The organism is Mediterraneibacter glycyrrhizinilyticus (assembly GCF_015560805.1).
GTDB classification, from domain to species: domain Bacteria; phylum Bacillota; class Clostridia; order Lachnospirales; family Lachnospiraceae; genus Schaedlerella; species Schaedlerella glycyrrhizinilytica_A.
Genome location: NZ_JADMSO010000016.1, coordinates 1 through 52,046, shown reverse-complemented (window position 1 = coordinate 52,046; position 52,046 = coordinate 1). Strand labels below are relative to the sequence as shown.

The 52,046-nt window shown below is 47.4% G+C and carries 42 protein-coding genes and 7 tRNA genes; 38 read left to right on the top strand and 11 right to left on the bottom strand.

All coding sequences use genetic code 11. The features are described 5' to 3' along the window. Positions 1 to 173: 173 nt before the first annotated feature. The 7 genes from I2H87_RS12825 (at position 174) to I2H87_RS12795 (ending at position 1,784) form a co-directional block, all read left to right on the top strand. A tRNA-Glu gene (locus I2H87_RS12825) sits at positions 174 to 245 on the top strand. A gap of 17 nt (positions 246 to 262) precedes the next feature. Then, positions 263 to 335, top strand: a tRNA-Thr gene (locus tag I2H87_RS12820). A 24-nt stretch (positions 336 to 359) separates the two neighbouring features. Further along, positions 360 to 433, top strand: a tRNA-Ile gene (locus tag I2H87_RS12815). Positions 434 to 489: 56 nt separating this feature from the next. Beyond that, positions 490 to 563, top strand: a tRNA-Asp gene (locus I2H87_RS12810). A 40-nt stretch (positions 564 to 603) separates the two neighbouring features. Next, positions 604 to 676: transfer RNA gene (locus I2H87_RS12805), tRNA-Val, on the top strand. Positions 677 to 687: 11 nt separating this feature from the next. Further along, positions 688 to 771: transfer RNA gene (locus I2H87_RS12800), tRNA-Leu, on the top strand. 416 nt (positions 772 to 1,187) lie between these two features. After that, positions 1,188 to 1,784 (top strand): hypothetical protein, encoded by a 597-nt coding sequence (locus I2H87_RS12795; RefSeq protein ID WP_195610224.1) that lies wholly within the window; start codon positions 1,188 to 1,190, stop codon positions 1,782 to 1,784. A gap of 71 nt (positions 1,785 to 1,855) precedes the next feature. Here I2H87_RS12795 and I2H87_RS12790 read toward each other — a convergent pair whose 3' ends face one another. From I2H87_RS12790 to I2H87_RS12775, 4 genes are all read right to left on the bottom strand, one after another. Beyond that, on the bottom strand, positions 1,856 to 2,278 hold the full coding sequence (locus I2H87_RS12790) for a DUF2871 domain-containing protein (protein ID WP_195610223.1): 423 nt from the start codon (positions 2,276 to 2,278) through the stop codon (positions 1,856 to 1,858). 2 nt (positions 2,279 to 2,280) lie between these two features. Next, a complete protein-coding gene (locus I2H87_RS12785) occupies positions 2,281 to 2,697 on the bottom strand; it encodes a hypothetical protein (protein WP_022151018.1) in 417 nt (138 codons plus the stop codon). A gap of 142 nt (positions 2,698 to 2,839) precedes the next feature. Then, positions 2,840 to 3,427, bottom strand: a complete 588-nt coding sequence (locus I2H87_RS12780; protein ID WP_195610222.1) for a TetR/AcrR family transcriptional regulator — start codon at positions 3,425 to 3,427, stop codon at positions 2,840 to 2,842. A gap of 140 nt (positions 3,428 to 3,567) precedes the next feature. Then, on the bottom strand, positions 3,568 to 4,575 hold the full coding sequence (locus I2H87_RS12775; RefSeq protein WP_022151016.1) for a helix-turn-helix transcriptional regulator: 1,008 nt from the start codon (positions 4,573 to 4,575) through the stop codon (positions 3,568 to 3,570). Positions 4,576 to 4,832: 257 nt separating this feature from the next. On the opposite strand from I2H87_RS12775, the gene I2H87_RS12770 reads away from it, so the two are divergent. From I2H87_RS12770 to I2H87_RS12730, 9 genes are all read left to right on the top strand, one after another. Continuing rightward, positions 4,833 to 6,182, top strand: a complete 1,350-nt coding sequence (locus tag I2H87_RS12770; RefSeq protein WP_195610221.1) for an MFS transporter — start codon at positions 4,833 to 4,835, stop codon at positions 6,180 to 6,182. 28 nt (positions 6,183 to 6,210) lie between these two features. Continuing rightward, the gene (locus tag I2H87_RS12765) at positions 6,211 to 9,261 is read left to right on the top strand and encodes a glycosyl hydrolase (protein ID WP_195610220.1); all 3,051 of its coding nucleotides are present in this window, start codon (positions 6,211 to 6,213) and stop codon (positions 9,259 to 9,261) included. Between the two features lie 184 nt (positions 9,262 to 9,445). Continuing rightward, positions 9,446 to 12,097, top strand: a complete 2,652-nt coding sequence (locus I2H87_RS12760) for a glycosylhydrolase-like jelly roll fold domain-containing protein (protein ID WP_195610219.1) — start codon at positions 9,446 to 9,448, stop codon at positions 12,095 to 12,097. 21 nt (positions 12,098 to 12,118) lie between these two features. Next, complete coding sequence (locus tag I2H87_RS12755; protein ID WP_195610218.1) at positions 12,119 to 13,747, top strand: glycoside hydrolase family 43 protein; 1,629 nt, start codon at positions 12,119 to 12,121, stop codon at positions 13,745 to 13,747. Between the two features lie 3 nt (positions 13,748 to 13,750). Further along, entirely contained in the window at positions 13,751 to 16,159 is a 2,409-nt protein-coding gene (locus I2H87_RS12750) for a GH39 family glycosyl hydrolase (RefSeq protein ID WP_117551061.1), read from the top strand. A 258-nt stretch (positions 16,160 to 16,417) separates the two neighbouring features. Beyond that, positions 16,418 to 17,863, top strand: a complete 1,446-nt coding sequence (locus tag I2H87_RS12745; RefSeq protein WP_195610217.1) for an MFS transporter — start codon at positions 16,418 to 16,420, stop codon at positions 17,861 to 17,863. Positions 17,864 to 18,011: 148 nt separating this feature from the next. Continuing rightward, complete coding sequence (locus I2H87_RS12740; protein ID WP_195610216.1) at positions 18,012 to 18,212, top strand: carboxylesterase family protein; 201 nt, start codon at positions 18,012 to 18,014, stop codon at positions 18,210 to 18,212. Next, positions 18,161 to 19,126, top strand: a complete 966-nt coding sequence (locus I2H87_RS12735; protein WP_195610215.1) for a carboxylesterase family protein — start codon at positions 18,161 to 18,163, stop codon at positions 19,124 to 19,126. The genes I2H87_RS12740 and I2H87_RS12735 overlap by 52 nt, the downstream gene beginning before the upstream one ends. A gap of 371 nt (positions 19,127 to 19,497) precedes the next feature. Beyond that, the gene (locus I2H87_RS12730) at positions 19,498 to 20,877 is read left to right on the top strand and encodes an MATE family efflux transporter (protein WP_009268177.1); all 1,380 of its coding nucleotides are present in this window, start codon (positions 19,498 to 19,500) and stop codon (positions 20,875 to 20,877) included. 22 nt (positions 20,878 to 20,899) lie between these two features. Here I2H87_RS12730 and I2H87_RS12725 read toward each other — a convergent pair whose 3' ends face one another. Then, the gene (locus I2H87_RS12725) at positions 20,900 to 21,715 is read right to left on the bottom strand and encodes an AraC family transcriptional regulator (RefSeq protein WP_195610214.1); all 816 of its coding nucleotides are present in this window, start codon (positions 21,713 to 21,715) and stop codon (positions 20,900 to 20,902) included. 80 nt (positions 21,716 to 21,795) lie between these two features. Further along, the gene (locus I2H87_RS12720) at positions 21,796 to 23,340 is read right to left on the bottom strand and encodes a PucR family transcriptional regulator (RefSeq protein ID WP_195610213.1); all 1,545 of its coding nucleotides are present in this window, start codon (positions 23,338 to 23,340) and stop codon (positions 21,796 to 21,798) included. A gap of 141 nt (positions 23,341 to 23,481) precedes the next feature. Here I2H87_RS12720 and I2H87_RS12715 point away from each other — a divergent pair, with 141 nt between their 5' ends. The 7 genes from I2H87_RS12715 to I2H87_RS12685 all read left to right on the top strand — a co-directional run bounded on the left by I2H87_RS12715 (position 23,482) and on the right by I2H87_RS12685 (position 30,594). Beyond that, entirely contained in the window at positions 23,482 to 24,801 is a 1,320-nt protein-coding gene (locus I2H87_RS12715) for a thiolase family protein (protein WP_009268174.1), read from the top strand. A 13-nt stretch (positions 24,802 to 24,814) separates the two neighbouring features. Next, positions 24,815 to 25,225, top strand: a complete 411-nt coding sequence (locus I2H87_RS12710; RefSeq protein WP_117551069.1) for a Zn-ribbon domain-containing OB-fold protein — start codon at positions 24,815 to 24,817, stop codon at positions 25,223 to 25,225. Positions 25,226 to 25,245: 20 nt separating this feature from the next. Then, complete coding sequence (locus tag I2H87_RS12705; RefSeq protein WP_117551071.1) at positions 25,246 to 25,485, top strand: acyl carrier protein; 240 nt, start codon at positions 25,246 to 25,248, stop codon at positions 25,483 to 25,485. Next, positions 25,486 to 26,487 carry a phosphate acyltransferase gene (locus tag I2H87_RS12700; RefSeq protein ID WP_117551073.1) on the top strand — a complete coding sequence of 334 codons (1,002 nt, stop codon included), beginning with the start codon at positions 25,486 to 25,488 and terminating at the stop codon, positions 26,485 to 26,487. It begins immediately after the preceding gene. Positions 26,488 to 26,506: 19 nt separating this feature from the next. Then, positions 26,507 to 27,622: a butyrate kinase gene (buk, locus tag I2H87_RS12695; RefSeq protein ID WP_195610211.1), complete on the top strand. Its 1,116-nt coding sequence runs from the start codon at positions 26,507 to 26,509 to the stop codon at positions 27,620 to 27,622. Positions 27,623 to 27,626: 4 nt separating this feature from the next. After that, positions 27,627 to 28,148: a DUF1097 domain-containing protein gene (locus I2H87_RS12690; RefSeq protein ID WP_009268170.1), complete on the top strand. Its 522-nt coding sequence runs from the start codon at positions 27,627 to 27,629 to the stop codon at positions 28,146 to 28,148. 241 nt (positions 28,149 to 28,389) lie between these two features. After that, positions 28,390 to 30,594, top strand: coding sequence for a glycoside hydrolase family 3 N-terminal domain-containing protein (locus tag I2H87_RS12685; RefSeq protein WP_009268169.1), 2,205 nt, complete (start codon positions 28,390 to 28,392; stop codon positions 30,592 to 30,594). Positions 30,595 to 30,654: 60 nt separating this feature from the next. On the opposite strand, the gene I2H87_RS12680 is transcribed toward I2H87_RS12685, so the two are convergent. Beyond that, positions 30,655 to 31,491 carry an AraC family transcriptional regulator gene (locus I2H87_RS12680; RefSeq protein WP_009268168.1) on the bottom strand — a complete coding sequence of 279 codons (837 nt, stop codon included), beginning with the start codon at positions 31,489 to 31,491 and terminating at the stop codon, positions 30,655 to 30,657. 205 nt (positions 31,492 to 31,696) lie between these two features. Between I2H87_RS12680 and I2H87_RS12675 the strand changes: the two genes are divergently transcribed. From I2H87_RS12675 to I2H87_RS12665, 3 genes are all read left to right on the top strand, one after another. Next, positions 31,697 to 33,256: a DUF5597 domain-containing protein gene (locus I2H87_RS12675; RefSeq protein ID WP_195610209.1), complete on the top strand. Its 1,560-nt coding sequence runs from the start codon at positions 31,697 to 31,699 to the stop codon at positions 33,254 to 33,256. A gap of 227 nt (positions 33,257 to 33,483) precedes the next feature. Beyond that, the gene (locus I2H87_RS12670; RefSeq protein ID WP_195610207.1) at positions 33,484 to 34,461 is read left to right on the top strand and encodes a flavodoxin family protein; all 978 of its coding nucleotides are present in this window, start codon (positions 33,484 to 33,486) and stop codon (positions 34,459 to 34,461) included. Next, positions 34,461 to 34,742, top strand: coding sequence for a putative quinol monooxygenase (locus I2H87_RS12665; protein ID WP_227183548.1), 282 nt, complete (start codon positions 34,461 to 34,463; stop codon positions 34,740 to 34,742). The genes I2H87_RS12670 and I2H87_RS12665 overlap by 1 nt, the downstream gene beginning before the upstream one ends. Before the next feature lie 88 nt (positions 34,743 to 34,830). On the opposite strand, the gene I2H87_RS12660 is transcribed toward I2H87_RS12665, so the two are convergent. Continuing rightward, positions 34,831 to 36,048 (bottom strand): cell wall hydrolase, encoded by a 1,218-nt coding sequence (locus tag I2H87_RS12660; RefSeq protein WP_195610205.1) that lies wholly within the window; start codon positions 36,046 to 36,048, stop codon positions 34,831 to 34,833. Positions 36,049 to 36,347: 299 nt separating this feature from the next. On the opposite strand from I2H87_RS12660, the gene I2H87_RS12655 reads away from it, so the two are divergent. From I2H87_RS12655 to trpS, 10 genes are all read left to right on the top strand, one after another. Further along, complete coding sequence (locus I2H87_RS12655) at positions 36,348 to 37,205, top strand: Cof-type HAD-IIB family hydrolase (protein ID WP_195610203.1); 858 nt, start codon at positions 36,348 to 36,350, stop codon at positions 37,203 to 37,205. Positions 37,206 to 37,237: 32 nt separating this feature from the next. Then, entirely contained in the window at positions 37,238 to 38,065 is an 828-nt protein-coding gene (locus I2H87_RS12650) for an undecaprenyl-diphosphate phosphatase (protein WP_009268162.1), read from the top strand. Positions 38,066 to 38,219: 154 nt separating this feature from the next. Further along, a complete protein-coding gene (locus tag I2H87_RS12645; RefSeq protein WP_117551092.1) occupies positions 38,220 to 38,990 on the top strand; it encodes a basic amino acid ABC transporter substrate-binding protein in 771 nt (256 codons plus the stop codon). Between the two features lie 18 nt (positions 38,991 to 39,008). Beyond that, on the top strand, positions 39,009 to 39,701 hold the full coding sequence (locus I2H87_RS12640) for an amino acid ABC transporter permease (protein WP_009268160.1): 693 nt from the start codon (positions 39,009 to 39,011) through the stop codon (positions 39,699 to 39,701). Then, on the top strand, positions 39,691 to 40,437 hold the full coding sequence (locus I2H87_RS12635; protein ID WP_009268159.1) for an amino acid ABC transporter ATP-binding protein: 747 nt from the start codon (positions 39,691 to 39,693) through the stop codon (positions 40,435 to 40,437). Before I2H87_RS12640 ends, I2H87_RS12635 begins: the two co-directional genes overlap by 11 nt. A 94-nt stretch (positions 40,438 to 40,531) precedes the next feature. Further along, positions 40,532 to 42,325, top strand: a complete 1,794-nt coding sequence (gene mutY / locus I2H87_RS12630) for an A/G-specific adenine glycosylase (RefSeq protein WP_117551095.1) — start codon at positions 40,532 to 40,534, stop codon at positions 42,323 to 42,325. After that, a complete protein-coding gene (locus tag I2H87_RS12625; RefSeq protein WP_009268157.1) occupies positions 42,318 to 42,929 on the top strand; it encodes a TetR/AcrR family transcriptional regulator in 612 nt (203 codons plus the stop codon). The genes mutY and I2H87_RS12625 overlap by 8 nt, the downstream gene beginning before the upstream one ends. A gap of 56 nt (positions 42,930 to 42,985) precedes the next feature. Then, positions 42,986 to 43,906 (top strand): diacylglycerol/lipid kinase family protein, encoded by a 921-nt coding sequence (locus I2H87_RS12620; protein WP_009268156.1) that lies wholly within the window; start codon positions 42,986 to 42,988, stop codon positions 43,904 to 43,906. 176 nt (positions 43,907 to 44,082) lie between these two features. Then, positions 44,083 to 44,769 carry a phosphatase PAP2 family protein gene (locus tag I2H87_RS12615; protein WP_195610201.1) on the top strand — a complete coding sequence of 229 codons (687 nt, stop codon included), beginning with the start codon at positions 44,083 to 44,085 and terminating at the stop codon, positions 44,767 to 44,769. A gap of 45 nt (positions 44,770 to 44,814) precedes the next feature. Further along, a complete protein-coding gene (gene trpS / locus I2H87_RS12610; RefSeq protein ID WP_009268153.1) occupies positions 44,815 to 45,897 on the top strand; it encodes a tryptophan--tRNA ligase in 1,083 nt (360 codons plus the stop codon). 274 nt (positions 45,898 to 46,171) lie between these two features. On the opposite strand, the gene I2H87_RS12605 is transcribed toward trpS, so the two are convergent. Together I2H87_RS12605 and I2H87_RS12600 are read right to left on the bottom strand one after the other, a co-directional pair. Beyond that, positions 46,172 to 46,245, bottom strand: a tRNA-Arg gene (locus tag I2H87_RS12605). Between the two features lie 172 nt (positions 46,246 to 46,417). After that, complete coding sequence (locus tag I2H87_RS12600) at positions 46,418 to 47,650, bottom strand: 6-phosphofructokinase (protein WP_195610199.1); 1,233 nt, start codon at positions 47,648 to 47,650, stop codon at positions 46,418 to 46,420. A 291-nt stretch (positions 47,651 to 47,941) separates the two neighbouring features. On the opposite strand from I2H87_RS12600, the gene I2H87_RS12595 reads away from it, so the two are divergent. Further along, entirely contained in the window at positions 47,942 to 49,384 is a 1,443-nt protein-coding gene (locus I2H87_RS12595; RefSeq protein ID WP_195610197.1) for a protein kinase family protein, read from the top strand. Positions 49,385 to 49,408: 24 nt separating this feature from the next. Here I2H87_RS12595 and I2H87_RS12590 read toward each other — a convergent pair whose 3' ends face one another. After that, entirely contained in the window at positions 49,409 to 50,788 is a 1,380-nt protein-coding gene (locus tag I2H87_RS12590) for an aldehyde dehydrogenase (protein ID WP_195610196.1), read from the bottom strand. Positions 50,789 to 51,287: 499 nt separating this feature from the next. On the opposite strand from I2H87_RS12590, the gene I2H87_RS12585 reads away from it, so the two are divergent. Continuing rightward, the gene (locus tag I2H87_RS12585; protein WP_195610194.1) at positions 51,288 to 51,749 is read left to right on the top strand and encodes a DUF1700 domain-containing protein; all 462 of its coding nucleotides are present in this window, start codon (positions 51,288 to 51,290) and stop codon (positions 51,747 to 51,749) included. Positions 51,750 to 52,046 lie beyond the last annotated feature (297 nt).

Sequence of the window (52,046 nt, the reverse complement as noted above, 5' to 3'; positions counted from 1 at the left end):
AATGCCATACTTATTTTGAGAATTAATAAATTCCATGGCTTATATGTGAGGGATGGAATTTACTTTTACAATTCACTCGGGGAAAATTTAAATGAAAAATTTACGAAAAATACTTGCAAAAGACGAAAATCTATGATATAGTTTAAATCGCTGTTGAGACAGCTATGTGTTTTGGCTCCATGGTCAAGCGGTTAAGACATCGCCCTTTCACGGCGGTAACACGGGTTCGATTCCCGTTGGAGTCATTTTGAAATGTTAATATGCCGATGTGGCTCAATTGGCAGAGCAGCTGATTTGTAATCAGCAGGTTATCGGTTCGAGTCCGATCATCGGCTTTGTTCCTTTAAGGGACATGATTTGGACCTTTAGCTCAGTTGGTTAGAGCAATCGGCTCATAACCGATCGGTCCTGGGTTCGAGTCCCCGAAGGTCCATTTTTCAAAAAAGTAGGACGTATCTTTTGATACCGATCACTATATATTATTTATTTGGCCCAGTGGCTCAGTTGGTTAGAGCGCCGCCCTGTCACGGCGGAGGTCGAGAGTTCGAGTCTCTTCTGGGTCGTTTGCATACGGATCGTAAAGATTTGTGTGTGACTTGATATGGGGTCTTAGCTCAGCTGGGAGAGCATCTGCCTTACAAGCAGAGGGTCACAGGTTCGAGCCCTGTAGGCCCCATATTTTTCTAAGCCGCAGTGGCGGAATAGGCAGACGCAAAGGACTTAAAATCCTTCGGGAGCAATCCCGTACCGGTTCAAGTCCGGTCTGCGGCATAAAAAGGATCGTTGGGATAGTTTTTCTATGACAGCGGTTCTTTTTTATTTCTTAAGAATAGCGCCGGTGTACAAAGGGCAATGAGATTTCGTTGTACACGGATGTTGAAGAATTCGATCTGTGCAACATTTTCTTTTCTTTCCATATTATATATAGAATCTCATTATAAAAAGGTTAAAAAATGAAAGCAAATCCATCCTGTAATTTGCAGATTGATTACTCTGGTATGACCGGAGAACGAAGACTTCCTTTTGTGATCTCTTTAAACCTGGAAGACTCAATTCTTACGCCTTCAGAAAATGAACATTAGAAATTTTGTTATGATATTGTCGGCGTCGGAAATGACCAACCGCAAGATGCGGATCTGAGTTATCTTTTATTTGGAATTTGTCCTTTTATCAAAGAGGAAGATATCGTGGATCTCAGCGTATCGATTAATGACGACCCGCAAACGATCCTATGGGGAGAAAATGCAGAAATAAAAACAGCGGAGAATCCGGATCATCCCACTGGCTGTATCGGTTTAAAATTAGATTTTCCGTTAAATAAAATCACCGGCTATATGAAAGTATGCTTTTCGCTGCGCACAGTGTACACGATCGGTCCGGTCAACGTCTGCTTATTTGGCGGAAATACTACAGCGACAGGTTTGACGGTCTGTGGTCCGGTCTGTGGATCGAGCGAGTCCTGCGAATCTATCTTCTATCAGAAAGAGAGTATTTGTGTTCCGGTTACCATTACACCTTATGCGACATCGGGAACTGCTACGGCAACATGCTGCGGAACGCCGATCATACGTCAGGGAACAACCTGTGGCGGAGAGCAGACATCTTGCACGTTTACGGTCACTCAGAATTTGTGTATCGAGATCCCAATTTCTTTTGGGGCTGCCATTGAGACAGGAGCAGCTTCCGTACAGTGTGGAAACGTTTCGGAAGAACCATGTGATTGTTCGGAAACACCCGAGGAGATTCCGACGGAAGTACGGGATCGACGCTTCTTTCTTCGATAAGTACAAAGCGCGATAGTTTCAAACAGGGGCAGATTTGACTCAATTGGATCAAATCTGCCCCTGAAACGTTCTTATTTTTCTTTTATAAGATATTTTTTCAGCATGATAAAGAACAGGATCAAAGAGATCGTGATCAGGATATGGGAAACTCCTGCAATTCCTGAAATCGCGGCGTCTGCCGCGTGTGTCAGGTTTACATTTAAGACCTGGAGGATTCCTCTTACGACCATCATGTCTGTCATAAACGGAAGTGCGATATTATGGACGATATAGAACCTTTTGAAAGCCTTGGATTCCAAAAGCGCGTGTTCTTCTTTGCATGTCAGTGCAAGGATCAAAAAGAGAAACATACCTAATACGAACAGGTGTGTATGTACAAATCCTAAAGTTGTTTTTCCGGTAAATCCGTTCCATTTTGTAAACTCCCGGTAAAAGACACCGGCAGCGGATGCTGCGATAAAATATCCGATTGCTGTGTTTAAAAGTCGTTTCATATTCAATTCTCTTTCCTTTCTAAACAATAATTTTTGCCAAATAAAATGCCTGCCAACAAAAGAGCGGCGCCCAGTCCCGAATAAAAGACGGCGATAAAATGTTCCGGTCCAAGCCCGGAGACGCGCAGGTAAATACCTCCGGTCATCATAACAGCCATGATCAGGAATGATTTCCCGTCGAAGAAGTTGAAAAAGTATTGCTTTTCATCTTCGTAATCGAGGATTCTTTGCGTATGTTTTTTGACCAGTCGTCCGAAAATAAATGTTTGAAATATTGCAAAAACAAGTAAGGACAATATAACATTCAAAACAGAAATATAAGGACGGTATGCTAAAAGACCGATACGCAAAATATTAAAGCCTGCGATTCCCCAAACAAGGCAGGCGATCAATAAAAGGGTTCTTTTTTTGACTTTCATTTTCGTTTCCTCCTATCAGAGCGTCAGTGTACAAGAGGCAATATGTCTCAAATCGCGTAAATCCGACAGCTTTTAATCGACACCGACGCGGATCATGAACAATATTTTCTATAAAAAACCGACAGAAGCAAAAATGAAGATGCTAATAAAGCATTTTCCGGATCATGTTGAAGATTCTCCTTGCGTCAAAATCATGTTGTACGAATGAGGCGAGAATCAGGGAAAATATGATCTCTGCGAAGTCTTCCTCGGTAAAATTTTCATCAAAAGCATCTGACCGGATATTGGCGTCATTTTTTAAAACAACGACAAGACTTTGCCGGATATGAAACCAAGAGCGATCCATTCTTTCCTGAACGTCCTTTTTTTCTTCTTCGATAAACCCCATCGAATGAAGCGAAAAAAAGCCGGGATATTTTTCTTCGCCCTGTTTGAGTCTGTCAAAGATCCATGCGACACAATCGGGGAAGCTTTGAAAGATTTCGGATTCGTCCGGATCGTCTGATTCCGTATTCCGGTAATCCGGAAAATGAAAGATATCGCACCAGACGCTGGCTACCGTTTCAGCGATCAAATCTGTTTTTGATTCAAAATAGTTGTAAACAGATCCGACGGAAATATGACAGCATTTTGCTACATGCCGTATATTGATACTTTTATAACCCTCTTTGCGGATCAATTCCCGGCATACGCATAAGATTTCGTCTTTTGAAGTAATCGTCGTGTTCAAAAATATCCCTCCATCCAAACTGAACAATGTTCATTATAAGAATCCCTACTAAAATTGTCAAGTATTTTTCCTTATTTTTTATTTGCTGTGGCTAAGTGTATTCTTTTGAAGAAGCGATAAAACGCCAGTTTATCAGGAAGTTAAAAGGTCTTCCAGTATTTCCGATAGGCAGACGGCGACATCTCTTCACGCTGCGTAAAAGCTCTGTAAAAGCCATTGTGATCGTCAAAACCAATCTGATCGGCGATATCATTGATAGAAAGATTACTGTAACGAAGAAGCCTTTGAGCAAGTGCGATCCGAAGATCCGTAATATAATTGAAGATGGTTTTGCCGGTATATTTCTTAAACTCCCGGCTTACATAAAATTTGCTCAAATTACATTCAGCGGCAATCTTGTCCAGAGTCAGTTTTTGCGTAAATGAATTTTGAAGATAATCGCATAACTCGGCGATAAATTCCGGTGAACCGGAATCCTGATATTGGGGAAGCTGACAGAAGATTTCTGTGATCATATCGGTCAAAATGCGGTTTGTGATCACTTCTTTGTTGGAATCTGTTCCATAATTTATTAATATCAATTCTTTGAATAATTCCTGGAAGTGGGAAGTGTCTGAAAAAGTAAAACGGACATTGCCGCTTTCCAGGATTTTTTTGTAATATTCGGACATGGAATATCCGTCAAAGTGGATAAAGCGATATCCCCATCCTTTCTTGGAAACTGCAAAATATTCGTGTTTTTGCCGACAGTCGATGAAGAAGAGGTCTCCGGGAACTAAGGTGTATTCTTTTCCATCATAGCGGAGAAGCCCTTTCCCATAAAATGTCTGTGCGATCAGATAGGATGGAAGATCCTTTCGGATCGTGTAATGCTTTTCTGAAAAGGTGACGGAACATAAAAGCTGCAGATAGAGAAGCGCTTTCCTTGCAAATGTGGATGGAAAGAAATTCTGACCATAGTGAGAGCATGTATGTGACAGATTATAATCGCCGTTTAAATAATCCAGATTATGCCGTTTCCAGAGTGCATCATTCCGTTCATATGATTCCGGAAGTTCAAAGGAATCGTGAGTTGGGGCAGAAAGCAGCTGTTCCATATATAAGGATTTCCGGTTTGGAAATAATTCTTTGATAATCGGATCGTACATGATCTTTCTCCTTTTAAGAGCAATATTTACATTATTTTGAGCAATCAGAGTGATTCATAATCGAATTGTAGCGCAGTATAATAGCAATATCAAGAAACATTTCGGAATTTATGCATAAAAAGACGAAAAATAGTGAAAGAAAGTATGAAACTCTGAAAAGAAAGATGAGGGGCAATTTGCGCATTTTTGTGTGTGAAAGTCAAAAAGACTGTTTGTACTGACATCAAAATTCTGCAAAGAAAGGAATCAGAAGTGTTATGAGTGATAAAGTGACATTAAAAGAAAAAATATCTTATGCGCTGGTTAACCTGGGCAATATCCCGATCCAGACAATTCTTGGATCATATTTGTTGATCTTTTACATGAATATTGTCGGGTTGAGTCCGGCGTCCTGTGCAACCTTATTTTTGATCGCAAGAGTGCTGGATGGATTGAACGATCCGTTTGTCGGTTTTGCGATCGACCATATTCCGACGACAAAGCATGGACATTTTCGACCGACATTGGTCGTGGGATCCATTTTGTGCGCGTTGAATTTCTTACTGCTCTGGTTTGGTCCGTTGATGGCGACAAGTGGAAAACTGGCGATCGCGTATGTATCTTATCTGTTGATCGGCGTCCTGTTCCCTGTGATGGATATTTCTCTGAACAGTATGCTCCCGGTTATGACAACAGATATGGAAGAGCGGAATATGCTGAGTTCCTTAAAAGGTGTCGTATATATGGTCGGGATGTTCGGACTGAATATGATTGCGCCGATCATTATCGGAAATACGACGGAGGCTGCCGGATATATCCGTCTTGTTATTTTTGTCACGATTATTGTGGTTGTATTTTCAGTGGTCGGTACAATTGGACTGAAAGAACGCGTGACACAGCAGCCGGGAGACAGCAAGTATAAATTAAAAGACTTGTTTAAAATTTTGGTACAGCGTCCGGTGATCGTTACGTTTTTAAGCAGTCTTGCTTATATGGTCGGAATGTCTGTGACAAATACGATGCTTGCATATTTCTTTACATATGTAATCGGAAATCTGTCTTTGATCAGTGTTGTTTCTCTTGTGCAGTTGCTCGCATTGATTCCGGCAAGCTTGCTTGTAGGAAAGCTGATCCAGAAGTTTGGAAAGAAAAAACTCTATGCATTTGGTGTGATCGCAGTGGGGGTGATCCCGTTGATCCGGCTGATCGACGTGACAAATGTTCCGATTTTGATGATTGCTACGATTGTAGGAGGATTTGCAAGTGGATTATGTATGCCGTTGTCTTATGGGATTCAGGCGGACAATACCGATTATGTCAATTTAAAAATGAATGTACATGCTGAGGCGGCGGTAGCAGCCTTGTCCAGTTTTATCACAAAATGTGCAATGGGTATCGGCGGAGCAATCCCGGGATATATGCTGGCGGCAGTTGGATTTGACGCGGCAGCAGCTCAGCAGCCGGACGGAGTAAAAACAGTGATCATTATTGGTGCGCTTGTGATCCCGGCAGTGCTTGGTATTCTGGGATCTATCATTTTTGCAGGCGCCTATCCGCTGACGAAAGAAAAGCTGGAAGCACAAGCTGCTGAAATGAAAGAAGTAAGGGAAAAGAATGTATCGCTATGAAATGAAATGCGGGAGAGGTGTTAAGAGTATGAAGAAGTATGAAAAATTGCAGAATCCGGAAATCCAATATCGGCCGGATGTACGTTGGTGGCTGGCAGAGGGATTCCACACAGATGAAACATTAAAAGAGGAGATTGCAGATTTGGAGGAAACCGGATTCGGTGCAGTGGAGTTTCTGGCGATGGAAGAACCGGGAGCGGATTCCAAACTGTACGGCTGGGGATCCGAGGAATGGGTACATGATTCTCATACGATCGTGGAGGAGACAACGAAAAGAAAAATGGGCGTCAGTATGACAAGTGGAACAAACTGGTCCAATGCAAACCTGATCACGATCACGCCGGATGATAAAGCGGCGGCGAAAGAATTGGATTATGCGGTGGAAACTGTAAAAGCAGGAGAAAGCAGAAGCGGAGCAATCCTGAAATCAGAATTGACGATGCCGGGTGTGACGAAACAGGAATTGGAAGCGGTCGTAGCGATCCGCATCGCAGGAGAAAAAAATGGAAAAACATGTCTTGACCGGAAGAAAAGTATGATCTTGACAGATCAGGTAAAAGAGGAAGTTCTTATATGGACAGCGCCGGAAGACGGAGATTATCTGTTATTCTTCTTCTGGATCCATGGAACAGGACAGACTGCGGAACCGTCGGTAAGTACCTCCTATACGATCAACTATATTGACCGATACGGTGTGGAAGCATTTATCGATTACTGGGAGAATACGGTATTGACCCCTGAACTACGTAAAAATGTGGAAGAAAACGGACGCGCGATGATGTATATGGATTCGCTGGAATTAGGGACGTTCGGAAAAGGCGGACAATTCTGGGGATATCATTTTCGGGAAGAATTTGAAAAAAGGAGAGGCTATGATCTGACGCCATATCTGCCGTTGATCTTAAAACAGCCGGGAATGATGCAGCCGGTATATCATTATTATTATGTCTGCGAAGATGAGGTGTTTACGGAGAAACTTTACAATGACCTGTATCAGACGATGACGGATATGTATATGGAAAATATGCTGAAACCGATGCAGGAATGGCTGCATACACATAATATGACATTGCGTGCGGAAATTTCTTATGGGCTGCCGTTTGAAATTTCACAACCAGGAAAATATGTGGATGGAATTGAGACGGAATCATTGGAATTTGCATCACAGATCGAATCATATCGAAATCTGGCGGGACCGGCACACATTTACAACAGAACGTATTCCAGTGAAACGGGTGCAACGCTTCTGAATTACATGATGGGGCTTGATTTTTATACACAGATTATCTTTACACAGTTTACGGCGGGGGTGACAAAGACAGTGTTGCACGGATATTCCAGTATACGCGGCTCGGAAGAATCGACATATTGGCCGGGACATGAGGGAATGTGGCCGATCTTTTCCGAACGGTTTGGATCAAGACAGCCGTCTTATATACATTATAAAGATTGGACGGCAATGATCGCGAGATATCAGATGCTGCTTCGTCAGGGAAAACCAAGAATGGATCTCGGAATTCTTCGGTTAGATTATAACTTTAACAATCTTATCATGGGGGGAGACGAACGGGAATTATATGCGAAAGAACTGATGCGCGGAAATGAGGGGCTATACTGGAAAGATATGAAGCTGCAAAATGCCGGTTATACATGGGATTATTTTGCACCACAGATTCTGGAAGAATCCTTTGTAGATTTTGAAGACGGGGAGCTTCTTCCGGATGGACCGGGCTATCGGGCGCTGATCATCTATCAGGAAACGCTTCCGGTTCGGACAGCAGAAAAACTGCTTGCAATGGCAAAAAAAGGTCTGCCGATCTTGTTTGTGAATGGAGTCAATGAGACAATCCGTCCGGGCGGTATCACAAAGACGCATGGAAAAGCGGCAATCCGGACTCCGTTCTATGACGGTGAAGATGAAAGACTTCAGCACATTGTTGCGGAGATGAAATCTCTTGCAAACGTACGGGAGGCAGAGCATCAGGAAGACGTATACCGGATCTTGCAGGAATTGGATATCCGACCGATCACGGAATTTGCAGAGAGCAATAAACATATTTTGACGCATGTACAGGAAGCAGATGGGAAATTGTTTGTTTATGCCTATAATATGCAGTACAGTGAAACAGAAGCGTTTTCATTTACAATGAAAGTGCGCGGAGTCGGAAAAACATATGAGATCGATTGCTGGAACGGGACAGTAAGAGAAGCGGGGGCATATCGGCAGGAAGCAGGATGCACTGTTCTTGATCTGACATTGGCTCCGGGAGCAGCATGTATGTATGTGATCGATCAGAAAGAAGCGGCAGACTTGCATGTGGTTTCCCATACATTTGCAGCGATTGAAAAAGAGGGAGAACATCTTCAGGCAGCAGCTTTGGTATCAGGAACATACGAAGCGGTATTATCGGATGGAACAAAAAGGGAGATTTCTGTGGAAGTTCCGGAAGATCTTGAACTGCCAAGCTGGACACTGGAAGTGGAAGACTGGAACGAGGGTGAGAAGAAAGAAATCATCGAGAACCGCGGACTTGGAATCGTGACAAAAGAAGTATATTATGAGACGGCGAAGAGAAAGATTTCTGTCGGTGAGACAATGTTGAAACCATGGAAAGAAATCGAAGCTGTAGGACCGGAAGTGTCGGGAATCGGGCAGTATCGCGCGACATTTAAACTCCCGGAAGCATGGTCGGAGAGAAACGGTGCGGTTTTGAAGATCGGAAGTGTGAATAAGCATACGGTTCGTGTATGGGTAAACGGAAAACAGGCAGATGTAGTAGATTTTGACGCATTGACAGTAGACATCAGCGATCTTTTGAAAGATGGAGAAAATGAAATCCGTGTGGAAGTCACGACCAGTCTGAATAACCGGCTTCTTGCGAGAGGATATTATGAGAAAGGAAAAGCATTTTCCATGGCGCTTGCCGCAAATGCAAATAATGCGAATGCAGGAATGGAAGAAAATCAGGCGGAAGCAGGGGCGGATCCTGCGGCACTGTTTAATGTACATACAACGGTTGTCGATTATGGAATGACAGGAGAAGTGAAACTTATTACTTATACGAGAATTGAGTTGTAGGATGTCCGAAATCATAGGAAATCAAAAAGACAGGTCAAAAAAGAGCATTTCTTTTTTGACCTGTTTTTTCAATAGGAAAAAGAAAGGAAAAAAATCATCCCCATTTTCGCTGTTATCGGAAATGAAGTTCTTACATGTCTGTGTTACTATCAAGTTAAAAACGAAAGCAGGAGGACATACAAGAATGGCAGAGAATCATATTTTCCCGTTTTTATGGATGCGCGGCGAAGCGGAAGAGATTTTACGGGAGGAGATCGGGAAGATCGCGGAGTGCGGAATCAAGGCGGTCTGCGTGGAAGCGCGCCCGCATGATGATTTTTGCGGCGACGGCTGGTGGCATGATATGGATATCGTGATCGACGAGGCAAAAAAAAGGGATATGAAAATCTGGATCCTCGATGACAAACATTTCCCGACCGGATATGCGAACGGACTGATCGAGAAGAAATATCCGGAGCGGAAAAAGTTATATATCAACTGTACGACGGCGGATGTGTTCGGCAGCAGTCACAAACTCACACTGAACATCAGCCGGATGCTGAAACCGACGATCGGATATTGGGAGATCGGAAAACCGGTCAATGAAGAAGAACGGAAAAATAACCGTATGCTGGCGATCGTGGCAGTGCGTTTTTATGAGGGCGACGTGTTCACGGAAGAAGTGATCGATCTGACGGATACATTTGACGGAACGTTTGCAACGTTTGAACTTCCGGAGGGACAGTGGAGAGTCTATGTGATCTACAAAACACGAACTGACGGAGGAAACGAGTCCTACATCAATATGATCGACAAAGAGTCGGCGCACACGCAGATCGAGGGCGTGTATGAGGCGCATTATGCACATTATGCGGATGAATTCGGCAAGACGATCGCGGGATTCTTCTCCGATGAACCGCAGTTCGGCAACACGTCGGAGATGGGATTCGACATGAATGTGGGAAGACGGAAAATGCCGCTTCCGTGGAGTGACGAGCTGCAGGAGATGATGGAAGAAAAATATGGAAACACATTCCTTTCTTATCTCCCGTATTTGTTTGCAGAGACGAAAGAAAAACAGATGGGTGTACAGATCCGTTATGATTATATGGATATGGTATCGAAACTGTATCAGAAGAACTTCAGCGATATGATCGGCGCATGGTGCGCAGAACACGGCGTGGAGTATATCGGACACGTGGTCGAGGACAACGGCATCCACAGCCGTCTCGGAATGGGAGCGGCGCACTATTTCCGCGCCATGTCCGGGCAGGATATGGCAGGGATCGACTGCATTGGCGGTCAGATCGTGTACGGAGCTCCGGTGGAGACGCGAAGAGGAATGGTTGACGCGGACGGTGAATTTTATCATTATGCACTTGGAAAAATGGGCGCATCCTGCGGGCATTTGGATCCGAAAAAGAAAGGGCGCACGATGTGCGAATTGTTCGGTGCGTATGGATGGAGTTTCGGTGTGCGGGATATGAAATATCTGCTGGATCACCTTTTGGCAAAAGGCGTGAACTATCTGGTACCGCATGCATTTTCGATGGCGGATTATCCGGACATTGACTGTCCGCCGCATTTTTATGCGAGAGGAAATAACCCGGAATTTCCGTATTTTGCAGAATTGATGAAATATGGAAACCGGATGTGTGATCTGCTCAGCGGCGGACGGCATATCGCATCGGTGGCGGTGCTTTACGACGGAGAAGCAGATTGGAGTGGAGAGCATATGCCGATGCAGAAAGTATGCAGAGAACTGCTGGGAAGCCAGATCGATCTGGATATCGTGAGTCTGGATATGCTTTGTGATCTTTCCGCATACAACGGCGCATGCGACGGAAATACACTGCAGATCAACGGGGAAACGTTTGGGGGGCTTGTGATCCCATATGTGAAACAGATCCCGGCGCGTCTTGCAGATGTGCTTACGCAAATGGACGGGCTTCCGGTGTTCTTTGTGGATGCGATGCCGGATCAGGTGATCGGTCAGGAAGAAAAAGCGGTACGGCTTCCAAAATCCTGCGTGCAAGTACCGCTCGCAAATTTAAGTGAAACATTGAAAGCACATGGAATGTATGAGGTAGAGGCAGTTCCTGCGTACAAGCATCTGAGCGTCTATCATTATGAGAAAGACCGTCAGATTTTTATGCTGCTCAATGAGTCGGCAGAACAGAGATTTGCCGGAAACGTATACCTGCCGATCGGTGAAGACGTGGTATACTATGACGCAATGAAAGATTGTTATGAAAATGCGAAAGTAAAACCGGCGGAAGATGGAAAAGGCGTATGGGTTGAAGTAGAATTAGAAGCGGGCGAAAGCTGCGTCCTTATGGAGAAAAAAGAAATCGTGTGTGAGAAAGCGCATCGTTCTTTTGCGGAAATGACAGAGGGCTGCAATGTGATCGATCTTTCCGAAGACTGGATGGTCGGAAAGAGAAAAGCGAAAGAAGATCCGGAGACGATGAAGATGGATGCGGTGAAGACATTGACTCCGATCTCAGATACGGAGCCGGCATTTGCAGGTGTGATCCGGTATGAAAAGACATTTACATTAGATGGAGCAGAGGAGCGGCTTCCGAAAGAGGCATATCTGAAAGCCGGGCATGTGTATGAGATGATGAAAGTGACTGTGAACGGGCAGCAGGCGGGAATCCGGCTGGCGCCGCCGTATCAGCTTCCGGTCGGGGAATATCTGAATGCAGGGGAAAATACACTGCAGATTGAAGTAGCTACGACTCCGGCAAGGGATCAGTTGAATTATCCGCAGCCGCCGTTTGATTTTTCACACGAGGCGATGGAACCGACCGGAATGTTCGGGGAAGTTGTGTTGTTTGTCAAAGGAGAAAAATGAATAAAAAAGGAGAGGTTTACAATGGAAAAGAAATTAAAGAATCCAATCATTCCGGGATATTATCCGGATCCGACGATCTGCAGGGTGGGCGACGATTATTATCTGGCGTGTTCCAGTTTCGAGATGAGTCCGGCGATCCCGATCTTCCACAGTAAAGATCTGGCGAACTGGGAGCAGATCGGCAATGCGATGACACCGGAAAACGGATTTCATGTGGAGAAAAATACATTGGTGGGCGGCGTGATGGCGCCCACGCTCCGTTACAACGACGGACTGTTTTACATCATCAATACGAATTTCAGTGACAAAGGAAACTATATCATTACCGCAGAAGATCCGGCGGGACCGTGGTCCGAGCCGCACTGGCTGACGGACGTGCCGGGGATCGATGCGTCGATTTTCTTTGATGACGACGGACAGGCATACATTATGGGCACGGGAGATGTGTGGGATAATGGAGCCGGAGGAAAAGAGCGCGGCATCTGGCTTGCCAAATATGATATGGAGCATTTCAAAATGGCAGGGGAACCGGTGACGATCTTTAACAGCGCGCTACGCGTCGGAAGTTCACCGGAAGCGCCGCACCTGTACCATATCGGAGATTATTATTATCTCATCATCGCAGAGGGCGGCACGGAACATTACCACGCAGTGATGGTTGCAAGAAGCAAGGAGATTTTCGGGTTCTATGAAGCAAATCCTGCAAATCCGGTGATGACGCACCGCCATATGGGATTTACAAGTCCGATCATCAATGTGGGACATGCTGATCTTGTGGAACTGCCGGACGGAAGCTGGTATGCGGTGATGCTGGCGTCCCGGCTGATCGACAAAGCTTATAAGAATCTGGGACGGGAGACCTTTATCTGCCCGGTTGTCTGGGAGAGGGACTGGCCGTTGTTCTCGCCGGAGACCGGAAAAGTAGAGTGGGAATATGACGCGCCGGAATGTCTTCCGTGGTCGGAGAAGCCGGAGAAGAAATCGGTCTATGAATTTGACGCGGAAGAACTGGAACCGGAATGGGTATTTTTAGGCACACCGTATGAGAAGTTCTATTCGATTCGGGATTCCAGACTTTCGATCCGGTGCATCCGTCAGAAGTTAGCGGAAGAACTGGAGCCGATGGCGATGACCGGAGAGAAAAAGAAAGACCGATATGTCGGAATGCTGGCACAGAGACAGTGTGCGCTCCATACGGCCGTATCCTGTCAGATGTCATTTTTGCCGGAGGGACAGGAGAGCGCCGGACTGGCGGTTGTGCAGGCGATGAACCATCAGATGCATCTGGAGCGGGCAAAAACAGACGACAGACAGATACTTCGACTCGTCCTTTATACATCGGATTTCAACTGCCCTCCGTATTTTCCGGGATTTGAGAGTACGACACATCGGGAGGTTCTTGCGGAAGTCGAATGGAATGAAAAAGACATTATGCTGGAGATCGAGATGGACGGTGAAATGTTCACGTTCCGCTACGGGGTGTCGAAAGAGGCGCTGCATGTACTCTGTATGGCAGACGGCGGCATGATCAATCCGGAGAAAGTCGGATGTATGACCGGAACGGTCATGGGAATGTATGCGTCGGGCAACGGAACAGACAGCGATAATCATGCGGAATTTGACTGGTTTACATGTGTGGAGAGTGAGTAAAAAATGGATACGAACGGGCGCAGGGAGCGAGTAAAACTACATATATATAATAAGACGGACGGGATCGAACATTTTCATCAGGACATTGAACTGCTCTATGTGCTGGAGGGAACGCTGGAGGTGACTTCCGGGGAAGAGACGGTACATTTGGAGGCGGAAGATATTTTTGTGCTCAACGCCAACAAACACCATATGCTGAACGGCTCGGAAAATGTACTGTTTCTTCAGCTTTCCATCCTGTACCAGACAGTCAGCGATGTCCTGCAAAGCGGCGATGTGATCTTCTGGTGTAATTCGACAAATGACAAAAGCGAACGTTATGAGGAATTGCGGAAGATCCTGAAAGTGCTTCTGAAACATTATGTGGAAATGAAAGGGGACACCGCGAATTTCGGGCATATCGCGCTTTGCTACCGTGTGCTCGATAATCTGTCGATGTATTTTCTGGTGCGGACGTCGGATAAGGAAATGCTGGATGAGCAGGATAAATTCGACGAGCGGATCCGGCAGATCAATAACTATATCCGGGCGAATTACAGTCAGCCGATCAGTCTGAAAGAACTGGCGGATCAGTTGTATTTGTCGAACGGCTATTTATCCCGGTTTTTCAAGCGGAACTATGGGATGAGTTTTGCGGAATATCTGACTAATGTGCGCCTGTTCCATGCAGTGGACGACTTGCTTTATACGAGTACGCCGATCACACGGATCGCTTATGACAACGGATTTGCCAGCGTTGCCGTGTTTAATAAAATATTCAAAAATGCTTACGGAGAGACGCCGTCCGCATTTCGGAAAAAGGCGAAGAGCCAGAAAGATGCGGCAGGGCAGGAGGAAAAGGACGAAGTATTAGAAAAGCGTCTGGAGCAATATCTGATCTCGGAAAATGAGGAAGAAGAGACGCAGACAGTCGATGTGTGCAGTAATCGTTATTCCGTCTGTGAGGAAAAAGAACTGCCGCGGTACTGGGGGCGGATGCTCAATGTAGGATCTGCGGCGGATCTGCTCCGTTCGGAAATCCGGGAACATGTGATGCTTCTGAAAGAAGCGCTGAAGTTTGAATATGTGCGGTTCTGGAACCTGTTTTCCAAAGAAATGCTGATCAGCCTTGACGGCAGCGGGGAATATAATTTTTCCCGTTTGGATTCCGTTCTGGATTTTGTACTGGCGCAGGGACTGAAACCACATATTGAGATCGGTCAAAAGCCAAAAGTCATTGTGTTTGCGGTACAGAAATCCGAATATGAGGGGACGACGAAAGACGTTCCGTTTCCGGATGAAGAGAAGTGGCAGGACGTTTTAACGGCGATGATGCAGCATCTTGCGCGCCGCTACGGCAGGGCGGAACTGGATACATGGAGGATGGAACTGTGGTTCAACGAATGTGAATGGGGACGTCCCGGCACATCCGACACTTATTTCCGTCTGTTTGAAATTTTATACAGGACGGTGAGACAGTATAGTGACAGCTTGGAAGTCGGCGGATGCGGGATCCGTCTGGACTGTAAATTAGACAGCCGCAGGGAATTTTATCGCCGGTGGAAAGCGCGGGAGATCCAGCCGGATTTTCTTTCGATCATTTATTTTGCATATGACCGGGGCGAGGAGCAGCAGGATATGTATGCAAAACGAAGTACCGACGACGCATGTATGAAACATTGGCTTGAGCGGGAAATCGATCTTTTAAATGAAGCGGGGCTTGGAAATATCAAACGTTACCTGACGGAGTGGAATCTGACGTTTTCTGAGAGAAATTATATCAATGATACTTGTTTTAAAGGTGCATACATTATCAAAAATATACTGGATCTGTATGGAATGGTCGATGATATGGGATATTTTATCGGCAGTGACCGTATTTCGGAATCTTATGATTCTCAGGAACTGCTTTACGGTGGAACCGGATTGATGACGCGCGACGGTATTTTGAAACCGGCGGGATTTGCGTTTGAATTCCTGCAGCGACTGTATCCTTATTATATCGGAAAGGGCGCCAATTATCTGATCACGACCGATCGGCATGATTCCTATGGGATCATCTGCCATAATCAGCGGAAGCTTGGGTACATTTACTATCTGACGAAGGAAGATGAACTGGAAAAAGAGTCTCTCTGGAAATATTTTGAAGACAGGGACACGCTGGATCTGCAGTTGGAACTGAACGATCTTCCGAACGGAACGTACCAGATCAAGACGTATTGCATCAATATCAAGAATGGGAACGTCATGAATATATGGAAAGAAATGGCTTATGAAAAGGAGCTTTCCAGAAATGATATCAAATATTTCCGCAGGATGTGCGAGCCGAAGCTGACGATCCGCAAACAGGATGTGGAGGATGCTGCGCTGAAATTGAATATTCCGATGCAGTATAACGAGATTGCGTTTATCCGTGTGCGGAAACTTGCATAATATGGAAAGCATGCGGAAAATCAGATAAATAGATTAAAACGGTGCAGATCGTCTGCATCGTTTTTTCATGGTATGAAAAGACGTTTTGAAAGGGAGGTCAAAATTATACTATACTTTATTGATATCTATAAAAGAGATACGAAAACAGTATAAAATTTTGGTCATATTTGTAAGAAAACGTGTCATGAAAGAAAATGCACACCTTTTGATTCGTTGGTAAGATGTTATCAACGTAAATCGTGAAGGGAGAAAAGAGTAATGAGTGAAAACGCAGCAGAAACAATGACAGCAAAAGCGACAACCGAAGCTGCTCTTGATGTCAACAAAAAACTTCCTGTTTGGAAAAAAATCGGATACAGCTTCGGTGAGATCGGTTCTCAGTGTTCCTGGACACTGATCAGTTCCTATCTGACTGTATTCTACACAGATGTTGTAGGTCTGACCCCGGTTGTGATCTCCGCGATCATGCTGATCGCCCGTATCTGGGATGCGATCAACGACCCGATGTTCGGAGCGATCGCTGAGAATACAAAAACGAGATGGGGAAGATTTCGTCCTTATATTTTGTGGGGAGCTCCGATCCTGGCGTTATTTAACTGCCTGACATTTTTGAATCTGGATATTCCGAATTCATGGAAAGCAATCTGGTGTGGATTTACATATATCGGATGTGGTATGGCTTATACCGCAGTCAATATTTCCACACAGTGCGTAGCAAACGTTATGACCGTTTCCAATCAGGAACGTGTTTCTCTGAATGCGTATAAAGGAATCGGTTCCGGTCTGATCCAGATGGTGATCAGCGCTGTGACAATGCCGATGATCCTCCATTTTGGAAACGGATCTGCTTCTTCGAGCAGAGGATATTTCATGGCGGCGCTTGTATTCTCAATCGTATGTGTTCCGTGTTTCTGGGTATGTTTTGCATCTTCCAAAGAGATCATCGGAAGAAAGGCGGACGCAAAGAAAGAGACGATCGGCGGTACGATGAAGAACCTTGCGGCTTCATTCAAATACACATTTAAAAACCGTGACGCTGTATTTTTGATGCTGGCGATGTTCACATTCTTAACAGGTTTGTTCGGAAGAATCGGTATCATGGCATATTACTTCATTTACATCATGGGCGATCCGCTTTTGATCGCCGGATTTGCAACCGCAATGTCCTTTGGTATGCTTGTTGTAAACTTCTACGCACCGCTTCTTCTGAACCGGATGAGCAAAAAATATGTGGGAGCTATGGGATGTGTCGCACAGGCTCTGTGCTGTGTATTCTTCTATGTGATCGGTCAGAATCATCTGACCAATCTGGTTGTGATCTCCGGCTTCCTGTATGGCGTAACAAATGTCGTATCGATCACATGCTTTACCTTGAGCGCTGAGATCATCGACGACAGCTGGCTGAAGACAGGTATCCGTTCCGACGGTGTGATCGCTTCCTGTATTTCGTTCTCCACGAAGCTGGGAAATGCGATCGGAGGATCCATCGGTATCCTTGCACTCGGCGCGGTCGGATTTGTTGCAAATGCAACGGACTTGAGCGCAACTGTATTGACAAACATGAACAAAGTCATCAACTTTGCTCCGGCCGGATTTTTTGTAGTGGCGGCGCTTCTGTTCCTTTGCATCAGTATCACAAGAGCGAAAGCAAAAGAGAACGAGGAGAAACTGGCAGCGAAGATCGCGGCAGGGGAACTCAGCTAATATAAAAGGTAAGAATTTCAAAACTTCATAAAATACTTGCTTCGAGGGATCGCCGTGAGGGGCGGTCCCTTTTGAAAAAAGAGTTTGATAGTTTCAGGCAGGGAAAAAAGAAAGCTGTTCGGTAACAATTCGGAAAGGAGAGGAAAAAATGATGGGCACATTCATTTCAACACAGGTAAGAACAAAACATGGAATTTTGGAGGGCGTGGACAGCGGAAATTATCTCGTGTTCAAGGGCGTACCTTATGCAAAACCTCCGGTAGGCGAACTACGTTTTCAGGCGCCGCAGGAACCGGAGTGCTGGGAGGGAGTCCGCAAAGCGGTGCGGCATTCTGTGAGAAAGGCGTGATCCTGGTTACCGTGGAATATCGTGTGAATGCGTTTGGTTTTCTGGCACATCCGTGGCTGACGGAAGAAAATGAAGATCATGTGTCCGGAAACTATGGAATCCTCGATCAGATCGCGGCGCTGCGCTGGGTGCATGAACATATCGCGGTATTCGGCGGCGACCCGGAAAATATCACGGTATTCGGACAATCTGCGGGAAGTATGAGCACGCAGGTGCTGGTGTCCACCGCGGAAACCGAGGGGCTGATCGCAAAAGCGGTCATGCAGAGCGGACTGTCCTGCAAAGAAGAGATTCTGGCGACGCCGACTTTGGAGGAAGAAGAGGAATACGGAAAATTATTTGTGGAACTGACCGGAGCGAAAAATCCGGAAGAGCTTCGCAGCCTTTCCGTGGAAGAGATACAGGAAGCCCGCCGGAAATTTGACGCGAAAATGTTGGAAACAGGGGACGGTCTTGTAATGGTGCCGAATGTGGACGGCAAACTGTTGAAACAAAGTGTAAAAGAGACATGGAAATGTGGAAAACTCCGGAAAATTCCGTATATGCTGGGAGTTGTGACCGACGATCTCGGAGCTGTGCCGGAAGAAGTGGCGAAAAAAGAAACCGGGATCCTGATGGAAGAATGTAAACGATGGGCAGATAGTTGTGAAAAATTGGGTACTCCGGTCTATCTGTATCATTTTGCACATGAGCTTCCGGGAGACGATTGGGGAGCGTTTCACTCGGCGGAACTCTGGTATATGTTCGGAACATACGGTCGCTGCTGGAGACCGATGGGAACGGAGGATCAGTGTTTGAGTGAGCAGATGGTGACCTACTGGACGAATTTTATGAAGACAGGAGATCCGGGATGCGCCGACGGGGAAAGATGGGAAGCGTATACGAGAGAAAATCCGGTTGTGAAGAGGTTTTAAAGAAGCGCCGCTTTGGAATGAAGATTCATTTGCAAAGCGGCGTTTTTCATGCAAAATGAAATATGGGACAAAAAGTTCGTTGTAAAAAGTGTAGGAAAAACACAAAAGATCGTTGTAAAAAATGTAAATACGGTCAAAAGTTCGTTGTATATTTTGGCGGGGCGGGATATAATCCTGTAAGAAATCACAAAAGAGGAGGAAGCGTCGGTGTACAAGGGGGAAAACGGTCGATGAAGAGAAAATCTAAGCCTCTTTGTTGTTACTTTCACTCCACGTACTGGACGTACGCTGATTGAGGATAACGCTGAAAATCACCGAAATTACGCGGTTTGAGGCGTGTTTCCCCTTGTACATCGACGCTATTATTTACCATGAAAAAAGATACCATATTTTACAAAGAATTTTTTACGCTGTACATCGCGCTCGTACTGCAAAATGTCGTTACTTTGAGCGTTAATCTCGCGGACAATATCATGCTGGGTGCGTACAGCGAGACTTCGCTTGCCGGAGTTGCGGCGGCAAATCAGATCCAGTTTGTCTATCAGATGCTTTTGGGCGCATTTGGCGAGGGCATGGTCATTCTCGGAAGTCAGTATTGGGGGAAACGGCAGACCGAACCGATGAAGAAGATTGCGGCGATGATGATGCAGCATGGGCTGGCAGTGATGGCAGTCCTGTTTTGCGTGATCAGCCTGTTCCCGAAATGGGCGATCGGGCTGTTCACAACGGATGCGGCGATCATTTCCGAGGGAGCGGAGTATCTCGGGATCATTCGGTTTACCTATTTGTTCTTTGCGGTCACACAGCTGCTTTTGGCAGTTCTTCGAAGTATGCAGGTGGTGAAGATCGCGCTGTATCTGTCGGCGATGGCGTTCTTTGTAAACTGTGGAATTAATTATACATTGATTTTCGGACACTTCGGCGCGCCGGAACTGGGAACGGCGGGAGCGGCGGTCGGAACTCTGATAGCGCGGATCCTGGAAACGACGGTGCTGATCCTTTATATTGTAAAGACGGAAAAGAATCTCTGCATGAAAGTAAAAGATTTCTTCCGGTTTGACAGACAGCTTTGGAAAGACTATATCAAAGTGACGGCGCCGATCTTATTTACAAACGGACTTTGGGGTGTGAACACTGCGATGCAGACGGCGATCCTCGGACATATGACGGCAGCGGCGATCGCTGCCAATTCTGCGGCGTCGAATCTGTTCCTCCTTGTCAAATCTACCGCGGTCGGCGCATCTTCTGCGGCAGGGGTGCTGATCGGAAAGGCGATCGGATATGGCGATATGGATCGGGTAAAATGTTACGCGAGACGGCTGCAGAAGCTGTTCTTAGGAATCGGCATCTGCTCGGGGATCCTGCTGTTCTTCCTGCGGATCCCGGTTCTGTCACTTTACGATCTGCAGCCGGAGACAAAAGCGATGGCAAATACGTTTCTGATCATTTTGAGCGTGGTGGACGTCGGTATGTCATACCAGATGCCGACCAACACCGGGATCATCCGCGGTGGAGGCGATACGATGTTTGTCGTGAAGATGGATCTGATCAGTATATGGCTGATCGTGCTGCCGCTTTCTTTCTTTATGGCGTTTGTTGTGAAAGCGTCTCCGGCGGTCGTTGTCTGCTGTCTGAATGCGGATCAATTGTTCAAATGCGTTCCGGCATTTTTGCGGTGTAATTCGTGGAAGTGGATCCATCGGCTGACGAGGGAGCTTGACGATGGAGAAAGTGAAAAGTGGAAATCCTAAATAATTGCCGATTTGTCTCGTTTTACCTGCTTTTCCGATACTTCTCCGGCGTCATCCCGACTTCTTTTTTAAAAATCTTTCCGAAATAGCTGGGGCTTTCAAATCCGCACATTTTTCCGATCTCGAGGACTTTCTTTTCCGGATGCAGCGTGAGCAGGTGGCGGGCATGACCGATGCGGATCTCGGTCAGATACTGCATGATCGTAAGACCCATCTCCTTTTTGAATTGCGCGCACATGTAATCCGGCGAAAGATTGACGATCCGCGCCAATTCTTCCAGCGTGACCGGGGAAGCAAAATGACGTTCCAGATAGGATGTCAATGTGTCGGTCAGCTCATTTTCCACGGCGTTTCCGGCGGCGCGGCTTCGTGTGATGCTGTTGGAAATGTCCAGCAGGAAGCTGTAACATTCTTTGGAAAAATCAACGGCGTTCCGACAGCCATGGGTGTTATAGAGGGAAGCGAGGGTTTCGATATGGTGCACAAACAGATCCCCGTCGGTGAACTGGTAAGCGCCGGATGCGTGCATTTGAAGCGTCTTTAACAGCTCTCCGCAGAGAGAACCGTCAAATCCGAAGATATGCAGCGTCCAGTCGGCGGTTACCGCCTGATAGGAATGGGGATCATTTGGACAGATCAGAAAACCCTGTTCTGGCCGGATCAGAAAACGCTGGCGGTTCAGGACCAGTTCTCCCTGTCCTTTGATACAATAAAACCATTGAAAATAAGGCACGCCGTCGGGACGTTTGACCGGAGGCTGTAAGTGGCTAACTCCGAAAAGCCGCAGACCGACCGGCAGCGATTCTGTCAGATCAGTGGAGTGAAACGGGTAAATCATAGGCAGTCTCTCCTTTGCAAATCAATTTCAAATCAATTCAGAACAATCGAAATCCAATCTAATATTCAGACAAAATTCCATCAGGCGAGCATTCCGAGATAATTCATGATCATCAGGGAAAGATTGAGGTTCATAAATTCTTCGCCGTCCGAGAGACTGCATCCGGTGATCTCGCGGATCTTTCCGAGCCGGTAGAGCAACGTATTCTTATGGATGTGCAGGTTCTCCGCGACGAGGGAAGACTGTCCCGGATGGACCAGATACTCCCGCAGTGTCGAAATCAGTTCGGTCTCCCGCTTCTGGTCATAGAGATAGAGCTTCATCAGTCCGGGATGGATCAGGAAGCGGATTTCGGTATCTTCTTTTTCAAATGTCTCCAGCATCCGGTAGACATAATAGTCGCTGTAATAACAGATCGCGTCCGGAACATTGAGCCGGTTGGCGATGCGGACGGAATCCACAGCCTGACGGTAAAAACGGGCGGTATCTTCGAGATACTGGAAAAAGTTGCTGATCCCGGCTTTTAAATGGTTCGCCGAGAGATATTCGTCGAGCCGGGCGATCTCATATTTGTTCAGATTCTGATCCAGATCCTGACTGATCAAAAGGACGATCGTCTCCTCGTAGATGACATAAATACTTTCCGGCAGGATCTGTTTGACCCGCTCCAAAATGATTTCCTGACGCAGGTTGGAAAGACCGACTCCGGCGGGCGGTATCGCGATGATATAAAAGGTCTCTTTTAAGTGCACGCCGAGATCTTCCAGACGCTGGCGGATGTTGCTGACATTGGAATTTCGGAGCAGGTCGGCGAGAAAATAAGAGTACATCATCCCTTTGTTGCGCGTGTAGGCGGAATCTTTCTGCAGTTCCAGAGAAACCAGATTGGAAAAACGGTGAAAGAAATCCGGATCGTACTCATGAAATGGCTGCTCTGATTCCAGCATCATAATGTGTGCGACTTCGATCCCCTGTATTTTGACGGCGTCTACGAGCATTCCTTTTCCGACAAGATCGTTGACATAGTAATAAGCCGTGCCGGACCGGCGGACTTTCTCATCCAGACGGTTGGCGCGGATCGATGCGATCCCCGAGGCGCTGATATAGCCGCTTCGGCTCTCTTCCCGGAAAAAATCACTGTCCGGAAGCAGTCCCTCCGGCATTGCAAGATATTTGTTCTGCAGATCCACGACGTAGATCGGATTTCCGAAAATGTGGGTGGCAGTGTCGATCAGATACTGCAGTCCGTTTCCGGAGAATACTGCGTTGACGAGCAGATGCATGCCGACCGTGATCTGCTGCAATTCCGTCAGGTGTTCCATAGTCAGATTAAATAACCGCTCGCAGGAAATCTCATTTCCGAAGTATACGACGGTAAATGCGCTGTTTTCATATGCGGAAAAATCAATGGCGTCGCCGCAGCAGAATACGGCGAAATCTTCCGTCACAGACGGATCGGGAAGTGAATCCGGATCGGTCAGATAGAGCGTGGATGGTTCAAAGACGGACTGTTTCTGTTCCAACATGCGCACGCAGAGCAGATCCCGCGACTGATCCGGGCATCCGAAGCACTGTGGGGCGCATTTATTTTCTTTTAATTTATCTAATAAAAGGTGTAATTCCATAGTAATCTCCTACATTGTGCAGACACACAAAAAAATAAAAAACAACGGGTTGTTTCTCGGACAATAAACCAATGATTCCGGCGCTTATATTATATATAATGAGCGTACAAAGGTAAAGTACAAAAAGAAAGGAAGAAAAAAATGAATCGTACAACATTAGGCAAGTATCAGAGAAGCGTTTCCATCATCGGTGTCGGCTGTACTCCGTTTATGTATACAGTGGACAATCCGGAGACGAACGGTCTGACAGAGGGAGAATTGTTCGGATATGCCGCGCTCAAAGCGATGGAAGATGCAGGAGTAAATCCGCAGGATGTGGATTTTTATTTCCATGGACAGGCAAGTCCGCTGAACGGATCCAACTATTTGACTCCGAACATCCAGATCGGAAACTGGTTCGGTATGAAAGGAAAAGGATCGATCCACCATTCCGAAGCATGCTGTACCGGATATCTGGCAATCGAGCAGGCAGTCAATGCAGTCGCTTCCGGAAAATATAACTGCGTCCTGACCGGATGTGTGGAGTTCGGCGACAGCATCCCGGCTCCGGCAACAAGCGTGGAGGCTCCGAAGCACCCGTATAAGCGCGAAAAGATGACAATGGATAAATTCCTTGCAACAACATCCTGGCTTTATGACCGTGCTTATGCAAGAAGTCTGATGGCTCCGATGGAACTGATCTACGATGACGCGGCAGAAGACTATGTGCGTACCCGCGGGATCACAGCGCAGGAGATGGACGATACATTGAACTGGATGGCGATCAACAACCGCCGTAACGCGGCAAAGAATCCGCTGGCGCTGGAGCGTACGGAATTTGCGGATATTGCAAAAGAAAAAGGATTCGATAATGTGATGGATTACATGAGATCCCCGTACAACCCGAAGATGGGAGACTTTCTTCGTATGGAGGGCGTAGAGCGTAAATGTGACGGAGCGGCAGCTGCGATCGTATGCGCAACCGAGATGATTCCGGAGATCGCAAAGAATTTAAAACACAGACCGATCGAAGTTCTGGGAGTCGGAAGCGCGGCATGCGAGTCCACAACTCCTCACTTTGAACTGCGTGCGACAGAAGAAGCAGTCCGTCAGGTCTACGAGATGACAGGGGTACAGCCGGAAGAGCTGGATCTGTTCTTTGCAAATGACTTCATCATCACCTCACACCTCTGTGCGGCTGAGATCGCAGGATATCTTCCGTACGGAGAGGGATGGAAATATATCTGCGAGGGACGTACCGCATACGACGGGGATAAACCGATCAACACAAACGGAGGAAGAACTTCGTTTGGTCACGCGCATGCGGCGTCCGGTATGGCAGACGTATACGAGGCATGTATGCAGATGCGCGGCGAATGCGGCGAACGTCAGGTGAAAAAACTGCCGAAGACAACGATGCTTCGAGGATACGGCGGTGCGCAGAACGTAGCGGCGGTACTTCTTCGGACGATTGAGGAATAGGAGGACGAATACGATGAGCGTTAAATTGGAAAAAGTAGTAGAAAAATTTTACGAAAGTCTGGAAGAAGGAAAATTCCTCGGACGTAAATGTAAAGAGTGCGGAGCGGTAGAATTTCCTCCGGTTTATGCATGCAACACTTGCGGATGCATGGATATGGAATGGGTCGAGATCAGCGGAAAAGCTGTGATGAAATCGATCGTTATGCCGGCTGCATTGTCCTCAAAACCGGAATACAGCCAGATGGGACCGATCGCATACGGAGAAGTTGAGATAGAAGAGGGCGCAAGTTTCAATGCGGTCGTCAAAGGGATCAACAAGAAAAAAAGAAAAGAACTGCTGGAGAAACTTCCGGTTCCGGTACACGCGGAAATCTTCCAGAGAGACGGATACAAAACTGTTGTGTTCGCGCTGGACGAGGAATAAAAAGAAAAAGGAGATTTATCATGGATAGAAAAGAATTAGAAGCAAAGATCATTGAACTGGTAGCGATGTCTTACAACAAAGACGCAAGCGAACTGAGCGTAGACACAAAGATCAAAGAAGAATTGGGCGGAGCATCCCTTTTGATGGTAGGACTTGTTTCCGAAATCGAAAATGAACTGGACGTTCTGATCCAGCTTCAGGTAGCAGCGGCATGCGCAACGATCGGCGAACTGGTGGACAAAGTTGAGGAGCAGATGTAAATGAGTATTTTAGATCAGATTTACGAGAAAGCGAAGCAAAACCCGCAGCGCGTTGCATTTCCGGAAGCGGAAAATGAGAAGATGATGCAGGCGGCTTACGAGACCGGAAAAGACGGTTATATCATTCCGATCCTCGTAGGAGACGCTAAGAAGCTTAAAGATTTGAGCGAGGAACGTGGATATGACAGTTCGGTATTCCGTTTTGTCGATATTCAGGAAGAAGAGTATAAGAACAAACTGATCGGCATGTATGTAGCGCAGCCGGGCAGATTTTTGAAAGAAAAGGCGCTCGCACGCCGGATGCAGGATCCGCTTTACTATGCGATGGTCATGCAGGCAGTGGAAGAGGCGGAAGTTACATTTGCCGGGATTGATAATACGACCGGAGACGTTCTTCTGGCAGGACAGATGATCATCGGAATGCAGCCGGGGATCAGCACGATCTCCAGTATCGGACTCTGCGACATTCCGGGATTTGAGGGCAGCGAGGGAAGTCTTCTGGCAGTGGGAGACAGTGCGGTATGTACGAACCCGAATGCAGAACAGCTTGCAAGCATTGCGATCTCCGCGTGCGACACGGTAAAAGCTCTGCTCGACTGGGAACCGCGGTGTGCGATGGTAAGTTACTCTACGCTTGGAAGCGGTCAGGGAGAACTGATCGACAAAGTCGTGGAGGCTGTGAAGATTGCAAAGGAACAGCGCCCAGATCTCGCGATTGACGGAGAATTTCAGTTTGACGCGGCGATCTCTCCGGCAGTTGCGGCGAAGAAAGTCGGACGTGAGAGCAAGGTGGCAGGAAAAGCCAATGTTGTGATCTGGCCGGATTTGAATGTGGGAAATGTGGCAGTCAAACTGATCCAGCAGTTCGGACATGCCAACGCGTACGGTCCGATGCTTCAGGGATTCAACAAGGTGGTATGTGACTGTTCCAGAGGGGCTCCGGTTTCCGAGATCAAAGGAAATATCGTGATCAGCGCAGTGCGCGCAGCGGGAATGCAATAAGAAAAGAGGGAAATACAAGATGAAGAAATATAAAGTATTGGCGCTCAATCCGGGATCTACATCGACGAAGATCGCGTTGTTTGACGGAGAAGAGTGTCTGTTTTCAAAAAATGTCTCTCATGATGCGGGAGAATTGGAAAAGTTTGCTACATTGAGCGAACAGCTTCCATACCGTCGGGATATGATCCTGTCTCTGTTAAAAGAGGCGAACGTATCTCTGGAAGACGTGGACGTGTTTGTAGGACGCGGAGGCGGACTTCTGGCAATGGAGGGCGGTACATACGAAGTGACGGATCTGATGCTCGATCATGCGAAGAATTGCGCAAACGGCGTGATCCATCCGGCAAGTCTCGGACCGCAGCTTGCCCGTGAATTTGCAGAACAGTACGGCGCAAAGGCAATGGTTGTCAATCCGCCGGACGTGGATGAACTGCAGGATCTTGCGAGAATGACCGGTATCAAAGGCGTGAACCGCGTCATCCATCTGCATGCGCTGAACTTAAAAGAGACAGCGATCCGTCACAGTAAAAATGTGATGAACAAGAAATATGAAGAATGTAATTATGTAGTCTGCCATATCGGAGGCGGAATCTCTGTTTCCGCGCACCGTCAGGGAAAAATGGTAGACGGTTACGACATCGTAGGCGGCGAGGGACCGATGGCTCCGACACGCTGCGGAAGCGTTTCCGTGGCAGATCTGCTTCAATATATGAAGAAAGAGAATCTGGAGATCGCGGATGTGAAGAAACTCTGTACGAGAACCGGCGGATTTGTAAGCCATACCGGAATTTCCGACGCGCTGGAACTGACAAAGCGCGCGCAGGCAGGCGATAAGTATGCGGAAATGCTCTGGAACACGATGATCTACCAGATCGAGAAATGTATCGGTTCCATGGCTGCGGTGCTCCACGGAAAGGTAGACGGAATCCTGCTCGGAGGCGGAATGGTCTATAATGAAGATCTGGTCCGCCAGATCACGGAAAGCTGTTCTTTCATCGCTCCGGTTTACGCATATCCGGGTGAATTTGAGATGGAAGCGATGGCGGCAGGCGCGATCCGCGTGCTGAACGGGGAAGAAGAAGTCAAAGAATATACAGGCAAACTTGTATGGGACGGATTCCCGTGGCAGGAGTAAGCGCATGGATGAAAAAAAGAGAAAACGGGTCAATATGCTGACGCTGGCATTTGGAATCGCATTTATGCCTCCGATCTGGGCGGTGCTTTCCCCATATCTCGGTGTGAGCACCGGAGCGGTGGCGCTGATCTGCGCGGGGCTTTATGTGGCAAACGGAAATAAGCGGAAAGATGCGCTGAAGATCGCGGTCGGATTTCTCTGTGGAGATCTCTGGGCAGTGCTTGCAGTCTGGATCATGGAAACACTTCCGTTTCATCCGAATGTGGAATTGTACGGTACGTTGTTTGTGCTTGGCGGACTGGCAGTTCTGATCGGGGAGAGCCTGCCGAAGTGGATCTTTGTACCGTCCTGGCTCTGCGGCTGGGCGATCGGTCTTACGATCATGGGACCGCTTCCGGTTGCGGAACTTGGTTCTCTGCCGATCCAGATCGGCGTGGCGATGATCGCCGGCGTCGTATATGTGGGGATCGGAGTGGACGCGCTCCAGAAATGGCTTGTGAGAAAGATTCTTCCGGAGTCAAGATAACGAGATTGTTATATAAATATAATAATCTTTAGATTGAAGAACGGCGGGATTGTCTTATAATAAAGATATAGCGGTGGACAAGAGAGTGGGAAAACTGCTCCTTGTCCTTTTTTTGTACAGGCGACGAGCCAAAGTCCGGACTTGCCCGAGACCTTGGCGACTGCTTACAATCCCGGAATGTGCCTTTTGGCACTTCCGGTGATTGATACCGCGAAGACAAAGGGACAGGAGGCAGCAGGTTATGAAACTGAGTGCAGAGCAAAAAGAGCGGGTGGAAGAACTGCTCGCGCAGATGACATTGGAGGAGAAGATCGGACAGATGAATCTGGAATCCCCGTCCATCGTCGGCGGATTCGACGTGCCGTTTGAAGAATTGATCGAGATGATGACGGACGGTAGATTGTCCAAAGAAGAATTTCAGAAGATCATGTCCACCGCACAGCGTGATTATCATGAAGATGATATCCGCGCCGGAATGGTCGGGGCGATGATGGCGGATGATCCGCGGAAAAATAATGAGCTGCAGAAGATCGCAGTGGAGGAGAGCAGACTGGGGATCCCGATGCTGACCGGATTTGATGTGATCCACGGACTGCGCACCGTGTATCCGATCGCGATCGCGGAAGCAGGAACATTCGACCCGGAGCTGTTTGAGCGGACGGCACATCTGGCGGCGCGTGAGTCGAGAGCCCATGGGATCAACTGGAATTTTGCGCCGATGATCGATGTGGCGAGAGATTCCAGATGGGGACGTGTATCGGAGGGACCGGGAGAAGATCCGTATCTCGGAAGTACATTTGCCCGTGCAAAAATCCGGGGACTCCAGAGCGATACATCGGATACGGCTGATTATGTGGCGGCATGTCTGAAACATTATGTGGCATACGGCGCATGTGAATCGGGGCGGGATTACAATACGACGAGCATGTCGGTTTCCCAGCTTCACAATGTTTATCTTCCGACGTTCAAAGCGGCGGTGGAAGAGGGCGCGGCGACGGCAATGGCGGCGTTCAATGATTTAAACGGCGTTCCGTGTACCGTCAATCCTTATACACTCCGGACGATTTTAAAAGATCTGTACGGACTGCCGGGATTTGTAGTCAGCGACGCCAACGGGATCAAAGAATGTGTGGCGCATGGCATTGCGGAAGATGAAAAAGATGCAGGATGTCAGGCGGTTAATGCGGGACTGGATATGGATATGGGAACGCATATTTACAAAGATCATCTGAAACAGGCGGTGGAAGACGGACGGGTTTCCATGGACGTGCTCGACGACGCTGTCCGCCGGATCCTTTCCGTGAAAATGTGGCTCGGCTTGTTTGAGAATCCGTATGTGCCGGAAGATGTGATCAGGCTGTATGAGCAGAGCGGACTTCCGGAAGCGGACGTGCAGACCGCGCGTGAAGCGGCGGAAAAGTCGATCGTTCTCTTAAAAAATGAAAACGGGATCCTGCCTCTTTCCAGAGGGCAGAAGATCAGTCTTGTCGGAACGCTTGCGGCAGATGCGAAAGAAGTCTGCGGCGCATGGGCGATGAGCTGGAAAGAGGAAGACTGTGTGTCGATCCTGGACGGGCTGAAAAAGAGCGGTGCAGACCTCGCTTATTATCCGTGCGGAGGACCGGAGGGGGAACTGAATGAGGAAGAGATCCGCCGGGCGTGCGCGGACAGCGACGTGATCGTGGCAGTGGTCGGAGAGCTTTGCAGCATGAGCGGAGAGGCATCCTCGAAAGCGGACATTACGTTGCCGGGAAAACAGCGGGAACTTCTGGAAAAACTGCTGGCGTCGGGAAAACCGGTCGTAACGGTTCTGATGAACGGACGTCCGCTGGCGCTTGGATGGGAGGCGGAACATCTGCCGGTTATCGTGGAGGCATGGCATCTTGGGATCGAAATGGGAAATGCGGTCGCAAACGTATTATTCGGCGACGTCAATCCGAGCGGAAAACTGGCGTCTTCGTTCCCGTCTGTGAGCGGACAGTGTCCGATGTATTACAATCATCCGAGTACCGGACGTCCGGGAAGCAACAGTAAATTTACTTCCCGATATCTGGACGCGCCGCATGAAGCGCTGTACCCGTTCGGCCATGGATTGAGCTATACGACATTTGCATATGAGGAGCTTCATGTGGAAGAACAAAGCGACTGCCTGCATGTCAACGTGTCTGTGAAAAATACGGGAGACCATACCGGAACGGAAACGGTGCAGCTTTACATGCAGGATGTGACGGCAAGTCTGGTGCGTCCGGTCAAAGAACTGCGCGGCTTTGCAAAGGTTGAACTGCAGCCGGGAGAAGAGAAACGCGTGGAACTGACGCTGAAAAAAGCAGAAATGGGATTTTACGACAATCAGGGACAGTATGTAAAAGAAGACGGATTGTTCCGAATCTATGTCGGCGGCAATTCCAGAGACTGTCTGTGTGAAGAGATCAGAGTGAAATTTTAAGGTGGGACTTACAATCAGGCTGTGCGGATATCCGTACAGCCTGATCGACTTTATAAGACTTTACTGAACTGAATGAGAGGGGGATTTGCGAAATGTTTCCGGAGTCACCCCTGTTTCGCGTTTGAACATTTTTCCGAAATAACTGGGACTCTGAAAACCGCAGGTGTGCGCAATATCCAGTATCTTCATGTCGGGATGGGTGAGGAGCAATGCTCTGGCACGGCTTACGCGGATGCCGAGGATGAAATGGGACAATGTCTGCTGCATCGTCTGTTTGAACAGGGCACAGAGATATTCCCGGGAAAGCCCGGCATGCGCGGCGAGTTCATCTAAGGATAAATCTTCGGCATAATGTTCCTCAATATAGGAGATCACCGACGTGATCCGTTCATTTGTGTTTTTTTGCGCGCTCGGATAAATCCGCGAGACAGACGGGCAGAGATCGAGCAGAAAACCGTAACATTCTCTGGAAAATTCAAGCGAATCGTTTTTTGTATGATCGGAAATACTGCGGTCGTGTATCAGGCAGATCGTCCGGAGATGGCGTTCGAAGATTTCCGGAATCGACAAATGATAGACGCCGGTTTCGTACATTTGCAGTGCGTGAAGAATTTCCCTGCAAGCTGATCCTCCGAATCCGATGAAATGCACCGTCCAGTCATCGGAAACTGCCTGATAGACATGCGGAATCTCCGGATAAATGAGAAGCCCCTGCCCTTGAGAAATGATAGAACGCTGTCCGTTTACAATAAATTCCCCTTGTCCTTTGACACAGTAAAACCATTGGAAGAACGGCATGCCACCGGGGCGGACGATCGGTTCCTGGTGATGGTCGACTCCGATCAGTTCCAGCTGCAGTGGGAGCGGGCGGTTCGGATTTTGGATATGGAACATCATAGTGTAAGACCTCCTTAGCGTCGGTGTACAAGGAATGTTTTCCCCCTTGTACACTGATGCTAATATTATTATATAAATATTATGATATTAAGATTGTGATCGGATGTCAAGAATCCTTATAATAAAGGCAGAAACGGAATATAAACCAAAAAGGAAAACAAACCAAAAGGAGACAAACAGAAAACAGATTAAGGAGGATGTTCTGATGGGTGAAACAACAGAAAAATACCCGATTCCGGAGATCCGGAAAGACGGTCGGATCTCCACGTTATATGTGAAAGGGGAACCGTTCTTCGCATTGAGCGGAGAAATCCACAATTCCAGTGCGAGCAGTCTGGATTATATGGAAGAACATGTGTGGAAACAAGTGGAAGATATGCATTTGAATTCTCTGATCGTACCGCTTTACTGGGAGTCGATCGAGCCGGAAGAGGGACAGTATGATTTCACACTTCCGGACGGACTGATCCGGCAGGCAAGAAAACATAAGATGCATCTGATCTTTCTATGGTTCGGGCTTTGGAAAAATGCAGAATCATTTTATGTGCCGGGCTGGATGAAGCGGGATTCGGAAAAATACTGGCGCGTGCAGACGGCTCTGGGCGAGACGATCAATACGATCTCACCGCTCTGCCGGGACGCGGTCGAAAAGGATGCGAAAGCATTTGCGGCGGTGATGGCGCACATCCGGGAAGTTGATGCGGACGAATCCACCGTGATCGTCATGCAGGTGGAAAATGAGATCGGACTTTTGAATACGGCGTGCGATTACAGCCCGAGGGCAAGGGAAGTACTTGCAGAGGAAATCCCGGAGGAAATGACGAAGCTTTACGGCGCGCGGGGGGACTGGAAATCTGCGTTCGGCGACGATGCGGAAGAATATTTTATGGCATATCATTTTGCGAAAGCGGTGGAGCAGATCACAGATGCGGGGCGGAAAGAATATCCGCTTCCATGCTATGCGAATGCGTGGCTCAGGCAATATCCGTGGTATGCGGGATCTTATCCGTCAGGCGGTCCGGTCTGTGAAGTACATAAGATCTGGAAGATGGCGGCCCCGTCGCTGTTTACGCTGGCGCCGGATATTTATGTGCCGTATGTTGCAAATGCGATGGATGAATATAGTTATGAGGGCAATCCGCTGTTTGTGCCGGAAGTCCGAAAAGACGCGGTGACGGCATCTTACGCGCTGTATGCCTTTGGAAAACACAATGCGATCTGCTATTCGCCATTTGGGATCGAGGATCTTGCGCTGCCGCCGGAAGCGATCGACCGTCCGCCGATGGAAGTGATGGCGGCGCTCAATATCGATCCGTCTGCATTTGAGATTCGGGGGAGTAAAGAATATCTCGGAAGAGTCTATCAGTTGATCGATGAGATGAAACCACTTTATATGAAATACCGCGGAAGCGAGCATCTGAAAGCGTATGTGCGGAAATCCGATACAGATTTCGGAATCTATTTCCGGTTTAAAAATTATGATGTATCGGTGGCATATGCACCGAAGATGCCGGAGAAACCGCTGGCAGCAGGAATGATCTATGAACTCTCAGAAGATCAGTTTCTGATCGTCGGTATGAGAAGTACATTTACATTCCGTGCAAAGGAAAGTGACGGAAAGAAAGTGAATTATGTCAAAGTACAGGAGGGCGAGATCAAAAACGGCGAGTGGCTGCCGGGAAGAATCTTGAACGGAGATGAGCAGATGAGCCTGAAATGCGGAGATATGGCAGAATGTCTGTATGTGGAGTTATATAAATATTGATATTGGGATATGAAAAACAGTGAGGTCAAAATCAGAGGTGTAATTTTGACCTCATGTTTTTATGGTAAAAAGAAAAATGGAAAGACAGGTCATTTTTGAGCGAGGAAAGACGGCAAAAAAAGGGAAGCCGTCGGAGGGAGGCTGATTTATACTTAAATACATAAACGATGTCAGGGTCGGTGATCATCGACGCCAAGGTCAAAATGAAGAGAGAAAGGGATAAAACAATGAAGATTTTAGGTTTATCATTTGGAAAGAAAAATGCAAACTGCGACATTCTCACGAAAGAAGCGCTGTACGGAGCACGCGAGGCGTATCCGGACGCAGAGATCAAATTCATCAACACACAGCGTTTGAATATCGGTCGTTGTATCGGATGCGGAGCATGTTCTACGGCTCTGGAAAAGGGAAAAGACAATGAATGTATCATCAAAGATGACTTTCAGATGTTGGAGAACGAAGTACGAGCAGCAGATGCGATTATCGTGGCAGCTCCGGTTTATGTGCTTCAGCCGGTAGGACAGCTGAAAGATTTCGTAGACCGTTTTTCATGCCGTCACGATGTATCTGCGATCAACTGGGTGCTGGATAAGAGAAGAAGCGGCGAGATGCCGGGAGATCCGGATGAATTCCCACAGGAGCGTTTGAGAAGACGTACGGTATCTTATATTTCTGTTGGCGGAGCAAGCACGAAAAACTGGGTTTCCATGGGAACAGCCGGATTACATTTGTTTGGAATGTCTGCAATGATGCAGGTTGTTGCAAATTACAACGCTTATAGTATGGGAACGATCGGAAATCCATATCTGGATGAAGAATTGATCGACCAGATGCATGAAATCGGAAAACGTACTGCTAAAGCATTTGAGATGGATCCGAAAGATGTAGAATTTTACGGACCGCAAGGAAACGGAACATGTCCGGTCTGCCATCAGGACCTTCTGACAGTGAATGGAACAACAACAGTAGAATGTCCGATCTGTGGAATCGAAGGAAAGATTGCGATCAACGGAGACAAGCTGGAAGTAACATTTTCTGAGGAACAGCAGGCAAGAGCAAGAGGAACATTTAAAGGACTTCGCGAGCATACAATTGAGATTCAGGGATTTGGTGCTATCTGCGGACCGAAGATCATGGCAAACAAAGAATTGCTGGATGAAAAGATGGATCGCATCAAAAATTTTGAGAAATATATCGAGGCATAATGATGGTATTGGTGATCACAGATAACAGAGTAAAAGACCGGGACGCCTATCTTCCGCTTGCAAAAGCATTCGCCGCGGACGGTGCAAACGATAAAGGATGTCATGAGATGAACGTATATGTGGATCCGGAAGTGGAGAACCGCGTCGTATTCGTATCGAAATGGGATGCAAAAGAAGATTTTCTTGCACATGTGCAGGGAGAGTCCTTTGCAAAACATATCCCGGGAATGGCGCCGTATTATGAATCCGGAACGGATACGTTTCTGGAACTGGCGGAATAAGGAATCTAAGGTAGCACGTATATTAACAGAAAAACACCTGCCCAGACAGATGGTTTCAATTTCCTCTGTCCGGTCAGGTGTTTTTATCCTACCAGCTTACAAAGAATAAATTATTTCCTACATTAACGCCCGGTCGGTCGGTCGCACCGGCATAAAGGAAATAGTAACAGTCGGCAACGGAAGCAAGCCGCGCGCCGTTGATCGCGTCTTGGGCAACCTGATAGGACAAGGCGGTCGGTCCCTGCGCGAGAACGGTGTCCAGTCGTCCGCTCCAGGTCGGTTCAAACTGTCCCGGCGCATAGATCACTTCGGTGATCGTATTCGGGAACAGCGGGCTGTATACACGGTTCATGATCACGGTTGCCACGGCAAGCATGGAGTCATAATCCTGATAAGCTTCACACTGCAGGATCGCGGCAAACACGTCCAGTTCGCTGGATGAAACATTCGGAGTCCCTCCGCCTTGGATCACAGTGTCATCGCCGCCGGAATTGCCACCGCTCTCCGGAACGGATGGTTCTGCCGGAGGAGCCGTATCCGGTGCGGCGGTTCCGGAATTGTCGCTGCCGGAACTGTTATCGGAGTGATTTTCGTCCGGTTTGTCGGAATTTGGTTTATTGGAAGACCCATTATTCTGAGCCGCATTCTGCTTTTCGGCTTCCGCCGCGGCTTTCTGTGCGGCAAGCTGCGCTTCCTCTGCGCGGAGCTGGGTAAGCTGTGCGGAGAAAGAAGCAAGATCCGTGGAGGTGGCTGCGGCAGTTGCCTGCAGCGCTGCCTGGCGTCCCTCCAGTGTTGTCTGAAGTTCGGTCAGGGAAGTCTGCTGATCGATCAGCGTCGCTTCCTCCATGGCGATCTCTTCCTGAAGCGCCTGAAGTTCTTCCAACATTTCCCGGTCATAACTGCTGATATTCTGGATAAAATCTGCTTTGTTCAGAAAATCGGTCATCGTTTCCGCAGAGAAAAGCATTTCCAGAAGTGTTGCATTTCCGGTTTCGTACATATACTTGATACGGGTTTTCATATCTTCGTATTGTTTTGCTTCGTCTGCCTGTGCGGTTGCGAGCGCTTCCTGTGTACGGAGGATTTCTCCGTTGGTGATCTCTACCTGCATCTGAGTGGTGGTGATCTGATCGCTGATGCTGACCATTTCCTGATTGAGTCCGCTTAGCTGCGCCTGCAGTGCCGCTGTTTTGCTTTCCAGCGTAGCAATGTCTTCCGCATAGGTCGGAAGCGTAGGAAGTGTGGCTGTCAATGTACAAAGGGCAGCGGTTCCGGCGATAAAACTGCGCTTGAAATATGTGTTCATAGAGTCAGATTCCTTTCTTTTGTAGCGTGTCAGACGTTGTGTCCGACACTTTTTGGTATAAGCACCGTCCCGGTATCAGGAGAAACGTTCCTGTTATTTGGGAACGGCGGCATCGATTAAAAAGATTTGCTACGACATTATACTATAAATTGCGTTATTACGCAAATTTTGTTAAAATATATCGAAAACGTCGGTGTACAAAAGGGGATACAGGAGAGAAAGAGCGGATATGCATCTCTTTGCAAAACGACGTGAAAAAGATAGGAGAACAGACATATATAAGGAAAGGATTTATAGAAATGCGCAGGATAAAAATGATCGGTCTCGATCTCGACGGGACTTTATTGAATACGAAGAAAGAGTTGACGGAGTATACAAAAGAGATTCTCACGCGTGCGATCGAAAGCGGTGTGACGATACTGACCGCGACCGGAAGACCTTATACGGGGATCCCGGAAGAATTAAGAGAATTTCCGGGGATGCGCTACGCCCTGACATCCAACGGCGCGAGGATCATAGACCGGGAGAAAATGAAAGACACGGAGGAAAAGGGCGTGCTTACCGAACATCTGCTCCCGCTGGAGGATGCGAAAAAAGCATTGGAAATCCTCAGAAAATATGATACATTACAAGAGGTATATTTTGACGGACAGGGGTATGCGGAAGCAGACAAACTGGAGGAAGTCCAACGTTACCATCACAGTCCGCATATGCAGGAATATGTAAGAAAAAGCAGGATCTGTGTTTCCGAATTGGATGAGATCATAGCGCAGGAAAACCGGGCAATGGATAAAGTGCAGGGATTGTTTGCGGATATGAAAGAGCGGGAGCAGGCATGGCAGGAATTGAAGCAGTTTGACAGTCTTGAACTGGTCGGCTCGCTGAAATATAATATTGAGATCAATGCGGCAGGAGTCAACAAAGGAAAAGGGCTTCTGGAATTAGGCGAGATCCTCGGTATTTCAAGAGAGGAGATCATGGTGTTCGGAGACGGAGACAATGACATTGCGATGCTTCGGGAAGTCGGATTCGGCGTTGCGATGCAGAATGCGGACGAGGAAGTGAAAGCAGTCGCAGATTATGTGACAGGGAGCAACGATGAGGACGGTGTCGCAAAGGCGATCGCCCGGTTTGTGCTCGGGGAAACTGTGCAGTAAAGCACAGACAGTTGAAAAATAGGAGGAGAAGAATGTTAGAAGCGTTAAAAATAATTTTCTTGGGAATCGTGGAGGGCATCACGGAATGGCTTCCGATCAGCAGTACGGGACATCTGATCCTGGTGGAAGAGTTCGTTCATCTGGAATTAAGTGATGCATTTGTGGAAATGTTCAATGTCGTGATCCAGTTCGGCGCGATCTTGGCCGTGATCTTACTGTATTTCCACAAGTTGAATCCGTTCTCGCCGAAGAAAACGGAGAAGCAGAAATTGATGACCATTCAGCTTTGGGTCAAAGTAGTGATCGCAACGATCCCGGCTATGGTATTCGGATTATTGTTCGACGATTATGTGGATGAGCATTTTATGAACGCGTATGTGGTTGCGGCGATGCTGATCATCTATGGTATCTTATTTATCGTTGTGGAAAAGAAACATGAGGGCGTACCTCCGAAAGCGGCGAAGCTTTCTCAGCTGACGATCCCGATGATCCTTGCGATCGGAGGCTTTCAGGTGCTTGCGATGATCCCGGGAACTTCACGTTCCGGCGCGACGATCCTCGGTGGACTCCTGATCGGGGCATCCAGAAGCGTGGCGGCGGAATTTACATTCTTCCTTGCGATCCCGGTCATGTTCGGATGGAGCTTTTTGAAAATGCTGAAGTTCGGCTTTGCATTTACCGGGCAGGAATTTTTCATGCTGCTGCTCGGATGCGCGGTTTCATTCGGTGTATCGGTGTTCGCGATCAAATTCCTGATGAAATATATCAAAAACCATGACTTTAAAGTATTTGGATATTACCGGATCGTGCTTGGTGTGATCGTGCTTTTGTATTTTGGCGTTACCGCGTTGATGGCATAAGCGGCAGCGTAAATCGTGTAAGAAAAGTGAGTGCATATTCTTTTTATAAAAAAATGGAATATGCACTTGTTTTTTCGGAAAAAAGTGTTAGAATATAAAGATAGTGTGCATAAACATACAAATAATTATGAATAAATATGTGGAGGAATGAAAGATGAAAAAGAAAGTATTGAGCGTATTATTGGTTGCAGCCTGCGCATTTTCCATGGCAGCCTGCGGTTCAGACGGAAAGAGTGAAGATGGCGGAGACGCAGCAGAGAAGGAAACACTTGTCATGGCGACAAACGCAGAATTCCCGCCGTATGAATATCGTGAGGGAGAAGAGATCGTCGGTATCGATATCGACATTGCAAATGCGATCGGAGAAGAGCTTGGTGTGGAAGTAAAAGTGGAAGATATGGACTTTGATTCCGTGATCCCGGCGATTTCCAGCGGAAAAGCAGATTTCGGGGCAGCAGGTCTGACGATCACAGAAGAGCGTCTTGCAAACGTTGACTTTACAGATACTTACGCACATGCGACACAGGTGATCATCGTAACAGAGGACAGCGAGATTGCAGGACCGGACGATCTGGTTGGAAAATCCATCGGTGTCCAGCTTGGAACAACAGGTGATATTTATGCAGGAGATGTGGAAGATTCCACAGTAGAGCGTTACAAAAAAGGATTCGAGGCTGTTCAGGCATTGTCTCAGGGCAAGATCGATGCGGTCGTGATCGACAGCGAGCCGGCAAAAGAATTTGTTGCGGATGCAGAGGGTCTGAAGATCCTTGACGAAGCATTTACAGAAGAAGATTATGCGCTTGCCGTTGCAAAAGACAACGAAGAACTGACAAAGAAGCTGAACGAAGCGCTGGCAAACTTAAAAGAGTCCGGAAAACTTGACGAGATCATTGGAAAATACATTTCTGCAGACGCAGAATAATGAAAGAGGATATTGAGCATGTTACAATCATTTCAGGAGAGGTTTTATCTTAATTTTATAGCGGATGACCGTTGGAAATATCTTGTGAACGGTCTGAAAGTAACGCTGACGATCACATTTTTTGCATTGATCATCGGTGTGGTTCTCGGTTTCCTTGTAGCGATCGTTCGTTCGACCTATGATAAAACTGGCAAGCTGAAGATTCTGAATCTGATCTGCAAAGTGTATCTGACGGTGATCCGCGGAACTCCGGTTGTCGTCCAGCTTTTGATCATTTACTTTATCATCTTCGGAAGTGTGGACATCAACAAAACGCTCGTTGCCGTGATGGCGTTTGGATTTAACTCCGGAGCGTATGTGGCGGAGATCTTCCGTTCCGGTATCATGTCTATCGACGACGGACAGTTCGAGGCGGGACGAAGCCTTGGTTTTAACTATGCGCAGACGATGTTCTATATTATCATGCCGCAGGCGTTTAAAAATGTGCTTCCGGCGCTCGGAAACGAGTTTATCGTACTTTTAAAAGAGACGTCTGTTTCCGGTTACATCGCACTGGAAGATCTGACAAAGGGCGGAGACATTATCAGAAGCCGTACATACGATGCATTTATGCCGCTGATCGCTGTTGCGGTGATTTATCTTGTAATGGTTATGATCTTTACGAAACTTGTTAATATGCTGGAGAGGAGGCTGAGAAACAGTGATCACTAATGGTGATGTTTTGATCGAAGTAAAAGACGTGCACAAAGTATTCGGAAATTCACTGCACGCTTTGAATGGGGTCTCCGAAACGATCCGAAAGGGCGAAGTTGTCGTGATCGTCGGTCCGTCAGGATCCGGGAAATCGACGTTCTTACGTTCCCTGAACTTGTTGGAAGTTCCGTCAAGCGGAAGCATTTTCTTCGAGGGGACCGATATTACAAGCAAAGAAACAAACATCGATATGCATCGGCAGAAGATGGGCATGGTATTCCAGCATTTCAATCTGTTCCCGCATAAGACGATTCTGGAAAACATCACGCTTGCGCCGATCAAAGTTCTGAAAAAGAGCAAAGAGGAAGCGGAAGCGCGGGCAATGGAACTGTTGGAAAAAGTCGGACTTGCGGCAAAGGCAAATGCGTATCCGTCCCAGCTTTCCGGTGGACAGAAACAGCGGATCGCGATCGTGCGCGCGCTGGCGATGGATCCGGAAGTGATGCTGTTCGATGAGCCGACTTCCGCGCTCGATCCGGAGATGGTCGGCGAGGTGCTGGAACTGATGAAAGAACTGGCGCGGGACGGCATGACGATGGTTGTCGTGACACACGAGATGGGATTTGCCAGAGAGGTAGCAACCCGCGTGATCTTTATGGAATCCGGAGAAGTCAGAGAGCAGGGAAGCCCGGAAGAATTTTTCGGAAACCCGAAAGACGAGCGACTGAAAGAATTTTTGTCGAAGATTTTGTAAACATTGCGGATCGGAAGCGGTCCTTTATATGGGAAAGGCAGTTCTCCAAAACGGAGGGCTGTCTTTTCGTTGCTATTACAATGGGGTAGAATGAATGCGATATGAACATATTTCAAAAGGCGTTTTTTTAGAGCGCCCGAACCGGTTTCTTGCTTATGCAGAGCTGGCTGGAAAGAAAGAGACGATCCATGTGAAGAACACCGGACGATGCGCGGAACTGCTGAAGCCCGGCGCTGTGATCTATGTACAGGAAAGTCAGAATACAAAGCGGAAGACGAAGTGGGATCTGATCTGCGTGGAAAAGGGCGACCGGCTTGTCAATATGGACTCCCAGATACCGAATCAGGTCGTCAGAGAATGGCTTGGCGAGGGACATTTGTTTCCGGATATCCGAAAGATCCGTCCGGAGACAACCTACGGAAATTCCCGGTTTGATCTGTATGTGGAAGCAGGTGGCGATCCGGAAAACGATTCCGAAAATGATCCGGAAAACGAAACGGCGCTTCGGAAGATTTTTATTGAGGTGAAAGGTGTGACGCTGGAAGAAAACGGCGTGACCCGGTTTCCGGATGCGCCAAGCGAGCGGGCGGTCAAACATTTGGAGGAGCTGAGCCGTGCGGTGAAAGAGGGATACGAAGCGTACGTTGTTTTTGTGATCCAGATGAAAGGCGTGCGCTATTTTACGCCGAATATAGATACACATCCGGAGTTTTGTCAGGCGTTAAAAGCGGCAAAAAAAGCGGGCGTTCATGTGCTGGCTTATGACTGTGTGGTGGAAAAAGACAGTATTCGGATGGACGAGGAGATTCCGGTCGTTTTGGAAAGTCCGTTATTGAAAGAAGCAGTGGATCCGTTGGTTTGCTGGTATCGGGAAAATCATCGGGATCTGCCGTGGCGGAATCATCCGGACGCGTATCGGGTATGGGTTTCCGAAATCATGCTGCAGCAGACACGGGTGGAAGCGGTGAAGCCGTATTATGCGAGATTTCTGCAGGAACTGCCGGATGTGCAGGCGCTTGCGGAAGCGAAAGAAGACCGGCTGATGAAACTGTGGGAGGGACTTGGTTATTATAACCGGGTACGGAATATGCAGAAAGCGGCGCAGCAGATCGTCGATCTGTATGACGGCAGATTTCCGGAAACTTATGAGGAGATCCGGATGTTGTCCGGAATCGGAAACTACACAGCCGGGGCGATCTGTTCGTTTGCATACGGCATCCCGAAGCCGGCGGTGGACGGAAATGTGCTCCGGGTCGTTTCGAGACTTCTTGCAAGCGATGCGGATATTATGAAAGCAAGTGTCCGCGCCGAGATGGAGAATCGGATCGAAGAGGTGATCCCGCCGGATGCGGCATCGGATTTTAATCAGGGGCTGATCGAGCTGGGAGCGATCGTCTGTGTGCCGAACGGAGAGCCGAAATGTGATGTGTGTCCGCTCTCCCATCTCTGTAAGGCGAAAGCGCAGGGCATCCAGATGCAGCTTCCGGTTAAAAAGAAAGCCAAAGCGCGCAGGATCGAAAAGCGGACGGTACTTTTGTTCCGGGACAGTGAAACAGTGGCGATCCGGAAACGTCCAGCAAAAGGATTGCTGGCAGGTCTGTATGAACTGCCGAATTTGGACGGTCATCTTTCCGCTGAAGAGGTGATCGCGTACAGTGCGTCCATCGGGCTGATGCCGGTGCGTATCAAAAAAATGGGGACGGCGAAGCATATTTTCAGTCATGTGGAATGGCATATGACCGGATATGAGGTTGTCGTAGACGAATTGGAAAAAAACTGCAGTGAAGAAATGATTTTTGCAGCAAAAGATGAGATCCAAAAGAAATATTCGATTCCGTCGGCATTCGAGGCATATTTGCCGAGAGAAAAGGAGAGAAAGCATGAGTGAGCAGACAGAGCTGTCGAAACAGCAGAAAAAATCAAAAGAAACAAAGGCGCGAATTTTCCGGGCAGCAAAACAGATCCTGCAGAAGAAAGGATATGAAGAACTGTCGATCAAAAATATCTGCGAGGAAGCGGGAGTTTCCAACGGAAGTTTTTATCATCATTTCAAGACGAAAGACGATCTTCTTTCTTATTATATAGAAGAACAGCCGAGTATCAATCCGGATCTGCTCGATCTTCCGGATAATTCGGAGGAGGTCAAGATCGCGATCATCCGCGTATATTTGAATTATGTGGAATATTGCCGAGAACTGGGCGTTGAATTTATGGCAGGATATTACAATCCGAAAAATCAGGCGCTGAATCCGGTGATCCGGACGGAGCGTCCGTATCCGATCGTGACCGTGCAGACTTATGTGGAAAAAGCGATCGAGGCGGGCGTTGCCCGGCTGAATGTAGCGATCGAAGAGTTCACGACCGATATCCGGATGATCGTTATCGGAAATGTATTTGAGTGGTGTCTGCATCAGGGAGAGACAGATTTTGAGGGGAATATGCGCCGGTCTCTCGGAAAATATCTGGACAGTACCGTTGTGTCACCCAAGTGACAGAAAAAGAAGTCCGGAGGCAAGACAAAAGAGGAGACGGAGAAGAGAGGTAGAATGTGAAGTACCAGTTTATTGTGAACCCGAAAGCGCGTTCCGGGAGAGGTGCGCGTGTCTGGGAGGATTTAAAACAGATCTTGGAGAACGACGGGATCGATTTTGAAGCCCGATGCACGGAGTATGCGGGACAGGCGGAGGAGTTTGCGGCGGAAATGACAGCAGACGGAGAGGAGCATCTGATCGTTGCGCTGGGCGGAGACGGTACGGTGAATGAGGTGATCAATGGGATATTGGACTGCAGCAAAGTTGTGTTCGGATATATTCCGACCGGATCCGGCAATGATTTTACCCGTGCGCTGAAGATCCCGACCGATCCGCAGAAAGCGTGGGAAAGTATACGGCGGCGTGCGCAGGAGCGGAAAATGGATCTCGGGGTGATCGAATGCGGTGAAAAGCAATATCGGTTTGCGGTGAGTGCAGGGATCGGTTTCGATGCGGCGGTATGTCATCAGGTCAATCGTTCCAAACTAAAAAAGATATTGAACAAAGTCGGACTGGGAAAACTGACTTATCTGGGCGTTGCGTTGAACCAGATGATCCGAGAACCAATCTGTACATCGGAAATCCTGATCGACGGAAAACAGAAGAAACGGTTTGAAAGGACATTTTTTGCGGCGGTTATGAACCACCCGTATGAGGGCGGCGGATTCCGTTTTTGTCCGGATGCACGGATCGACGACGGGCTTTTGGACGTGATCGTCATTTCGGGGATCTCAAAATGGAAAATCTTGTTCTGCCTGCCGACGGCGTTCAAGGGGAAACATACCAAATTCCGGGGGATCGATCTGTTTCAGTGCCGGGAAGCCGCGATTCATTTTGAAAAAGCGGCGCCGATACATACAGACGGAGAGAACGTGGAGATCGAACAGGAAATGGGCGCGCATCTGCTTCCTGTTCAGATCCGCGTGATCGTTCCGTAAAGTGTGGAAGAAGAGTTTCGCGGACGATCTGAAAAATTGTTAAGCTTTTATGAACCTCCTTGTTGTTGGTATGAAATCGTGTTATAATCGGAAACAGTTAAATTGACAGGTGAACAGGGGGAGCAGGATTTGACTGATCGGTATGAGATCGATTTCGCCTCAAGGGAGTGTAAAAGATGAGCAAAAAGAAGAGGATTGCGGAGCTTTTGAAGAAGTATAAGCATGCATGGGTGTTTAGTTATATCCTGTTATATGTACCGTGGTTTTTGTATCTGGAGAGTCAGGTGACGGAGAATTATTATGTGATCCATTCATGGATCGATGAGAAGATCCCGTTTGTCGAGTACTTTATCGTGCCCTATCTGCTGTGGTTTGTATTTATCGCTGTGGTTTTTCTGTATTTTTTCTTTACGGATGTGGACGGATTTTACAAACTTGCGAAGCTAAGCTTTATCGGGATGACGATCTTTTTGATCATTTCGACACTTGTGCCGAATGGTCTGGAACTCCGCCCGCATTTTTTCGCAAGAGACAATGTGTTTGTAGACATGGTGAGGATGCTTTATCAGGCGGATACGCCGACGAATGTATTTCCGAGCCTGCATGTGTTTAACTCTCTTGCAGCGTGTATTGCAATTTATAACAGTGAGACATTGCAGAAACACCGCGTGATCAGCGGGGTGTCTTATGTTCTGGCAGGGCTGATCATCCTGGCGACGATGTTTTTGAAACAACATTCGATTTACGATGTGATCGCCGCGTTTGTGCTGGCATATGCATTGTATCAGATTGTATATGTAACGGAACACAAGAAAGTTCCGAAGCTGGAGCGGCAGAAGAAGAGTACTGTATTCAGCAAATAAAAAGGGAAATGAAAAAGGACACAGAAGTGTGAGGAGGAACATGTTATGGGAAAGATTATGTTGACGGGAGACAGACCGACGGGGAGACTGCATGTCGGACACTATGTCGGTTCTCTGCGTCGGAGAGTGGAACTTCAGAATACAGGGGATTTTGACGATATTTTCATTATGATCGCGGATGCGCAGGCGTTGACGGATAATGCCGACAATCCGGAGAAAGTGCGCCAGAATATCATTGAGGTTGCGCTGGACTATCTTGCGTGCGGTCTGGATCCGGAGAAATCTACGCTGTTTATCCAGTCGCAGATTCCGGAACTTTGCGAATTGTCGTTCTACTATATGAATCTGGTGACGGTATCACGTCTGCAGCGGAATCCGACGGTGAAATCAGAGATCCAGATGCGTAATTTTGAAGCGAGCATCCCGGTCGGATTCTTTACATATCCGATCAGTCAGGCGGCGGATATCACCGCGTTTAAGGCGACGACGGTTCCGGTAGGGGAAGATCAGCTTCCGATGCTGGAGCAGACAAAAGAGATCGTAAGAAAGTTTAATTCTGTATATGGCGATACATTGGTTGAGCCGGAGATCCTGCTTCCGGAGAATCAGGCGTGTCTGCGTCTTCCGGGAATTGACGGAAAGGCGAAGATGAGCAAGTCGCTCGGCAACTGTATTTATCTGTCGGAAGAACCGGATGAGATCCAGAAGAAAGTGTTCAGTATGTTTACCGATCCGACTCATATTAAAGTATCGGATCCGGGCAAACTGGAGGGCAATACCGTATTTACTTATCTGGATGCATTCTGCAGACCGGAGCATTTTGAGGAATTTCTCCCGGAATATCAGTCGCTGCAGGAATTGAAAGATCATTATCAGCGTGGCGGTCTCGGCGATATGAAAGTAAAGCGCTTCCTCAACAATGTTCTGCAGACTGAGTTGGAACCGATCCGGAATCGCAGAAAAGAATATCAGAAAGATATTCCGTATGTATATGAGATCCTTCGCAAGGGAAGTGAAAAAGCCGAGGCGGTTGCGGCGAAGACTTTACAGGATGTAAAAGCAGCGATGAAGATCAACTACTTTGACGATCAGGAATTGATCAACAGTCAGGTGGAGAAGTTTCGTTAATATGTGAATAACTAAGAAAAATGAGAGGGCAGATGTGGAAAACGTCTGCTCTTTTCGATTGTATGAGAGTGATTACGGCGGACAGCGGGCGGAAAAGGGATAGAATATAGGCGAAGCAGTCTGTAGCGGATCGTTTGTTGTATGGGCGACGAGCCAAAGTCCGGCTTGCCCGAGACCTTGGCGACTGCTTACGATCCCGGAATGTGCCTTTTGGCACTTCCGGTGATTCGAATGAAAGGAAACAAAAAAGCCTGTGGGAAATCCACAGGCTTAACGTGCGCGAGAAGATTCGAACTCCCGACCTTCTGGTCCGTAGCCAGACGCTCTATCCAGCTGAGCTACGCGCACATGCTTGAGTCTCGCTCAAAGCAAGTATTAGTATAATGGTTTTGTACAAAGATGTCAATAGTTTTTTTGAAAAAAGTAAAAAAATCGTGCTTTCCAATCCCGGAATGTGCCTTTTGGCACTTCCGGTGATTGAAATGAAAGACTGCGTCAGTGCACAATGGTGAGCTGGTGATCAAGGGTGGCGATACAGATGCCTTGGGATACCGTCCACCACAACCGGAGAAACGTCTCCTTGGATCAGCGGACGTACATAGCTGATGAAATCTTCGGTTACATAGTCGCCCTCTTCATTGACCCAGCTTCGCGGAACAAGCTTCTCGTCATTTGCAATTTTGTGCACATCTTTGACTTCCGTGCTTGCCTGATAAGGATCGTCGGATAATCTCTGTAGTACGACCATCTTTCCGGAGTCTCCCTCGTCAGCGGCTTTGACAGCGGCTCCGCCTACCTGATAAGCTTCCAGAATATCCACGCGTGAAGAACAGTGGGAGGCTGCACGCTGCAGGGTACTTAATTCGATCGCGCGCGTTTTGCAGCCAATCTCTCCGGCTATGTAACTCGCAAGGTAGTTTGCGGTTCCGGAGAGCTGTTTGTGTCCGAATGCATCGACAAAATCAATGCTCTGTCCGAGTTCGCATACATATCTTCCGTCAGCAAGCCGGATCCCCTCGGATACGGCGACAACTACGGATGATTTCTTTGCCAGAAGATCACGTACTTTTTCACCGAATTTTTCCACATCAAATGGAAGTTCCGGAAGATAAATGAGATCCGGACCGGTACAGTCTTCCCCTTGTGCGAGCGCGGCGGCGCCGGTCAGCCACCCGGCATTACGTCCCATGATCTCCACAATGGAAACAAGACCTTTGCTGTATTCCAGTGAGAAACTGTCGCGGATGATCTCCTTGACCGAAGTACCGATATATTTGGCGGCGCTTCCGTATCCCGGTGTATGGTCGGTCAGCGCCAGATCGTTGTCAATGGTTTTCGGACAGCCGACAAAACGGGTCGGGAAACCGGTTACGATGGCATAATCCGATAACTTCTTGATCGTGTCCATGGAATCATTACCGCCGATATAAATAAAGGCTTCAATATTTAACTTTTCCAGAATCTCAAAAATCTTATCGTATACTGCCCGGTCTTCATGGATTTCCGGAAGTTTATAACGACAGGAGCCGAGAAAGGCTGCCGGAGTCCGCTTTAAAAGCTCTGTATCCAGATCGGACGTAATGTACTCTGAGAGATCGATATAACGTTCCTGCAGCAGCCCCTGGATCCCGTGCAGCATACCGTATACCTTGCCCGCACCGCGGTCCCGGGCAGTGCGGTATACTCCTGCGAGGCTTGAGTTGATAGCGGTGGTTGGACCGCCGGATTGTCCTACGATAACATTTCCTTTCATGTTGATACCTCCGAATCGCTCATATTTTGCAATGTGTCATATCCATATTTTAGTGCATAATAACTAATTTGTAAACGATAAAAATAATATAATAGATAAAATGCACAAAAACACTTGCGTAAAGAGAAAGAATCGTGTATGATACAACTATTCTGATAACAAATCTGAAAAATCTACTTTCAAGATCGCTTCTGATCAGATTTTCAGTACAGAGAAAAAGAATGGCATGTTTAAAAACGAAAGAGAGGAGTGTTTAAATCGGCTGCGGAAAATTATGAAATCATACGTTTTATGGAACATGGGAACCGGTGGCATCCGGCGATGGATTGTGTTCAGGGAGAACTTTTGATCGATCGGGTCAGACGGTGTCCGGAAGTGGAAAAAGAGGAGGTGTTTGGATGGATCAGACAGCTTGCACAGCAGTTGGAGCGCTTTCATCGATGCCGGAGCGGGCAGTGCTATCGTTATGTGAATCCGTACAGTGTGATGATCACACGGGACGGACAGATCATGCTTCTGGATCTGGATGCACAGAGTAATGCGTTTGTGTTAAAGAATATGCAAAAGAGGGCGATGCGCAATCATTTTGTGAAACCACTGCTCCACATCAGAGATCATACACGATTGTTTGCGGATTTTTACGGATTTGGGAAGACGGTACAGTTTTTGATGGCGAGTACGATTCCTGATCCGCCGTTGACACGCGGTGAAAGCCGGAAACTTTATCGGATAACGGAAAAATGTCTCAGCGAAGATCCGAAGCGGGTTTATCAGGAATTCGGACAGATCCAGAGAGATCTTCCTGTTGTGAGGAATCCGGGTGACAGGCGGAAAATACGTGGAATAGCAGTGTCTGCATGTGTTTTATTTCTTGCGGCAGGGAGTGTGATGTACCGGACATTGGCTGAGCGGGAGGAACGTGGGGAGAGAATGCAGTCCCGGATGGAACTGGTGAATGCGGAAGACGGGAGCAGTCAGAGTGTAAATTCGGCGGAGACAGACAACGTGGGAAAAGCAGGCGTGGAAAACGCAGACATGGAAAAAAATACTGCGGAACAGTCGGCGGAAAGTACAGTGGGAGAGCATGCGGGAGATGCCGTGCAAAATAGTGCCGGATTGGACAGGCAGGTAGCGGCGGCGTTGGGAGAGCAGCTTGCATTTCAGACGTCGGAGGGCAATCGGGAGGTGATTCGATGCGGAGAAAATATCAAACGAGAAGTTCTGCGCTGTCTGGGAGAGGCATATATCAGAGAAAAACAGACGGAACAGGCATTGGATGTGTACCGGGAATTATGCCGTACCGAGACGGACACGGAACGTTTACGGGAAATATATATGAAGCGTATTCAATTAGAAGAGGAATGCGGCGACAGCCAGGCGGCTCTCGAAACGGGGCGGGAGGCCTCTGCACGATTTTCGGAGTCCAAGGAGATCCAGACGGCATATTTGAAAACAATTTATCAGTGTGAGACGGTGAAAAAGGAAGAACGACAACAAGAAGCGAAAAATCTGGTGCAAAGATATCCGTTTTTGAAAGAAACAGAATCCTACATACAACTGGAGGAAACGTTTCATTTACTGGGAAATACAGAAGAGAGTGCCGGGAAAGAGGCTCAGGAAAATACAGAACAGGAGAACATCGCACAGGAGAATCCTGCGCCGGAAAGCGCATCACAGGAAGAAACGACGCCTGCGGAGAACGGATCGGTCAAGACAGAAGATCCGGCAGCCTGACGCAGGCTGCCGGAGAAGTGAACGCTATTTTAGAAAATGTCGGAGAAGATGCGCGTAAGATTTCCGATAGGGCTGATAGCGGAATGGAAGATCGATCCAGGTCTTTTTATCCACGATACTTTTCATATGAGAAAAGGTCAGGAATCCATCTTTTCCGTGATAAGATCCCATTCCGCTTTCACCGAACCCGCCGAAGCCCATTTCACTGGTGGCAAGGTGAATGATCGTATCGTTGATGCATCCGCCGCCGAATCCGCAGAGCGTCATGACTCTGCGGGCGGCGCTTCGGTTTTGGGAGAAGAGATAAAGCGCCAGCGGGTGCTGCATGGAGTTGATCTTTCGGATCGCCTCATCCAGAGTATCAAAGGTTACGATGGGGAGAAGCGGACCGAAGATTTCTTCCTGCATAACGGGATCATCGAAAGTCGCCGGAGAAAGTAAAGTCGGTTCGATTTTGAGGAGAGCGCGATCCGTGTTTCCACCGAAAATTGTTTTTTCGGGATCGATCAGCTCCTGAATCCGGTCAAAATGTTTTTCACTGATCATATTTCCGTAATTTGGATTCGAAAGCGGATGCTTTCCGAATTGCTTTCGGATCTGGAGTTTTAGTTCTGAAGTCAGAGCATCTCTGACCTTGGCATCGCAGTAAATATAATCCGGTGCGACACAGGTTTGTCCGCAGTTTAAGAATTTGCCGAACACGATGCGTCTGGCAGCCAGTTTTAAATCTGCGGTGGCATCGACGATGCAGGGACTTTTGCCGCCCAATTCCAGTGTGACCGGCGTGAGATGTTCGGCAGCGCGTCGCATGACTTCTTTTCCGACAGCCTGACTTCCGGTAAAGAAAATATAATCAAAATGTTCATTTAAAAGGCAGGTATTCTCAGCGCGCCCTCCGGTAACGACGGATACATAGGACTTGTCAAAACATTCGGACAGCAGTTTTTGGATGATCCCGCTTGTGGCAGGCGAATAGGCACTTGGCTTTACGACGGCAGTATTTCCGGCCGCGATCGCATCGACAAGAGGATCGATGGTCAAAAGAAACGGATAGTTCCATGGACTCATGATCAATGTAACACCATACGGAGATGGTTTCCGAAAACTACGGGATGCAAATTGCGCCAATGGCGTGCGTACAGCTTTTTCTTTTGCAAAGGAGCGGATGTGACGGAGCATATAGCTGATCTCGCTTAAAGTAAGACCGACCTCGCACATATAGCTCTCAAAGGGACTTTTTCCCAGATCGCGGCGGAGTGCGGCGTTGATTTCCGGCTCATATTTTTGAATAGCACATTGTAAATTTTTTAAGGCGGCAATTCTTGTGTCAACGGACTGTGTTTTGCCGCTGAAGAAAAAACGCCGCTGTGTGGTTACGATCGAATGGATATCCTGTTGATTCATGAGAACCTCCTTAGATGAAAAAACATATTTGCTTTATCATACGGCATATCTGACGGATTCGCAAGCGGGCGCAGGAATAGACTGACGTAGATGTGCTCGAGGGGAGAAACATACACAATTGTGAAGAAGATGTCAGGCGGAAAACGATGTCTGGAGTGAGAAAATATCCCGGAAAAGGGAGGATGCCAGGCAGCTGATCTCTCAGCCCCTGGCATGTATTATGAAAAAGTTTTTTCGAAAAAAGAATAATTGTCTTAATCAAGGTATCAAATAGTTTTTATTTGATAATGTTAGTATATGGAGAAGAAATGAAGAAAACGTGTTTTAAAGATGAAAGAATTTTGAAAGATAAATGAATAAAATGTGAACGGAAAAGTATAGAAAAATTTAAGAAACTGTTTCTTGGAATACATTTCGTAATATGCTATCCTAACGGTAAAGCAAGTAGAATGGATTGCTGGAATAAATCAGAAAAAGATAAGATCAGGAGGAATAGTTGATGACGAAAGAGACATTTTTGTCACAGCTTGGCAGCGCGCTTTCGGGCAATATGGACAGTGGAAAAGTAAATGAAAACCTGCGTTATTACAGTGAGTATATATCGGGGGAAGTGCAGGGAGGAAAGACGGAAGAAGAAGTTCTTCAGATGCTTGGAGATCCGTGGATTCTTGCACGGACACTGATCGATGCGGATAACGGCACAGATCGGGAGACAGTATATGAGACCGGCGGAACTTATGAGAATCAAAGTGCCGGACGGAATCGGAATGGAGACGCCGGCGGAAAAGAACAGGAGAGCGGAAAATGGTGGAAGAAACTGCTGCTAGTCCTGTTTGTTATCATGATCGTGCTGCTTGTCTTTGCGATCATCAGCGGAGTGATCCGTATTTTTGCACCATTTGTACTTCCGATATTGCTTGTGATTCTTGTGATACGGATATTGAAAGGAAAACGGCGATAAGATGAAGAGAAAAGCCAGTGAAATGAACGGTGGGAATATCGGATAGAAATCTGTACTTGACAAAAAGTAAAAGACCGATGGGGGAGCCATCGGTCTTTTGAGGGGAGTATAAATAATTAATAAGGGGTTGTAGAAAGCATCCTTTCTACATGCATTAGTATAATATATTGAATTGGAAAAAGCAAGCAAAAAATAAAAAATGTGCAGAAAGTGCAGAAAGAGTGAATTGTAAAAGTAAATTCCATCCCTCACATATAAGCCATGGAATTTATTAATTCTCAAAATAAGTATGGCATT

Excerpts from the sequence above, each read along its gene's own strand:
- I2H87_RS12790 (WP_195610223.1), bottom strand. The coding sequence starts at position 2,278 with ATGAAACGACTTTTAAACACAGCAATCGGATATTTTATCGCAGCATCC.
- I2H87_RS12785 (WP_022151018.1), bottom strand. The coding sequence starts at position 2,697 with ATGAAAGTCAAAAAAAGAACCCTTTTATTGATCGCCTGCCTTGTTTGG.
- I2H87_RS12775 (WP_022151016.1), bottom strand. The coding sequence starts at position 4,575 with ATGTACGATCCGATTATCAAAGAATTATTTCCAAACCGGAAATCCTTA.
- I2H87_RS12770 (WP_195610221.1), top strand. The coding sequence starts at position 4,833 with ATGAGTGATAAAGTGACATTAAAAGAAAAAATATCTTATGCGCTGGTT.
- I2H87_RS12765 (WP_195610220.1), top strand. The coding sequence starts at position 6,211 with ATGAAGAAGTATGAAAAATTGCAGAATCCGGAAATCCAATATCGGCCG.
- I2H87_RS12760 (WP_195610219.1), top strand. The coding sequence starts at position 9,446 with ATGGCAGAGAATCATATTTTCCCGTTTTTATGGATGCGCGGCGAAGCG.
- I2H87_RS12755 (WP_195610218.1), top strand. The coding sequence starts at position 12,119 with ATGGAAAAGAAATTAAAGAATCCAATCATTCCGGGATATTATCCGGAT.
- I2H87_RS12750 (WP_117551061.1), top strand. The coding sequence starts at position 13,751 with ATGGATACGAACGGGCGCAGGGAGCGAGTAAAACTACATATATATAAT.
- I2H87_RS12745 (WP_195610217.1), top strand. The coding sequence starts at position 16,418 with ATGAGTGAAAACGCAGCAGAAACAATGACAGCAAAAGCGACAACCGAA.
- I2H87_RS12740 (WP_195610216.1), top strand. The coding sequence starts at position 18,012 with ATGATGGGCACATTCATTTCAACACAGGTAAGAACAAAACATGGAATT.
- I2H87_RS12730 (WP_009268177.1), top strand. The coding sequence starts at position 19,498 with ATGAAAAAAGATACCATATTTTACAAAGAATTTTTTACGCTGTACATC.
- I2H87_RS12725 (WP_195610214.1), bottom strand. The coding sequence starts at position 21,715 with ATGATTTACCCGTTTCACTCCACTGATCTGACAGAATCGCTGCCGGTC.
- I2H87_RS12720 (WP_195610213.1), bottom strand. The coding sequence starts at position 23,340 with ATGGAATTACACCTTTTATTAGATAAATTAAAAGAAAATAAATGCGCC.
- I2H87_RS12715 (WP_009268174.1), top strand. The coding sequence starts at position 23,482 with ATGAATCGTACAACATTAGGCAAGTATCAGAGAAGCGTTTCCATCATC.
- I2H87_RS12710 (WP_117551069.1), top strand. The coding sequence starts at position 24,815 with ATGAGCGTTAAATTGGAAAAAGTAGTAGAAAAATTTTACGAAAGTCTG.
- I2H87_RS12705 (WP_117551071.1), top strand. The coding sequence starts at position 25,246 with ATGGATAGAAAAGAATTAGAAGCAAAGATCATTGAACTGGTAGCGATG.
- I2H87_RS12700 (WP_117551073.1), top strand. The coding sequence starts at position 25,486 with ATGAGTATTTTAGATCAGATTTACGAGAAAGCGAAGCAAAACCCGCAG.
- buk (WP_195610211.1), top strand. The coding sequence starts at position 26,507 with ATGAAGAAATATAAAGTATTGGCGCTCAATCCGGGATCTACATCGACG.
- I2H87_RS12690 (WP_009268170.1), top strand. The coding sequence starts at position 27,627 with ATGGATGAAAAAAAGAGAAAACGGGTCAATATGCTGACGCTGGCATTT.
- I2H87_RS12685 (WP_009268169.1), top strand. The coding sequence starts at position 28,390 with ATGAAACTGAGTGCAGAGCAAAAAGAGCGGGTGGAAGAACTGCTCGCG.
- I2H87_RS12680 (WP_009268168.1), bottom strand. The coding sequence starts at position 31,491 with ATGATGTTCCATATCCAAAATCCGAACCGCCCGCTCCCACTGCAGCTG.
- I2H87_RS12675 (WP_195610209.1), top strand. The coding sequence starts at position 31,697 with ATGGGTGAAACAACAGAAAAATACCCGATTCCGGAGATCCGGAAAGAC.
- I2H87_RS12670 (WP_195610207.1), top strand. The coding sequence starts at position 33,484 with ATGAAGATTTTAGGTTTATCATTTGGAAAGAAAAATGCAAACTGCGAC.
- I2H87_RS12665 (WP_227183548.1), top strand. The coding sequence starts at position 34,461 with ATGATGGTATTGGTGATCACAGATAACAGAGTAAAAGACCGGGACGCC.
- I2H87_RS12660 (WP_195610205.1), bottom strand. The coding sequence starts at position 36,048 with ATGAACACATATTTCAAGCGCAGTTTTATCGCCGGAACCGCTGCCCTT.
- I2H87_RS12655 (WP_195610203.1), top strand. The coding sequence starts at position 36,348 with ATGCGCAGGATAAAAATGATCGGTCTCGATCTCGACGGGACTTTATTG.
- I2H87_RS12650 (WP_009268162.1), top strand. The coding sequence starts at position 37,238 with ATGTTAGAAGCGTTAAAAATAATTTTCTTGGGAATCGTGGAGGGCATC.
- I2H87_RS12645 (WP_117551092.1), top strand. The coding sequence starts at position 38,220 with ATGAAAAAGAAAGTATTGAGCGTATTATTGGTTGCAGCCTGCGCATTT.
- I2H87_RS12640 (WP_009268160.1), top strand. The coding sequence starts at position 39,009 with ATGTTACAATCATTTCAGGAGAGGTTTTATCTTAATTTTATAGCGGAT.
- mutY (WP_117551095.1), top strand. The coding sequence starts at position 40,532 with ATGCGATATGAACATATTTCAAAAGGCGTTTTTTTAGAGCGCCCGAAC.
- I2H87_RS12625 (WP_009268157.1), top strand. The coding sequence starts at position 42,318 with ATGAGTGAGCAGACAGAGCTGTCGAAACAGCAGAAAAAATCAAAAGAA.
- I2H87_RS12615 (WP_195610201.1), top strand. The coding sequence starts at position 44,083 with ATGAGCAAAAAGAAGAGGATTGCGGAGCTTTTGAAGAAGTATAAGCAT.
- trpS (WP_009268153.1), top strand. The coding sequence starts at position 44,815 with ATGGGAAAGATTATGTTGACGGGAGACAGACCGACGGGGAGACTGCAT.
- I2H87_RS12600 (WP_195610199.1), bottom strand. The coding sequence starts at position 47,650 with ATGAAAGGAAATGTTATCGTAGGACAATCCGGCGGTCCAACCACCGCT.
- I2H87_RS12595 (WP_195610197.1), top strand. The coding sequence starts at position 47,942 with ATGGAACATGGGAACCGGTGGCATCCGGCGATGGATTGTGTTCAGGGA.
- I2H87_RS12590 (WP_195610196.1), bottom strand. The coding sequence starts at position 50,788 with ATGAATCAACAGGATATCCATTCGATCGTAACCACACAGCGGCGTTTT.
- I2H87_RS12585 (WP_195610194.1), top strand. The coding sequence starts at position 51,288 with ATGACGAAAGAGACATTTTTGTCACAGCTTGGCAGCGCGCTTTCGGGC.